Source organism: Pseudomonas sp. CG7 (genome assembly GCF_023701885.1).
In the GTDB taxonomy this organism is placed as follows: domain Bacteria; phylum Pseudomonadota; class Gammaproteobacteria; order Pseudomonadales; family Pseudomonadaceae; genus Aquipseudomonas; species Aquipseudomonas zanjanensis.
Map to the genome: position 1 here is coordinate 113,445 of NZ_JABAEE010000004.1, position 57,671 is coordinate 171,115.

Here is a 57,671-nt window from a genome sequence, read left to right on the forward strand (position 1 = left end):
GGCCCGCAAGAAACCGCCGATCCTCACCCTCACGCCCGAGCAGGAGAGTGAAGCGAACCGCAAGATCCAGCGGTTCATGGAGGAACGTTTCGAGCTGGACCTGGGCTCGTTCGAGGCGGCGGAAATTCTTGACCTGTTTACCCGCGAAATTGCTCCGCACTATTACAACAGGGCGATTTTCGATGTGCAGGCGCACCTTAAAGAAAGGTTCGAAAGCATTGAAAGCGACTTGTGGGCGCTCGAGAAAAACTGATTCCCGAGCCAAGCTGAATACTCGTATTTAAGGGTTTGCCAGATGCTGATTATCCCCGCTATCGATCTCAAGGACGGCGCTTGCGTGCGTCTGCGCCAGGGCCGCATGGAAGACTCCACGGTGTTTTCCGATGACCCGGTGAGCATGGCCGCCAAGTGGGTGGAAGGCGGCTGCCGTCGCCTGCATCTGGTCGACCTCAACGGCGCCTTCGAAGGGCAACCGGTCAATGGCGAAGTGGTCACGGCCATCGCCAAGCGCTATCCGAACCTGCCGATCCAGATCGGCGGCGGCATTCGCTCGCTGGAAACCATCGAGCACTACGTCAAGGCTGGCGTGAGCTACGTGATCATCGGCACCAAGGCTGTGAAAGACCCGGCTTTCGTCGCCGAAGCCTGTCGCGCGTTCCCTGGCAAAATCATCGTTGGCCTGGATGCCAAGGACGGTTTCGTCGCCACCGATGGCTGGGCTGAAATCAGCACCGTGCAGGTCATCGATCTGGCCAAGCAGTTTGAAGCCGACGGCGTGTCCTCGATCGTTTATACCGATATCGCCAAAGACGGCATGATGCAGGGCTGCAACGTGCCGTTCACCGCTGCACTGGCCGCTGCCACCAAGATTCCGGTGATCGCTTCCGGTGGTATCCATAACCTGGGTGACATCAAGTCGCTGCTCGACGCCAAGGCGCCGGGCATCATCGGCGCAATCACCGGCCGTGCGATCTATGAAGGCACCCTCGACGTCGCTGAAGCGCAAGCTTTCTGCGATTCGTACAAAGGCTGAGGACTGACCATGGCGCTGGCCAAACGCATCATCCCTTGCCTGGACGTGGACAACGGCCGGGTGGTCAAGGGCGTCAAGTTCGAGAACATCCGTGATGCCGGCGACCCGGTGGAAATCGCCCGTCGCTACGACGAGCAGGGTGCTGACGAGATTACCTTCCTCGACATCACGGCCAGCGTCGATGGCCGCGACACCACGTTGCACACCGTCGAGCGCATGGCCAGCCAGGTGTTCATCCCGCTGACCGTGGGCGGCGGCGTGCGCACCGTGCAGGACATCCGCAACCTGCTCAATGCCGGGGCGGACAAGGTGTCCATCAACACTGCCGCGGTGTTCAATCCGGAATTTGTCGGCGAAGCGGCCCAGCACTTCGGCTCGCAGTGTATCGTCGTCGCCATCGACGCGAAGAAGGTCTCCGGCCCGGGCGAAACCCCGCGCTGGGAAATCTTCACCCATGGCGGGCGCAAACCCACGGGCCTGGACGCCGTCGAGTGGGCGAAGAAGATGGAAGGCCTCGGGGCGGGTGAAATCCTGCTGACCAGCATGGACCAGGACGGTATGAAAAACGGCTTCGACCTCGGTGTCACCCGTGCCATCAGCGATGCGCTGGGCATTCCAGTCATCGCTTCCGGCGGTGTTGGCAACCTGCAGCACCTGGCCGACGGCATTCTTGAAGGTCACGCCAGTGCGGTATTGGCGGCGAGTATTTTCCACTTCGGTGAATACACCGTGCCGGAAGCCAAGGCCTACATGGCTCATCGCGGTATCTGCATTCGCTGATCGCTGGACACCATGGCGGGCCCAAGGCACTCTTGGGCACACCATGGATTGCGGTAGCCCGACATGCTCAAACGCCTCGTTCTTGCCTTTGCCGGTGCCACGTTGCTGCTCGCAGGCACCGTCCGTGCGGCTGATACATCGCTGGTGTTGCTGACGGAAAACTTCCCCCCGTACAACATGGCCAAGAACGGCAAGAACTTCGCTCAGGACGAAAATATCCAGGGCATCGCCGTGGACATCGTCCGCGAAATATTCAAGCGCGCCGATATCTCCTATAGCCTGACGCTGCGTTTCCCTTGGGAGCGCATCTACAAACTCGCCCTGGAAAATCCGGGCTACGGAGTGTTTGTCATGGCGCGGTTGCCGGAGCGTGAAAAGCTGTTCAAATGGGTCGGCCCCATCGGTCCGGACGACTGGATCTTGCTCGCCAAGGCCGACAGCAAGATCACCCTCGACTCGCTGGAGCAGGCGCGCCAATACAAGATCGGTGCCTACAAGGGCGACGCGATCGCCGAGACGTTGGCCAAGCAAGGGCTGAAGCCGATGGTCGTGCTGCGCGATCAGGACAATGCCCGAAAGCTGGTCAATGGCCAGATCGACCTATGGGCCACCGGTGACCCGGCCGGGCGGTACCTGGCGCGACAGGAAGGGGTGGACGACCTCAAGACCGTGCTGCGTTTCAACAGTGCCGAGTTGTACTTGGCGTTGAACAAGGAAGTGCCTGACGACGTGGTGGCCCGGCTGCAAAAGGCCTTGGATGAGCTGCGCAAGGAAGGTGAAGTGGACGCGATCATGGCGCGGTATCTCTAAGGGTTTTACTCGCCGTGCGACCGCCTTCGTCGGATCGCCGCCCGGAGCAAGCTCGCTCCCACAATGGTTTTGCACTGGACACAATATTTGTGTTCGCAGCAGATCCCCTGTGGGAGCGAGCTTGCTCGCGAAAGCGGTGGATCAGCTTGTAGAGATGTTGGATGTGCTGGCCCCATCGCGAGCAAGCTCGCTCCCACAAGGTCAACCGGTTGTTCACAGATGCGGTGCCTGCCACAGACCCCCTGTGGGAGCGAGCTTGCTCGCGATGGGCTGCTACCGATAAACCCCATCTTTCCCATGCCCAACCATCGCCCGGTTGCTGCGCAGGCTGATCATCGACTTGATGTCGATCCATTCGATGCCCTGGGCCTTGAGCTTGGGCAGTTCGCGTTCGAGCACGGCCAGGGTCTCCGGGTAGGGATGGCCGATCATCACGGCCGAGCCTTGCCGGCGGGCCAGGTCAATGGCGATCTGGAGCTGGCCGGCTATGGCTGCTTCGGTGCGCTCGTCATCCAGGAACACATCCCGCGACACACTGGCGAGGCCGATCTTCTGCGCCTCGGCGGCGGCGACGGTCTGGGCGCTGGTGCGGCTGTCGACGAAAAACTTGTGGCGTTGCTGCAAATTCGCCATCAGCCAGGCCATGGCCTGGGGTTGGGCGGTCATGCGGCTGCCCATGTGGTTGTTGATTCCGCTGGTATAGGGCACGGCGGCGAACGCGGCGTCCAGGCGTTTGCCCAGTTCTTCGATGGGCAGTTCCGGATGCCAGGCGAATGGCCCGGTGGCCGGATCCATGGGCATGTGGAGCATGACCAGCTTGCCGGCGCGATGGGCTTCGCGGGCGAATTCGGCGGCATGGGGCGTGTCGGGCATGATCGCGGCGGTGACCGGGCCGGGGAGGGCCAATACCCGGCGATCCCGAGGCAGGTTCTGCCCCAGGTCGTCGATGATCAGGCTCAGGTACGCCTTGTGCGGCGAAGAAGGTGTGGCGGGCGCCGCGTTAACGGCTCCCGCCAGCAGGCACAGCAGGACGAAGGTGAAGCGCAAGCGCATCTCAGCGGCCGGACGTGATGTTCAACCCCTTGAGCAAGCTCAAGGCCTGGGCCAATTGATAGTCGTCGTCCTGCGGCATTGGCTTGGCCTTGGCGCCGGAGCCGGTCGGTTTGTCGGCGCCGCCGTTGCCATTGCCCAAGTGACCTTGCAGGTCGGCTTCCTTGAAGTATTCGCTATCCGCCTCGCTAGTGATCTTGGCCTTGCGCACTTCGATGTCCGGGACGATGCCCTGGGCCTGGATGGAGCGGCCGTTAGGCGTGAAGTACAGCGCGGTGGTGATCTTCAGGGCGCGCTCGTTGTTCAGTGGCAACACGGTCTGCACCGAGCCCTTGCCGAAGCTGGTGGTGCCCATGACCACGCCGCGTTTCTGGTCCTGCAGGGCGCCGGCGACGATTTCCGAGGCCGAGGCACTGCCGCCGTTGATCAGCACCACCAATGGCACGGCTTCGCTCAGGTCGTTGCCGGTGGCCGAGAAACGCAGTTCGGAATTGGCGATGCGCCCCTTGGTGTAGACGATCAGGCCCTTGGTGATGAAGTGGTCCACCACTTCCACGGCCGATTGCAGCACGCCGCCGGGGTTGTTGCGCAGGTCCAGGACCAGGCCGTTGAGTTTCTTGCCGTTGTCCTTGCGCAGCTTGGCCAGGGACTTGGCGACTTCTTCGCCGGTCTTGACCTGGAACTGAGTGATACGGATGTAGCCGTAGCCCGATTCCAGCAGTTGGCTCTTCACGCTCTTGACCTGGATGACCGCCCGGGTGAGTGTCACATCGAACGGCGTGCCGCCGTCGCGTACCAGGGTCAGGGTGATCTTCTGGCCGATCTTGCCGCGCATCTTGTCCACGGCTTCGGTCATGCTCTGGCCGCGGGTCGGTTGGCCGTTGATCTTGACGATGAAGTCACCAGCCTGGATGCCAGCCTTCGAGGCTGGCGTGTCGTCGATCGGCGAGACGACCTTGACGAAACCGTCTTCGCTGCCGACTTCGATGCCCAGGCCGCCGAACTCGCCGCTGGTGCTTTCCTGCAACTCGGCAAAATCCTCCGGCCCCAGGTAGGCCGAGTGCGGGTCAAGATTGCTGAGCAGGCCTTTGATGGCGTTCTCCAGCAGCATCTTGTCATCCACGGGCTCGACATAGGCGGCCTTGATCCGGTCCATGACCTCGGCAAAGGTGCGCAGTTCGTCCAGCGGCAGCGGCGCCTTGGTGGTCGCGGCGGTGGCGGCGGGTGCCGATGGGGCCGGTTCGGCGGCAAAAGCCAGGGGCGCACCGATCACGAGGGCGATCGTCAGGGCCAGCGAGGTGAGGCGGGACAAATGCAGCATGTCGAACGAACTCCTTAATAGGATGGGCGCGCTATCCTTGCGCACGACACCATTGGGCCGGGTCGCTGGGGCGACCCTGCTGACGAATAGCGAAATACAGCGCTGGCGTATCCTGCCCGCCACTGTTGCCGACCGTGGAGATGGACTCACCGGCCTTGACCACATCGCCCGCCGCCTTGAGCAGCGTCTGGTTGTGGCCGTACAGGCTCAAGTAACCGTTGCCGTGATCGAGGATCACCAATAGGCCGGCGCCACGCAACCAGTCGGCGAATACCACGCGCCCGCCATGCACGGCATGCACCTGGCTGCCGGCGGAAGCGCTGATCATGACCCCGTCCCACTTGGTACGGGTGTCGTCGCCGCGGGTTTCGCCGAAGCGCGCAAGCAATCGACCATTGACCGGCCATGGAAGTTTGCCTCGGGCTGAAGCAAAAGCACCGCCGAAGGTTTCGCCATCACTGGAAACCAGCGCGCCGGGGCTGGTTTTTGCCGGTTTGCGCGGGGCGTCGCCGGCGTCCGCGTCGGCCTGTGCTTCACGTAAGCGCTTTTTTTCGGCTTCCTGCTGGGCGATCAGCGCTTTCTGACGCGCTTCTTCTGCCTCTCGAGCCTGGCGGGCCAGGGTTTCCTCGATGGTTTTCAACACGTTGGCCAGTTCGGCCTGGTCCTGCTCGCGAGCCTTGAGCTTGCTGTCGCGGGCCTTCACGTCGTCATTGAGCTTGGCCAGGGCCACCTGGCGCTCCTTGCGAACCTTCTCGAGTTCTTCACGCTGGGTGTCGAGGCTGCTTTTCTGCACCAGCAACTGGGCTTGCTGCAGCTCGATGTCTTTTTCGACATTGGCCAGCTGGCGCAGGGTTTCGTTGAAATTCTTGAGTTGCTCCAGGCGGGCCTGGCTCAGGTAGTCGTAATAAGTGAGGGTGCGGGCGAATTTCTCGGGGTTCTGTTGGTTGAGCAGCAGCTTGAGGTATTCCTGGCGACCGTTCTGGTAGGCGGCCCGGGCCTGGATGGCGATCAGCTTTTGCTGCTCAGTGCGCGCGCCCTGGAGTTTTTTTTTCTCTCCATCGAGCCGCTGCAGCTCGGATTCGCTTTTCTTCAGCTCTTTTTGCAGGGCGTCGACCTGCTTCTCCAGCTTGCCCATCTCGGTTTCGGTGCCGCGCAGGTCTTTCTGCACGCTGGATTTTTCTTCCTGCAACTTGCCCAGCAGCTTTTTCAGCTCGGCAATGTCCTGGCGCGTGGCTTCCAACTGCTGTTGGGTTTGCGCGCGCTCGTCGGCAAAGGCCGGTTGAAGCAGGCAGGTCAGAGCGAGGGCTATCAGGACGCGAAGCATAGAGGCGGGCGACACCAGGGAACGGGACGGCCTAGTATGCCCGCCCCACGCTGCAAAAAAAACGCCCATTTGGGGCTGTGTGATAACTGGCCGAAAAAACACCTTGAACCCTGTGGGAGCGAGCTTGCTCGCGATGAGGCCATGACATCCAACATAGATGTTGACTGTAATACCGCTATCGCGAGCAAGGTCGCTCCCACATTGGTATGTGTTGGGTCAGACCAGGATCGAAGTCCCGGTCATCTCCGCCGGCTTCTCCATGCCCAGCAACATCAGCATGGTCGGCGCTACGTCAGCCAGCACGCCGCCGTCGCGAACCTTGAAGTCACGCTTGCCGACATAGATGAACGGCACCGGCTCGGTGGTGTGGGCGGTGTGGGCCTGGCCGGTGGATTCGTCGGACATCTGCTCGACGTTGCCGTGGTCGGCCGTGATCAACGCTTCCCCGCCGACTTTTTCCAAAGCCTCGACGATGCGACCCACGCAGGTGTCCAGGCATTCCACGGCCTTGACTGCCGCCTCGAACACGCCGCTATGGCCCACCATGTCGCCGTTGGCATAGTTGACAACGATGACGTCGTAGCGCTGGTTCTCGATGGCATCGACGATGCGGTCGGTCACTTCCGGCGCGCTCATTTCCGGTTGCAGGTCGTAGGTGGCGACTTTTGGCGACGGGATCAGGATGCGTTCCTCACCCGGGAAAGGTTCTTCACGGCCACCGGAGAAAAAGAACGTCACGTGGGCGTACTTTTCGGTCTCGGCGATGCGCAGCTGGGTCTTGCCGTTTTTCGCCAGGTAGTCGCCGAGCACATTTTCCAGGCTGCCGGCGGCGAAGGCCGATGGCGCGGGAATGCTGGCGGCGTATTGAGTCAGCATCACGAAACCGGCCAGTTTCGGCAGGCGGGCGCGTTCGAATTCCTTGAAATCGTCTTCGACAAATACGCGGGTCAGTTCGCGGGCGCGGTCGGCGCGGAAGTTCATGAACACCACGGCATCGCCGTCTTCGACTTTAACCGGCGCGCCGAGGGTGGTGGCCTTGACGAATTCGTCGCTTTCGCCGCGCTCGTAGGCGGCTTGCAGGCCTTCTTGCGCGGTGGCGGCGTGAAACTCGGCATTGCCATCGACGATCAGGTTGTAAGCCTGGGCGACTCGGTCCCAGCGGTTATCCCGGTCCATGGCGAAGTAGCGACCGATCAGGCTGGCGATCCGGCCTTTGCCCAGCGCCTTGAACGCGTCGTCCAATACTTTGATCGACGACTCGGCGCTCTTCGGTGGCGTATCGCGGCCATCGAGAAAGGCGTGCAGATAAATATTTTCAGCACCGCGCTTGGCAGCGAGTTCGGCCATGGCGACCAGGTGGTCCTGGTGGCTGTGCACGCCGCCGTCGGACAACAGGCCCATGAAGTGTACGGCCTTGCCGGCGGCCACGGCTTTATCCACGGCGGCGCAGATGGTCGGGTTTTCGAAAAATTCGCCGTCGCGGATCGATTTGGTCACGCGGGTGAAGTCCTGGTACACCACACGGCCTGCGCCGAGGTTCATGTGGCCGACTTCGGAGTTGCCCATCTGCCCGTCCGGCAGGCCGACATCCATGCCGCTGCCGGAGATCAGGCCGTTGGGTACGGTGGCCCACAAACGGTCCAGCACCGGCTTGTTGGCCGAATACACGGCGTTGGATTCGTGGCTGTCACTGTGACCGAAGCCGTCGAGAATCATCAGGACCAAAGGTTTAGGCGTGGTAGTCATGGAATCCACTCGTGGCGGGTTAAAAGAAGACGATGGAAAAGGGACGGGCAGTTTAAAGGTAAGTTCCGACGGCGTCACCGCCGGGCGGGGTTTGGCCGGCCTTGCGTGCTGTGTATACTGGCCGACATTTTAACGCCCTGGAACCTCCTTCGATGGTTGCTCACCTGATTGAATTTGCCACTAACCACTACATTCTCGTCGGTATCTTCGTCGTACTGCTGGCGTTGCTGGTTGCCCACACGATGCAGGGCGGCGGACGCAGCCTGAGCACCGGCGAGCTGACCGCGCTGGTCAACAAGGACGCCGGCGTCGTGGTCGATATCCGCCCGAGCAAGGACTACGCCGCCGGTCACATTGTCGGCGCGCTGAACATTCCTCAGGACAAACTGATCGCTCGTGCGGCCGAACTGGAAAAACACAAGGCCAAGACACTGATTCTGGTGGACGCCCAGGGCCAGCAGGCCGGTACCCTTGCCCGCGAACTGATGAAGTCCGGCTTCACCGCCGCCAAACTGTCCGGTGGCGTTGCGAGCTGGAAAGCCGACAATCTGCCCCTGGTGAAGTGACATGCCCCACGTAGTTGTCTATTCCAGCGATTACTGCCCTTATTGCTCCCGAGCCAAGCACCTGCTCCAGAACAAAGGCGTGGCTTTCGAAGAGATCAAGGTCGACGGCAAGCCGCAACTGCGCGCCGAAATGACCCAGAAGGCCCGGCGCACCTCCGTGCCGCAGATCTGGATCGGCGACACCCACGTGGGCGGTTGCGATGACCTGTTCGCCCTGGAGCGCGCCGGCAAGCTCGACGCGCTGCTCAAGGCCTGAATTCCCAATTAATAGAACCTGAGAGTAAGAAGGATCTGCGATGACTGACCAACAGAACACAGCTGCCACTGAAGAAGAAGCCGCACCGCAATTCTCCTTGCAGCGCATTTACGTTCGCGACCTGTCTTTTGAAGCCCCGAAAAGCCCGGCGATCTTTCGCCAGCAGTGGGAGCCGAGCGTAGGCCTGGACCTGAACACCCGTCAGAAAGCCCTGGAAGATGACTTCCACGAAGTGGTGCTGACCCTGTCGGTGACCGTGAAGAACGGTGACGAAGTGGCGTTCATCGCCGAAGTGCAACAGGCCGGTATCTTCCTGATCAAGAACCTGGACGCCGCTTCGATGAGCCACACCCTGGGCGCGTTCTGCCCGAACATCCTGTTCCCATACGCCCGCGAAACCCTGGACAGCCTGGTGACCCGCGGTTCGTTCCCGGCCCTGATGCTGGCTCCGGTGAACTTCGATGCCCTGTACGCGCAAGAACTGCAGCGCATGCAACAGGAAGGCGGCGCGACCGTTCAGTAAACGGCGCTCCAACGCCTGAATACAAAACCTGTGGGAGCGAGCTTGCTCGCGATGGCGGTGTATCAGTCGACATCAAAGCTGACTGACCCAATGCTATCGCGAGCAAGCTCGCTCCCACAGGTGTTTCTGGCTGGCAGCCAGGGCTCAGGCGAAGCCGTTCTGCCGCCACGCCTCATAAACCGCCACCGCCACGGTGTTGGACAGGTTCAGGCTGCGGCAGCCTTCGCGCATTGGCAGGCGCAGGCGCTGCTCGGCGGGCAGGGCGTCCAGCACGTCAGCCGGCAGGCCACGGCTTTCCGGGCCGAACAGGAACGCATCACCAGCGACGAAGCTGGCGTCATGGAACGGCCGCGAACCCTTGGTGGTAAAGGCGAACAGGCGCGGATGCCCGAGGCTCTCCAGGCAACTGGCGAGGTCGGCGTGACGCTGCAAGGTGGCATACTCGTGATAGTCGAGGCCGGCCCGGCGCAAGCGCTTGTCGTCCATGTCGAAGCCCAGCGGTTCGATCAAATGCAGGTGGCAGCCGCTGTTGGCGCACAGCCTGATGACGTTGCCGGTATTGGGCGGTATTTCCGGTTGAAAAAGGATGACGTGAAACATGCACGGCTCCGCAGATAAAGATGAGCGGCATTCTACGCCGCAAACCGACCGACGTTCGAAGCTATTGCCTCGGGTGATGGGGTCGTTGGCGATCGTCGGCATGATGGTGGGGCTGATGATCGGGCGCCTGACCACGCCCGACCCGAGCGCGTTGCAACAGGTCGAAGTGACAGACGGGGCGCTGGTGGCCTGGTTCAACAATGAACCCAAGCTCCATGGGGAAATCGTCGACGGCTCGGTGGCGCTGCTGCTCCAGGCAGAAGGCCGGCCGCAGAAGGGCCAGTTGAAAGTCAACGGCAAGGACGTGAACTGGCGGGTGCGCTTGAGTGACAAGGGGTTGTTGCTGACGCTGGTGGCGGCGCGTCCGTTGCGAGGGGAGTGGACCGGCAGCGAAGTCGATGACCGCTGGCGGTTGGAGATCCGTCTCCAGGAGCAATAAAAGAGGGAATCCCCGGCCTGCCTGTACCAAGGTCCCCAAAACGGGAGGGCTCGCGCTGAGCGCGTGGCCCTGGGTGTAAAGAAGGGAAACCTTGACCTGCCTGAATCAAGGCCCCCAAAACAGTGGGCTCGCTGAGCCCGTATAAAATGGGGAATCCCCGGCCTGCCTGTACCAAGGTCCCCTAAACTGGGTAGTGATCTAGCTATTGCAGGGGGCGTGCCAGTTTTAAATGGTTTGTCACAAAAAGACCGCTGGTGATGTGAAAAGCCCCGTATTCCGGGGCTTTTGCTTTTGTTTGTGCGTTTTTTTTCGAGCTGTGCCGATGGGGTTTGGCTTGTGGTGCATGTGCAATTGCGGTTCGCAGTGCATTGATGCGGTGCATGAAGCCTTTAAAAGCATCGTCGGATCGCCGCCCGGAGCAAGCTCGCTCCCACGGTAGCTCTGTGTCGTTCACAAAACCTGTGGGAGCGAGCTTGCTCGCGATGGGGCCTCCAAATTCAGCGAAGGGTCAAAGGCTGATCAGCCCTCATCCCCGTCATCATCATCCCCACCATCGACCTTCATCCCCAATTCCTTGATCTTGCGGGTCAAGGTATTGCGGCCCCAGCCCAGTAGCACGGCCGCATCGCGGCGGCGACCGGCGGTGTGCTTGAGGGCGGTTTCGATCATGATCCGCTCGAAGCTGGGCACGGCACTGTCCAACAGGCTCGACTGGCCACGGGCCAGGGCCTGGTCGGCCCACTGGCGCAGGGCTTGTTCCCAGTTGGTCACCGGGGCCGAATCCTGCGGCAGGCTCAACAGCTCCGGCGGCAGGTCGCTGATGTGCACCTCGCGACCCGAAGCCATCACCGTGATCCAGCGGCAGGTGTTCTCCAACTGGCGCACGTTGCCCGGCCATGGCAGGTTCTTGAGGTATTCCTCGGTTTCGCTCTTGAGCAGCTTGGGCTCGACCGCCAGTTCCTGGGCCGCGCGGCTGAGGAAGTGCCGGGCCAGGGTCGGGATGTCTTCACGACGGTCCGCCAGGCGCGGGATATGGATGCGGATCACGTTCAGGCGATGGAACAAGTCCTCACGGAATTTGCCGGCGTGCACCAGGGTTTCCAGGTTCTGGTGGGTCGCGGCGATGATGCGCACATCGACCTTGACCGGCGTATGGCCGCCGACCCGATAGAACTCGCCATCGGCCAATACGCGCAACAGGCGGGTCTGGGTGTCAGCCGGCATGTCTCCGATTTCATCGAGGAACAGCGTGCCGCCGTCGGCTTGCTCGAAACGCCCACGGCGCAGGTTGGCCGCGCCGGTGAACGCGCCTTTCTCGTGGCCGAACAGTTCGGACTCCATCAAGTCCTTGGGAATCGCCGCCATGTTCAGCGCGATGAACGGCGACGCCGCCCGTGGACTGTGGCGATGCAGGGCGTGGGCCACCAGTTCCTTGCCGGTGCCCGACTCGCCGTTGATCAGCACGGTGATGTTGGAGTGGCTCAAGCGCCCGATGGCGCGAAACACTTCCTGCATCGCCGGAGCTTCGCCGATGATTTCCGGGGTGCGGGCCAGGGCCGGCACTTCTTCCAGGCCCTGTTGCTCCTGGGCGTGCTGGTTGGCGCGCTTGACCAGCGACACCGCTTCGTCGACGTCGAATGGCTTGGGCAGGTATTCAAAAGCGCCGCCCTGGTAAGACGCCACGGCGCTGTCCAGGTCGGAATGGGCGGTCATGATGATCACCGGCAGCCGCGGATGCTGTTCGCGAATTCGCGCCAACAGATCCAGGCCGCTGGCGCCCGGCATGCGGATGTCGGAGATGATGACGTCCGGTTGCTGACGCGCCAGGCGACTCATCACCCCGTCGGCGCTGTCGAAGCTCTGGGTGGTCATGCCTTCCTGTTGCAAGGCTTTTTCCAGGACCCAACGGATAGAACGGTCGTCATCGACGATCCACACGGTTTCACTACGGCTCATGTCGATGTGGCTCCTTGTTCCAGTGGCAGGAAGATCGAGAAGGTGGTGTGGCCGGGGTGGCTCTCACATTCGATCAAGCCCTGATGCTGACTGATGATGTTCTGGGTAATGGCCAGGCCCAGCCCGGTACCGTCCGGACGGCCGCTGACCATGGGGAAAAAGATGGTTTCCTGCAGCTCGGCTGGGATGCCCGGGCCGTTGTCGATGATTTCGATCTTGGTCACCAGGCGATGGCGCACATGGCCGATGGTGAATTGGCGCATGGCGCGGGTCCGCAGGCTGATGCGGCCCAGGCGCAGTTCGTTCTGGCTGCTGATGGCCTGCATGGCGTTGCGCACGATGTTCAGTACGGCCTGGATCATTTGTTCGCGGTCGATCAAGACATCGGGAATGCTCGGGTCATAGTCGCGCACCAAGGTGATGCAGCCCTGGCTTTCGGCTTCCACCAGGCTGCCGACACGTTCCAGCACTTCATGGACGTTGCACATCGCCAGGGATGGCAGCTTGTTCGAGCCAAGCATGCGGTCCACCAGGTTCCGCAGGCGGTCGGCTTCTTCGATGATGACGTTGGTGTAGTCCTTGAGGCTTTCTTCCGGCAGTTCGCGGGCGAGCTACTGCGCCGCGCCACGTATCCCGCCGAGGGGATTCTTGATCTCATGGGCGAGGCCGCGCACCAGCATCTTGCTGGTTTCCTGCTTGGACAATTGCGCCTCTTCCTTGGTGATGCGCAGCAGCCGATCACGGGGATGGACTTCCAGCAGCAGCAAAGTGGCACCGTTGTTCAGGATCGGCGTGACTGCGTAATCCACGGTCAGGGTCTGGCCGGTCAGGGCGGTGAGCATCGCCTCACGCTTGGTGAACGGGTGGGCCTGCTCCACCGCTTGGCGCAGGGAGTTGAGCGCTTCGGCGGATTCGGTGAACAGCTCGCTGATGAACTGCCCGTGACTGCGCTGGCCGCTGACGGCCAGGAGCATCTCCGCCGCCGGGTTCATATACTCGAGGCGCAATTCTGCGTCGAGCAGGATGGTCGCGGTGGTGAGGTTGTCGAGCAGCAAGCGGTGTAGTGCGTCGCTAATGGTCATCAGGACCTCTTTTGGAGCGTAGCAACTGGGGACCGATCCCAAATTGCGCGCGCGATTAATGCGCTGTTGCGAGGAAAATGCAAAAACCAAACCAAGGCTCCGAAAAGAAGCGTTTAGAGCCTCAAAAGGGTGTTTTTCGGTCGGTTGCGTGGCGTTCTGCCAGCTTTTTCGGGTACTTTCGAACCAAAATGGGTTTTGGATCTGGGTATCGTGCAAGCTATTGCACCAATATAGTGCGTCGGTCTGGGTGGTGTTAGAAGAACGGCAAGATGCTGCTTTTTTCTTCTTCAGGTTTTTCGGCGAGAGGGCACTCGGGCCGTTGACCGTAGTCGGCCGTGGCGCAGGGCTTGATGCGGCGCTTTTGCGCCAGGGACATGCGCTGCATGTGGAAGGGCTGGTTGGCGGTGCGCTCGACGATGCGGTCCTGCTCGTCAAGGATTTCCACCGCCAGATGATGGCTGCCCCGGTCGATGTTACTCAAGGCGAATACCGGGCTCGGCCCCGGCGCGCCCGTCGGCTGGCCGTCGAGCAACAGCCGGTAGCGGTGGCCTTTTTTAAGGCCGGGCTCGCTGGTGACGCTGACGATCAGTTCGCCTGCGGTGCTGCGTATTGTCGCGTCCGGCTCGGGTATCAACAGCCGGAGCATTTCGTAATGGAACAGCGGCTCGGGCCGGGCTTCGGCCGCAGGCGCCGAGGGTGTGCTCGCCGGCGGCGTCGGCATCCGGTTGCCGGGTGACACTTGGACTTTCTTTGCGTTGCCAGGGCGCGGCTGATCGGTGAACACACGATTACCCTGGGCATCGATGTAGGTGTAGACCTGCGCCACCCCGGGCAGCGCCGCCAATGCCAGGCCAAGGGCGAGCCACCAGCGGATCATGGTCGGTGCACCCGTTGCACGGTGAACGTGACGGTTTCGCTTTGCTGCACAAGGTTCTCTCCGTCGATGACCTGAACCGCCAGGCTGTGTTCGCCCCGATCGATATTCATCAATTGCAGGCGCGGCACGTTGCTCGGCTGGCCGTAGGGCTGTCCGTCCAGCAGCAAACGGAACAGATGGGGGCTGCGCAGGCGCGGTTGGGCACGCACGCCCACGGTGAAGGTGCCGTTGTTGGCACGCAGGGCCTCCTCGGTGGGGATGTCGATCAGTTCCAGGATCTCATAGGCATTGCGCGGTTCGTCGCTGTTCGCGGGGGCTGGTGGGGTGTCCGGGCTGGTTGGGGATTGACGTTCGATGCTGTTGAGCGGTGGCAACTCCACTGTCTGCGCCGGTACGCCTTGGGGCGGCTGGTTGCTGTAGGCGGTGTTGCCCTCGGCGTCGGTGTACTTGTAGATATGCGCGGCGGCAGGCAGCGCCAGCAGCAACAACAGGATGATTAAAAAACCGCGACCCATGGGAAATCAACCGAAAACCAGAGTGATGGATGCAGCATAGGCCAGGGCGGATGGTTGGCCCAGTTGTTGTGTTGCTCCCACAGGGGATTTGCTGTGAGCACACATCTTGAGCCCGATGCAAAACCATTGTGGGAGCGAGCTTGCTCGCGATAGCGGCGTGTCAGTCATTGGGGTGTTGGATGTGCCGGCCTCATCGCGAGCAAGCTCGCTCCCACAGGGGATCGGTTGTGAGCACACATCTTGGGCTCGATGCAAAACCACTGTGGGAGGGGGGGCTCAGGATTTCGGGGAGATACACAGTCCGCCGGTTGCCCGGATCAAGGCGAGCCTGTGTATCGGGTGCTGTTTGTTGTGGTGGGTGGCTCGGGCCAGCCATTGCGGGCAGTGCGGGTCGGTGCGGTAGGGGGCGAAATCGGCCAGTTGCTGCAATAGGCGTTTTTGCAGTCGATCAAGTTGTGGGCGGATCTCGCCTACCAAGTCCGGGCGTGGCAGGTCCGGGGCCTTGCCGTCCAGGGCCCAGTCGGACAAGTTGATGTATTGCACCATTTTGTTGGCTTCTATCTGGGCGGCGAAAAACGCTTCCACGGTTTCACCACTCAACTTGTAGGCCGGCGCCTGGGCAACGGCGGCGGCAATGACTTCACGCTCGCGCTGACGGTCCTCCACAGGTTTGCCACTGTCCCATTTGCTCAACGCTACCTGGTCGGCGATGGCCAGGCGTTCGCCAATGGCGTTGAGCAGCGGGGTGAGGTCGTCAGGGGCGCGGGTCGAGGCGGCTTCGGCGGTGGTAGCCAGCAGCGCGGCAGACAGGGCAAGGCAGAGCTTGAAGCGCAACGTCATGGTCAGTCTCGTCTTCTGTGGGGGAGCGACGAGGCATCATGCACTTAACCTGCCCCCATAAAAAAGGCCTCCCGAAGGAGGCCTCTCTTTAGTTCACGCCGTGCGTGGCGGCGCTTACTGGATCAGCAGCTGTAGTACAGCTCATATTCCAGTGGGTGTACGAAGGTGCGAACCTTGATTTCTTCTTCGCTTTTCAGTGCGATGTAAGCGTCGATGAAGTCATCGCTGAATACGCCGCCCTTGGTCAGGAACGCACGGCCCTTGTCCAGCTCTTCCAGGGCTTCTTTCAGGCTGCCACAGACCTGTGGGATTTCCTTGGCCTCTTCAGGCGGCAGGTCATACAGGTTTTTGTCAGCGGCATCGCCAGGGTGGATCTTGTTCTGGATACCATCCAGGCCGGCCATCATCAGTGCAGCGAAGGCCAGGTACGGGTTGGCAGCCGGATCCGGGAAGCGTGCTTCGATACGGCGGGCTTTAGGGCTGTTCACGTAAGGAATACGGATCGAGGCGGAACGGTTGCGAGCCGAGTAGGCCAGCATGACCGGAGCCTCGAAGCCTGGGACCAGACGCTTGTAGGAGTTGGTCGACGGGTTGGTGAAGCCGTTCAGGGCCTTACCGTGCTTGATGATACCGCCGATGAAGTACAGGGCGGTGTCCGACAGGCCGGCATAGCCTTCGCCTGCGAAGGTGTTCTTGCCGTCCTTGGAGATCGACATGTGGACGTGCATGCCCGAACCGTTGTCGCCGTACAGAGGCTTCGGCATGAAGGTCGCGGTGCGGCCGAAGGCGTCAGCCACGTTGTGTACGCAGTACTTGAGGGTCTGTACTTCGTCAGCCTTCTTGACCAGCGTGTTGAATTTCACGCCGATTTCGTTCTGGCCGGCAGTCGCCACTTCGTGGTGGTGAACTTCGACGGTCTGGCCCATTTCTTCCAGTGCGTTGCACATGGAGGTACGGATTTCGTGGTCGAAGTCGAACGGTGGAACCGGGAAGTAACCGCCCTTGATACCTGGACGGTGGCCTTTGTTGCCGCCTTCCACGTCCTGGTCGGACATCCACGAACCTTGTTCGGAGAAGATCTTGAACATGGAGCCGGAGATGTCGGACTTGAACTTGACCGAGTCGAAGATGAAGAACTCAGGCTCAGGGCCGAAGAAAGCGGTGTCGCCGATACCGGTGGACTTCAGGTATTCCTCGGCACGGTGGGCGATGGCGCGTGGGTCGCGGTCATAGCCTTGCATGGTCGAAGGTTCGATGATGTCGCAGACCAGGATCAGGGTCGGCTCTTCGGTGAACGGGTCCAGGACGGCGGTTTCGTCGTCCGGCATCAGGATCATGTCGGAGGCTTCGATGCCTTTCCAGCCGGAGATGGAGGAACCGTCGAACATCTTGCCGATTTCGAAGAATTCGTCGTCCAGCGCATCACGGGCCGGCATGGTCACGTGATGTTGAGTGCCTTTGGTGTCAGTGAAGCGCAGATCAATCCACTTGACGTCATGATCTTTGATGAGTTGAACCGACTTCGACATATGTCCTCCGGGTGGCTTCGGGCGGGTAGTGGAGTGCCCTTAGATATGGGTGATGCCGGCGCGAATACTCTGCCAAGGCAACCTGCCTCACAAGGGAGCAAATTGCATGCCAGTGCCCCAGCATGGGTTTTTTGCACCAAATCCACGCTTTTAAAGGCGTAAATCACAGATTGTCAGACAATAACGCACTGCAATGTGGCGCCGTCAATCGATAATGACCTGTTTTGGTGCATGTAAAACCATCTGCACAGAAACTGGTTAAACCTTGAGCAATTTCCGCTATAATCCGCGCCCCCCTTTTTCGGCTGGCCGTTCGCGCGCTGTTTTCATGAAACTAATCGTAAAAGTCTTCCCCGAGATCACCATCAAGAGCCGCCCGGTACGGATGCGTTTCATCCGCCAGTTGGCCAAGAACATCCGTGCTGTGCTCCGAGACCTGGACCCGGCTGTGGTGGTGAATGGCGTGTGGGACAACCTCGAGCTGGAAACCCGTGTCAGCGAACCCAAGGTCCTGAAGGAAATGACCGAGCGCCTGAGCTGCATGCCGGGCATCGCGCATTTTCTGCAAGTCGACGAATACCCGTTGGGTGATTTCGACGACATCCTTGCCAAGTGCATGCTTCATTATGGTGACGCACTGACCGGCAAGATCTTTTCGGTGCGTTGCAAGCGTGCGGGCAAGCACGCGTTCAGCTCGATGGATGTGGAGAAGTACGTCGGCAGCCAATTGCGCCGGCAATGCGGCGCGGCCGGTATTTCGTTGAAAGATCCGGAAGTCGAAGTCCGCATCGAAATTCGCGACCAGCGGCTATTCGTGATCCACAGCCAGCACAACAGCATCGGCGGTTATCCGCTGGGTTCGCTGGAGCAGACCCTGGTGCTGATGTCCGGTGGCTTCGACTCCACGGTAGCCGCCTACCAGATCATGCGTCGCGGGTTGATGAGCCATTTCTGCTTCTTCAACCTGGGCGGGCGCGCCCATGAATTGGGCGTGATGGAAGTGGCGCACTTCATCTGGAAGAAGTACGGCAGCTCCCAACGCGTGTTATTTGTGAGTGTGCCGTTCGAGGAAGTCCTGGGCGAGATTCTCGGCAAAGTCGATAACAGTCATATGGGCGTCATTTTGAAGCGTATGATGTTGCGCGCCGCTTCACGAATTGCCGACCGCCTGCAAATCGACGCGCTGGTGACCGGCGAGGCGATCTCCCAGGTGTCGAGCCAGACGTTGCCGAACCTGTCGGTGATCGACTGCGTGACCGAGAAGCTGGTCTTGCGTCCACTGATCGCCAGCCACAAGCAGGACATCATCGACCAGGCCAATGAAATCGGCACCGCCGAGTTTGCCCGGCACATGCCCGAGTACTGTGGCGTCATCTCGGTCAATCCGAAGACGGCGGCCAAGCGCGGGCGGGTAGAGCACGAAGAGAAAGAATTCGACATGGCGGTGCTCGAGCGAGCGCTCGAAAACGCCAGGCTGGTGCCGATCGATCGGGTGATCGATGAATTGGGCCAGGATGTTCAAATTGAAGAAGTCGGCGAAGCGTTGGCCGGTCAGATCATCATCGACATCCGCCATCCGGATGACGCTGAAGACGACCCGCTGAGTGTCGCCGGCATCGAGGTAAAAACGATGCCGTTCTATGCAGTGAACGCGCGTTTCAAGGAACTGGACCCTACTCGCCAGTACCTGCTGTATTGCGACAAAGGCGTGATGAGTCGCCTGCATGCCCACCATTTGCTCAGTGAGGGGCATGCCAATGTGCGCGTTTATCGACCGAGCTAAGTGCCCGGGGCTGATTGCCTGTGGCCTGCGTCACCGGCCCCCCGACGCCGCCGACACGCTGTAACTGTCGGACTCAACGTAAATCGCTGCCACGACCTGTCAGCACACCGAATCCTCTGATCGAGATACACAAGTGATCGAAAATCTACGCAACATCGCCATCATTGCTCACGTTGACCATGGTAAGACCACCCTGGTAGACAAACTCTTGCGTCAATCCGGCACCCTGGAGCGCAACGAGCTCAACGACGAGCGCGTGATGGACTCCAACGACCAGGAAAAAGAGCGCGGTATTACCATCCTGGCGAAAAACACCGCCATCAACTGGAACGGCTACCACATCAACATCGTGGACACCCCGGGCCACGCCGACTTCGGTGGTGAAGTAGAGCGCGTGATGTCGATGGTCGACTCCGTACTGCTGCTGGTTGACGCTCAAGACGGCCCTATGCCGCAAACCCGTTTCGTGACCAAGAAGGCGTTCGAAGCCGGCCTGCGTCCGATCGTGGTCATCAACAAGGTTGACCGTCCAGGCGCGCGTCCGGACTGGGTTCTGGACCAGATCTTCGACCTGTTCGACAACCTGGGTGCCACCGAAGAACAGCTGGACTTCAAAGTCGTCTACGCCTCGGCCCTGAACGGCATTGCCGGCCTGGACCACACCGCCATGGCGGAAGACATGACCCCGCTGTACCAGTCGATCGTCGACGACGTACCGGCACCGAAAGTCGACCGTGACGGTCCGTTCCAGATGCAGATCTCGGCACTGGACTACAACAGCTTCCTGGGTGTGATCGGTGTTGGCCGTATCGCCCGTGGTCGCATCAAGCCGAACACCCCGGTGGTCGCCATCGACGCTGAAGGCAAGAAGCGCAACGGTCGTATCCTCAAGCTGATGGGTCACCACGGCCTGCACCGCATCGACGTCGAAGAAGCAGCGGCCGGCGACATCGTCTGCATCAGCGGCTTCGACCAGCTGTTCATCTCCGACACCCTGTGCGACCCACTGAACGTCGAAGCGATGAAGCCGCTGACCGTTGACGAACCTACCGTTTCGATGACCTTCCAGGTCAACGACTCGCCGTTCTGCGGCCGCGAAGGCAAGTTCGTGACCAGCCGTAACATCAAGGAACGCCTGGACAAAGAGCTGCTCTACAACGTTGCCCTGCGCGTTGAAGAAGGCGACTCGGCCGACAAGTTCAAGGTCTCTGGCCGTGGTGAGCTGCACCTCTCGGTACTGATCGAAACCATGCGTCGCGAAGGCTTCGAAATGGGCGTGGGTCGTCCTGAAGTAATCATCCGCATGGTCGATGGCGTCAAGCACGAACCGTACGAAAACGTGACCATCGACCTGCCGGAAGAATCCCAGGGCGCGATCATGGAACAAATGGGCCTGCGTAAAGGCGACCTGACCAACATGGTTCCGGATGGCAAGGGCCGTGTGCGCCTTGAGTACAACATCCCGGCCCGTGGCCTGATCGGTTTCCGTAACGAGTTCCTGACCCTGACCTCCGGTGGCGGCATCCTGACCTCGATCTTCGATCGTTACGACGTGATGAAGTCCGGCGACATGTCCGGCCGTCAGAACGGCGTGCTGGTATCGGTTGCCACCGGCAAGGCCCTGACCTACTCGCTGGAAACCCTGCAAGCGCGCGGCAAGCTGTTCGTCGAGCACGGCCAGGATATCTACGAAGGTCAAATCGTCGGCCTGAACAGCCGCGACAACGACCTGGGCGTGAACCCGACCAAAGGCAAGAAGCTCGACAACATGCGTGCTTCGGGCAAGGACGAAACCATCGCCCTGGTTCCGCCGGTCAAGTTCACCCTGGAACAAGCGCTGGAGTTCGTGCAGGAAGACGAGCTGTGTGAAGTGACGCCTAAGTCGATTCGCCTGCGTAAGAAAATCCTTGGCGAAAGCGAGCGTACCCGCGCTGCCAAGAAAAGCGGCAACTGAGTTTCGACTTAGTTAGCAGCTAAAAAAACGCCCCCGGTCGTGAGATCGGGGGCGTTTTTTTATGCCTGGAAGTTATGTGGCGGCTGTCAGGGCCCTATCGCGAGCAAGCTCGCTCCCACAGTAGATCTTCAGCGGATACAGATTTTGTGTCCGACATGAATCCCCTGTGGGAGCGAGCTTGCTCGCGATGGCGATGGTTCAGGCGCTAGATAACCAACGGCTGATCAGAATCGATCCAACGTCCGTGGATTGCGCTCGCGCTCCACTTCCTTGGGCTTGTAGGCGCAATAGCCCGGCCGTGGCCCGACCCGAGGATGGTTGCGGCAGGTGTCCGGGCGCTTCTCGTAAATGGTGCACAGCCGGCTCTTGCGATCCAGATAAAGGCAATCGTTGTTGCTCATGCGCTGGAGCGTGAAGATTTCCGACTTCTGGTTGTAGCGCTCGACGATCCCTTCCTTTTGCAGGCGCTTGGCGATGTTCTTTGGCGGGTCGCCCAGATCGAACTCATCGACGATGCCGATGCGGATCAGGTCCTTGATCTTGACCTCCACCGGCAGCGTGCAGCAGCTCGACACGCAGGAACCGCACATCGGGGCGGAGTACTTGGCCCAGGTATCGAGTCGGTCGATCTCCGCGGCGGCGATCAGGTTGGGCTTCATCATCACGGTTTACCAGCATGCATCAGGGCGCGCGATCATACCGGGACTGGTGAAAGTTTGAACGACCATCTGCCGGTTTTTTTTGCATCCCGGTAAAACCTGTCCGGACCGGCACGGCCCCTGCATTCATTCGGCCATCCGGCAATTTCATGGCGGCGATTCTCCGGCACTCGGGGAAATCCACCGAACCAAGAGCCTGTACCGTCTGTCAGACCGTCTAGGCTCAGACAATTCCATGCTCGTTCGAGGTCCTATCAATGACTCAAGAACCACTTGTTCGCGAAGCTGAAGTTGCAGCATTTCGCGACGCCGTGTTGACCAAACTCACTTATGCCGTCGGCAAGGACCCCGATCATGCGTTTGATCACGATTGGTTCGAAGCCATTGCCCTCGCTGCCCGCGACCACATGGTCGAACACTGGATGGACCATACGCGGCAGATCTACCGCAAGGGTCAGAAGCGGGTCTATTACCTTTCCCTGGAATTTCTCATTGGTCGCTTGCTCTACGACAGCCTGAGCAACCTCGGCCTGCTGGACACCGCCCGTGAGGCCTTGACTGAGTTGGGCGTGGACCTGGAGCGCATCCGCCTGCTCGAACCCGACGCGGCGCTGGGCAACGGTGGCCTTGGCCGCCTGGCGGCGTGCTTCATGGAGAGCATGTCCACACTGGGTAGCGCCGGCCATGGCTACGGTATTCGTTACGAACACGGCCTGTTCCGCCAGGCGATCGTCGATGGCTGGCAACAGGAGCAGACCGAGCACTGGCTGGATTTCGGCAACCCGTGGGAGTTCGAGCGTCCGGAAGTGGTCTACCCGATCGGCTTTGGCGGCAGCGTCGAAACCGTGACCGACGACACCGGCAAGACCCGCCAGGTCTGGTCCCCGGCCGAAACCGTGCGGGCCATTGCCTATGACACGCCAGTGGTGGGCTGGCGCGGCGCCAGTGTCAACACCCTGCGCCTGTGGCGCGCCCGGGCGGTAGAAGACCTGCACCTGGAACGCTTCAATGCCGGCGACCACTTGGGCGCGGTAGCGGAAGTGGCCCGGGCCGAGAGTATTTCCCGCGTGCTGTACCCAGCCGACAGCACCGAAGCCGGGCAGGAACTGCGCCTGCGCCAGGAATATTTCTTCGTCGCCGCCTCGTTGCAGGACTTGCTGCGCCGCCATCGCAACATGCACACCTCGGTGCTGACCTTGGGCGATCACGCGGCCATCCAGCTCAACGACACGCACCCGTCCATTGCCGTGGCCGAGTTGATGCGGCAGTTGGTGGACGTCTACGACGTGGCCTGGGACGCGGCCTGGCAGGTCACCCAGGACACGCTGTCCTATACCAATCACACGCTGTTGCCCGAAGCCCTGGAAACCTGGCCGGTGGGGCTGATGGAGCGCATGTTGCCCCGGCACATGCAGATCATCTACCTGATCAACGCCCAGCACATCGATTCGCTGCGGGCCAAGGGTGTGCACGATTTCGACGTGCTGCGCGCGGTGTCGCTGATCGAGGAGGACAACGGTCGCCGGGTGCGCATGGGCAACCTGGCGTTCCTCGGTTCCCACAGCGTCAATGGCGTGTCCGGGCTGCATACCCAGTTGATGCGCAGCACGGTGTTCTCCGAGCTGCACAAACTCTATCCGGAGCGGATCAACAACAAGACCAACGGCATCACCTTCCGCCGCTGGCTGTTCCAGGCCAACGCTGAATTGACTTCGATGATGGTCGACGCCCTCGGCCCGAGCGTGCTCGACAACCCCGAGGAGCGCTTGATCGAACTGGAACCGTTTGCCGACAAGCCGGCGTTTCGCAAGCAGTTCGCCGAGCAGCGCCTGCACAGCAAGAAGGCCCTGGCGTACCTGATTCACGAGCGACTGGGCATCGCCGTCAACCCGGCGGCGATGTTCGACGTGCAGGTCAAGCGGATCCACGAGTACAAGCGCCAGTTGCTCAACCTGATGCACACCGTGGCGCTGTACCAGGCGATTCGTGCCGAGCCGGAAGTGGACTGGGTGCCGCGGGTGAAGATCTTCGCCGGCAAGGCCGCCGCCAGTTATCACCAGGCCAAGCTGATCATCAAGCTGACCAACGACATCGCCCGGGTGGTGAACAACGACCCGACCGTGCGCGGCTTGCTCAAGGTGGTGTTCCTGCCCAACTACAACGTCAGCCTGGCCGAAAGCATCATCCCGGCGGCGGATTTGTCGGAGCAGATTTCTACCGCCGGTTTCGAAGCTTCGGGCACCAGCAACATGAAGTTCGGCCTCAACGGTGCGCTGACCATCGGCACCATGGACGGCGCCAACGTGGAAATGCATGACCGCGTCGGTGGCGAGCACATGTTCATCTTCGGCCTGACCGCCGAGCAGGTCGAGGCGCGCAAGCGCAACGGCGAATTCAGCGCCGCGCCGGACATCGCTGCGTCCCATCGGCTCAACGATGTGCTGCAGGCGATTCGTGGCGGGGTGTTCTCGCCGGACGATCCGATGCGCTACACCGGGCTGGTGGACTCGTTGGTGGATTACGACCGCTTCTTGGTTTGCGCCGATTTCGACGCCTACTGGAACGCCCAGGCCAAGGTCGAAGAGAAGTGGCACGATTCCAAGCAATGGTGGCGTTCTGCGGTGCTCAACACCGCGCGCATGGGCTGGTTCTCCTCGGACCGGACCATTCGGGAATACGCCACCGACATCTGGAAAGCCCTGGAGTAGCCTTTACTGCAAGAAATGTGAGCGAAGCCCAACGGCGGTTGGGCTTCGTCGATATACTAGGCGCCAGTTTCGCCGGGCTGTGCAGCCGGACTCGGTACTGGAAATGCCAACCATCCAATGTGGGAGCGAGCTTGCTCGCGATAGCAGCCTGTCAGGCAACATTAATGTCACCTGACACACCGCATCGCGAGCAAGCTCGCTCCCACAGGGCTTGGGGGTTTTCCACTAGACTGATCCAGGCACCGCATCACCCCGGTTACGCCCGCAACGGGCCGCTTAGGGATATCGACCATGCAATGGATCTTGACGTTGTTGGGCCTGGCACTCGGCTGGGTGGTGGACGAGTCGTTCGCCGATGCGCTGATAGGCGCACTGGTGGGGCTTGGCATCGCCCAGGCGTTTCGACTGGGGCGCCTGGGAGTCCAGGCCGCCAAGCAACAGATCTTGTTGCAGGAAGCCCAGCAGAGCGTGCTCACGCTGGAAGCCCGCCTGGCGGTTCTCGAACGCGGCAAGGTGGCCGAGCCACCTGATCCGACGCCAGCGCCCGAGGTTGCCGTGCCCCAGGCCGCGCAGCCCGCGACGCGTAGCGAGCCGCAGCTCGTCTGGGAGTTGCCGCCAGACCTCGAACCCGTTTCCGCGATGGCCAGCCAGGCCAGCCAGCCGTTGCCCGAGAACATTTGGAAACCCGCGCCAGAGACGTCCAGTCGACGTGCCAACCGCGACTTTGCCCCTTTGCCCCTGGAGCCGATCGCTGCGGAGCCGGCGGCCCCGCGCGGCCCGAATCTGTTCGACCGCGCCGTGCCGGGCGCGCGCAACTGGCTGGTTGGCGGCAATACCGGGCTGCGAGTCGGTGTGCTGCTGTTGTTCCTCGGCCTGGCGTTCCTGCTGCGCTACGCCACCGAAGGCATGGTGGTGCCGATCGAAGTGCGTTACGCCGGTGTCGCGGCCAGTGCGTTGGGCCTGCTGGGCCTGGGCTGGTGGTTGCGCCAACGCAACAGCAGTTATGCGCTGATGCTCCAGGGGACCGGGATCGCCGTGCTGTACCTGACGGTGTTCGCCGCCATGCGCCTGCATCCGTTGCTCGACTCCAAGGCGGCCCTGGGTTTGCTGGTGGCGGTCACGGTGTTCTCGGCGATCCTCGCGGTTACCCAGAACGCCATGGGCTTGGCTGCTGCGGCGGCGCTGGGCGGGTTTGCCGCCCCGATCCTGACCTCCACCGGCAGCGGCAACCACGTTGCCCTGTTCAGCTATTTCATCCTGCTCAATGCCGGCATCCTCGCGATCGCCTGGTTCAAGGCCTGGCGCCTGCTCAACCTGATCGGTTTTGTCGGCACCTTCGGCATCGGTTTCGCCTGGGGCCTGCGTTCCTACACACCGGAACTGCTGTGGAGCACCGAGCCGTTCCTGATCCTGTTCTTCCTCATCTACCTGGCGATTGGCTTGCTGTTCACGCGGCGCAAATTGTTGGAAATGAGCGACGCTCCCGAAGACGCTAGCCGCGAGGCGTTGCTGCGCTGGTCGGCGCGCAAGGGCGATTACGTGGACGGCAGCATGCTCTTCGGCCCGCCGCTGGTGGGCTTCGGCTTGCAGTTCGCGTTGGTGCAGCACCTGGAATTCGCCGCCGCCTTCAGCGCCCTGGCCCTGGGCATGATCTACATGGGCCTGGCTCGGCTATTGATGGGTGGGCGCGCCCTGCTGTTGGCGGAAACCTGCCTGGCCCGGGGGGTGATTTTTGCCAGCCGGGCGATCCCGTGGGGGCTCGATGCCCGTTGGACCGCGGCGGCGTGGGCCGTGGAAGGCGCGGGAATCTACTGGCTGGGCCGGCGCCAGCAACGTCCATTGGCCCGGGCTTTTGCCTTGTTGCTGCAAGTGGGCTCGGCACTGGCGTTCCGCAGCGAGTTGCGCACTGGCGACGGCAGCCTGCTCGATGGTTCACCGCTGGGAGCATTGATGCTCGGCGGCGCCTTGCTGTTCACCTTCTACCAGTTGCTCAAGGCTGAGCCCGGACACTGTTCGCATTGGGAACGCCAAGGCCGGCCGATGCTGGCGGTGCTGGGGCTGAGTTTCCTCTATCTGCTGGCACCGCTGTTCTTCCTCACCCACGGCACCGCCATTGCCTGGGCCCTCGCCGGTTTGGCGACGCTGTTTGTCGGCCTGCGCCTGCAATCGCGTAGCTTCCTGTTCACGGCGTTTGCGGTGCAATTGCTCGGCGGCGCGCTGTTCCTGTTGCGCTTGCAAGGTGCCGAGGGCGATGCCTCAGCGGTGTTCAGCGCGGGTTGGAGCGGTTTGCTCAGTGCCTCGCTGATCGGCCTGGCGTTGATCGGCGGCATGGTGCTGGCGGCGCGCGACGACATGGTGCGCAACGATGTCCGGCTGCTGCGCGGCTTGGCGGTGGTATTGCTGGCGGGGCTGGTGCTGATCAATCTCGCGGTGCTGTTCGTCCTGCCGTGGCAAACGGCGAGCGGCGTATGGGCGGCCAGCGGCCTGTTGATCATCTGGCTGAGCCTGTACCTGAAACAACGGGTGAGCTTTGTCTTCGGCCTGCTGCTGCAACTGCTGGGCGGTGCGGCGTTCCTGACGGCGGGGCCGGCGCTGTTGGGGCCGCTCAATGCCGAGGACCTGCGGCCCCTGGCCCATAGCGGCTTCTGGACGCCGTTGGTGCTGGGGCTGGCAGCGCTGGTGGGGGCATGGCGCCTGCAACGGGCGCATGCCGCGCAGGAACTCGATGCCTTGAGCTTGCAGCGCCTGTCCGAGCTGTTGCTGATCTGGGGCGCCGGTTGGTGGGCGCTGGCGTGGGTCAGCGAAGTGCTGCGCTTCGCCCCGGCGAACCTGCAAGGCAGCTTGCTGTTGACGGTCGCGGCGCTCAGCGTGGCGGTGTGGAGCGTGTTGTCGCTGCGCTTGAAATGGCCGGCGCTGGGGCTGCTGTGCACCTTGTTGATCCCGGCGGCGGGTTGTGTGCTGGTGGCAACGGGGCACAGCCATTACCACCCGGCGGCGAACGGTGGCTGGCTGGCCTGGCTGGCGGTATTCGCCGTGCATTTCCTCTCGCTCAAGCGCCTGGCCGAGACGCTGCCGGCGCAGGCGCGCAGTACGGCCCACGTCCTCGGTTGCTGGTTGCTGATGGCGGTGTTGATGCTGGAGTTGCGTTACGGCCTGCTGTTGCTGTCCGAGCAGTACAATGCCTGGCGCTGGCTGGCCTGGGCGATCCTGCCGGGCTTGTACCTGGTGCTGATGGCCACGCCGCGTACCTTGCCATGGCCGGTCTCGGCCCAGCCGCGCGAATACCGGGTCTACGCGGCGGCGCCCATGGCGCTGTTGATGCTCGGTTGGTTCTGGCTGACCAACACCTTCAGCGATGGCAACTCAGAGCCACTGCCTTATGTGCCGTTGCTCAATCCCCTGGAACTGGGCCTGCTGTTCGCCTTGTTCGGTATCTATGTGTGGGCCCGCAACGCCGTGGCGCAATCGACGAACCGCTGGAGTCGCGTCGGGTACATCGCCCAGTTGATCGCCGGTGTGTCGCTGTTCGCGGTCTTCACTGCCCTGGTGATGCGTACGGCTCACCAGTGGATGGGGGTCCCGTACGAGCTGGATGCGCTGCTCGAGTCAATGTTCGTGCAGGCCGGCTTGTCCATTGTCTGGACCCTGATCGCCCTGGGCCTGATGATCGGTGGTCACCTGCGCCATCGTCGAGAAGTGTGGCTGGTGGGCGCGGCGTTGATCGCCGTGGTCGTGGCGAAGCTGTTCTTTGTCGAATTGAGTAACCGTGGCGGTCTGGCGCGGATCGTGTCGTTTATCGGCGTGGGCGGGTTGTTGCTGGTGGTGGGCTACTTCGCGCCGCTGCCGCCAAAACGCCCGGAAACGGCCTCACCGGTCGAGCCGCCGATGCCTGTCAGGGAGGGAGTGTCATCTTGAGTCGCACGTTGAATCGGATCGGGCTGGGTGTGGTCGGGTTGTGGGTGGCCTTGTCGGCTACGGCCCAGGAGCAACCGGCGGATTTCGCCCATCAGGTGCCGTTGGCCTTGAGCGGCGAAGGACCGTGGTATCGCCTCCCTTTGCCATTGGACGTTCAATTGCAAGCGCGGCAGACCGACCTGAGCGACTTGCGAGTCTTCAACGCCGCCGGCCAGGCCCAGGCCTACGCCTTGGTGCGCGAGTCGGCTCAGAGTCGGGAAAACCGCACCTTCACCGACGTGAAGTGGTTCCCGCTGTACAACGCCGCCGATGACAACGAGCGCGCGCCCAGCGTGCGGGTGCAATCGAACGCCAACGGCACCCTGGTTGAAGTCCAACCCGCCAGCCGGCTCGAAGCCGGGGAAGAGGCGTTGCGTGGCTGGTTGTTGGATGCCAGTGCGATCAAGGCACCGCTGCAGCAGTTGATCCTCGACTGGACCAGTGAGCGCGACGGTTTCCAGCGATTCACCATCGAAGCCAGCGACGATTTGCAGCACTGGCAGTCATGGGGCGAAGGCCAGGTGGCGCGCCTGACCTTTGCCGACGAGCAGGTCGAACAGCATGAAGTGAATCTGCCGGGGCAGCCGGCGCGCTATCTGCGGCCGCTGTGGGATGCGCCGTCCTCGGCGCCGGTGCTGACCTCGGCCCAGTTGCAAAGCGCCAGCCGCGAAAACCTGCCGTTGCCACTGGCCTGGTCGCAGCCGTTGGCCGGCAGCACGACGAAGACCGGTGAATACACCTGGCAGCTGCCCATGGGGCTGAACATCGAACAGGTGGAGGTCGAACTGAGCCAAGCCAACAGCCTGGCGCCGGTGACCCTGGCTGGCCGCCGCGAAAGCAGCCATCCGTGGCAGCCGCTGGGCGCTGGTTTGCTTTATCGCCTGACCCAGAACGGCCAGGACGTGCTGCAAAACCGTCTGCAACTGTCCGGCCAGACCGTGCAGCAACTGAAATTGACCGTGGACGAGCGCGGCGGTGGCCTGGGAACCGAAGCCCCGGCGTTGCGCTTTGCCGTGCGTCCGACCCAAGTGGTGTTCCTGGCGCGGGGCGAAGGCCCCTACCGCCTGGCGCTGGGCAGCGCGACAGCCAAGGCGGCCAGCTTGCCATTGACCACGTTGGTGCCCGATTACAAACCGTCGCGCCTGGCGGCGTTGGGGACGGCGACGGTGAACGGCTCGGCCACTTCGCCGCCGGTTACGGCCGCTGCCGCTGTGCCGGCGACGGTCGATACCAACTGGAAGAAAATCGGCTGGTGGGCGGGGCTGCTGCTGAGCGTGCTGTTCCTCGCGGCGATGGCTTTCAGCCTGCTGCGCAAGCCGCCGGTCAAGAGCTGAGGTGTGTTCATCGCGAGCAAGCTCGCTCCCACACTGGACCGTGTTCCTCGGAAGAACTCGGTCAACTGTGGGAGCGAGCTTGCTCGCGATGGCGCCCTGTCATTCAACAGAAATACCCAGGCGAACCGCTGCGCCGTGAACTCAATCCTCCATATCCCGTCTCATAGGAGGAATTAAGTCCCGACTCGCGCTAAACTGCGCGGGTTTTCCGCCCCCTATTATTCGGAGCCGTCCATGTCCCGCGTTACCTTGAGTCGCTATTTGATTGAGCAGCCCCGCAGCAACACTACCCCTGCCGATCTGCGCTTTTTGATCGAAGTGGTGGCGCGTGCGTGCAAGGAGATCAGCCACGCCGTCTCCAAAGGCGCCTTGGGTGGTGTCCTGGGCAGCATGGGCACCGAAAACGTGCAGGGCGAAGTGCAGAAGAAGCTGGACGTGCTGTCCAACGAAATCCTGCTCGAAGCCAACGAATGGGGCGGTCACCTGGCGGGCATGGCGTCCGAGGAAATGGACAATGCCTACCAGATTCCCGGCAAATACCCCAAGGGTGCCTACCTGCTGGTGTTCGACCCACTGGACGGTTCGTCGAACATCGACATCAACGCGCCGGTCGGCACCATCTTCTCGGTACTGCGTTGCCCGAACGAGTACCTGAGCCAGAACGAAGCCCTGAATGAAAAGGCCTTCTTGCAGCCAGGCACCGAGCAGGTTGCCGCCGGTTATGCCATCTATGGTCCGCAGACCATGCTGGTGCTGACCTTGGGCGACGGCGTCAAGGGCTTCACCCTGGACCGCGAGATGGGCAGCTTCGTCCTGACCCACGAAGACATCACCATTCCTGAAACCACCCAGGAATTCGCCATCAACATGTCCAACCAGCGTCACTGGGAAGCTCCGGTACAACGCTACGTCAGTGAGTTGCTGGCCGGTGAAGAAGGCCCGCTGAAGAAGAACTACAACATGCGCTGGGTCGCCGCGATGGTTGCCGATGTGCACCGGATCCTGACCCGTGGTGGCCTGTTCATGTACCCGCGCGACAGCCGCGAGCCCTCCAAGCCAGGCAAGCTGCGCCTGATGTACGAAGCCAACCCGATGTCGTTCCTGGTGGAGCAGGCCGGTGGCGCTTCCACCGATGGCCACCAGCGCATCCTTGATATCAAGCCTGAAGGCCTGCACCAGCGTGTGGCCGTGTTCCTCGGCTCGAAGGAAGAAGTGGCCCGCGCCACGGCTTACCACAAGGAGTAAATCATGGCCGAGCCCTGGCAGCCGTTGCTCGATTGGTGGTTTGGCACAGCCGAAAAACCAGATGAGATCGCGGCTGACAAGGGCAAGCTATGGTTTGGCAAAGGCCATGATCGCCAGGCGCAAGAGCGCTTCGGTGATCAGGTCGAGCAGGCACTGGCCGGCGGATTGACCGATTGGGCGCAACGCCCGGAAGGTTGGCTGGCCTTGGTGCTGCTACTGGATCAACTTCCCCGGATGATCTATCGCAACACCCCCGAAGGTTTTTCCGGCGACCTGCGTGCCCAAGCGCTGGTGGCTCAAGGACTGGCGGCGGGCTTCGATCAGCAACTCAAACCCATCCAGCGCGTATTCATCTACCTCGTACTCGAACACTGCGAAAACCTCGCGGTGCAGAACGAAGCCGTGTCGCGGTTCATCGAGTTGGTTCGAGAACAGCCCGAGGCGCAGCGTGCGGTGTTTGAGGACAACCTGGATTATGCCGAGCGGCATCAGAAGATCATTGCGCGGTTTGGCCGCTTTCCCCATCGCAATGCGGTGTTGGGGCGTGAGTCCACGGCTGAGGAAGTGGAGTTCTTGAGCAGGCCTGGGTCCAGGTTCTAAATTGTGTTGTGGCCGCTATCGCCATCGCGAGCAAGCTCGCTCCCACAGTAGAGTGCGGTCAACTGTGGGAGCGAGCTTGCTCGCGATGGGGCCTTCGATAGCACTAGATCCGGAAACTGCCCACCAACTGCTTCAACCGCGCCGCCTGCTGCTCGAGGTCGGCACAGGCCCGCAAGGTGGCTTGCAGGTTTTCCACGCCTTCCTGGTTAAGCGTATTGATCTCGGTGATGTCGACGTTGATCGATTCCACCACGGCGGTCTGTTCTTCGGTGGCGGTCGCCACGGATTGATTCATGCCGTCGATTTCACCGATGCGTTGGGTCACGCTGCCCAGCCGTTCGCCGGCCTGGTTGGCGATGCTGACGCTGCCTTCGCTCTGGCGCTGGCTGTCGGTCATGGTCAGTACCGCTTCCCGTGCGCCGACTTGCAGCTCTTCGATCATCTTCTGCACTTGCTGCGCCGAGTCCTGGGTGCGGTGGGCCAGGTTGCGCACTTCATCGGCCACCACCGCGAAGCCGCGCCCGGCCTCACCGGCCCGGGCCGCTTCGATGGCGGCGTTGAGGGCGAGCAGGTTGGTTTGCTGGGAGATGCTGGTGATCACCTCGAGGATCTGGCCGATGTTCACCGTGTTGCTGTTCAGGGTTTCGATGTTGCCGCACGAATCGCTGATCTTGGCTGACAACTGCTGCATGGCCGCGATGGTTTTATCCACTACTTGCTGGCCATCTTCGGCCAGGTTGCGGGCCTCGCTGGAATGTTGCGAGGCGAGGGCGGCATTCTGGGCGATTTCCTGGGCGGCGGCGCCGAGCTGGTTGATGGCCGCGGCCACGCTGCTGGTGCGCGACGCCTGCTGGTCGGAGTTGAACATCGACGAGTTGGAGGCACTGACCACGCGCAGGGCGACTTCGTTGACCTGGCCGGTGGCCGAGGCCACTTCGCGGAGCGAGGTGTGAATGCGCTCGACAAAACGGTTGAACGACGTGCCCAGGGCGCCGAATTCGTCCTGGCCGTGGATCACCAGGCGCCGAGTCAGGTCGCCTTCGCCTTCGGCGATGTCATGCATGGCGCGGCCCATGGTCAGCAGCGGTTGCATCAACACGCGGATCAACATGCCCAGCAAGGCGATGATGAACACCACGGCGATGACCATGGCGATCAGTGCCGAAGTGCGGAACTCACTGAGCATCGCCAGGGCGGTGTCCTTGTCGAGCACCAGCGCCACGTACCAATCGGTGCCCGGCACACCATTGACCCGGGTGAAGGAGATGAATTGGGACTTGCCGTCGAGGTCGACTTCCTTCACACCCGGGCTGATTTGCGGCGCGCCGTGGGGGTAGGCCTCGGCCAGGGTCTTGAGCACGCGCTTGCTGTCGGGGTGGATCAGGATCTTGCCGTCGGCGCTGACGATGAACGCGTGGCCGTGGCCGCCGAAGTTCAGCGAGTTGATGATGGCGCTGACGCTGGACAGGTCGATGTCCGCACCGGCCACGCCGATCATCTGGTTCTGGCGTTGTACCGGAGTGGCGACGGTGATCACCAGCTTGCCCGACGAGGCGGCGATGTAGGGTTCAGTGACGATGGTTTGCTGTGCGCTGTTGGCAGCCTTGTACCAGCCACGGGCGCGAGGGTCGTAGTCGGCGGCGCGATTGCCGGCCGGTACCGAGAACATCAGGCCGTCGGTGCCGCCGAAATAGCTGAGCTGGAAATTGCCGGTATAGGCCGGCAGGCCCACGGCGCGCTTGAGGCTGTCGGCACTGCTGCCGTCCACGGCGATCTGTTGGGCCAGCGATTGCAGCAATTGGATACGGCCGTCGACCCATGTCTGGATGTTACGGCTGGTCAGGCTGCCGAGTTCCTGCATGGAAGTCTCGGTGCTGGCGTGCAGGCTTTGGCGTTGACGATAGTCGTTGAACAGGATGAAACAGGCGAATGCAACGGCCACCACGAGGGCGGCAGCCAGCAGGATTTTATGGCTGAATTTCATGTTTCTGGTCATTAAGAACACTACCGCGGAGGGACGGGTCAGGACGGGCTGTCAATTTGCCATAACGCAGGATTTTGCGCTGTGACTTTTTATCGGCGTAGAAGCCCGGCTCATCAGGCGTCCCGGGTCCAATCCCGACGAAAGGTACGACGGCGTCACAATCCGGTTGATTCATTCCTGAAACACCTCTGTATGGCCAATAAATACTGGCGGCGCCAGGGAACCAGATAGGGGTTTTCTCTTCTAAGGATCAGGTTGGCACCCTGCCACCTCCCTTCCGCTCCAGGAGTTACACCATGTCGCTGCGATCTATCGCTCTGCTGTTTATGTGCGTCGTGCTGACCGCATGCAGCAAGGTCAACCAGGAAAACTATTCGAAGCTGTCGGCTGGCATGCCCAAGGCCGAAGTCGAAACGTTGCTGGGAAAACCGACCGATTGCTCAGGCGCCCTCGGCATGTCCAGCTGCACCTGGGGCGACCAGAAAAGCTTTATCAGCGTGCAGTACGCCGGTGACAAAGTGTTGATGTTTTCCGGCCAAGGCCTGAAGTAAACCGAGGCCAGTGGCCTGCGGGAGAAAAATAATGATGCGGTTAGTGTTTGTGCTTTTGGCTGGCCTGGTATTGGCTGGCTGTGCCACTTCTGGCGAAGATCCGTTGGCACCCAAGACGGTCAACAGCGTCAATCTCAAGCGTTACCAGGGGACCTGGTATGAGTTGGCCCGCCTGCCCATGTATTTCCAGCGCAATTGCGCGCAATCGGAAGCTCACTACACCCTCAAGCCAGACGGCAACGTGGGCGTGCTCAATCGCTGCCTGACCTCGGACTGGCAGTGGGAAGAAGCCAGGGGCACCGCGACGCCGCAGGTGCCGGGCAAGACCGACAAGCTCTGGGTCGAATTCGATAACTGGTTTTCCCGGATCGTGCCGGGCGTGGCGAAGGGGCAATACTGGGTGCTCTATGTCAGCGATGACTACAAGACCGCCATCGTCGGCGACCCGAGCCGTCGCTACATGTGGCTGCTGTCCCGCACACCGACCGTCAACAGCGTCGTGCGCGAGGAACTGCTGAGCAAGGCGCGCCAGCAGGGCTATGACACGACACGCCTGGTCTGGCGCGCGTCGGACCGGCAGATGGCCAAGACTTCGGACTGACAGTCACCCGAAAACCAATGTGGGAGCGAGCTTGCTCGCGATAGCGGACTTTCAATCAACATTCATGTTGAAAGTAAAGGCCTCATCGCGAGCAAGCTCGCTCCCACATTTGGTATCTGTCACATCGATTCTTGGGGTCAGCCCAGCAGTTCGCGCAGCACCTGGGTAAACGCCCGGGCGCTTTCCGCTTCGCCGGCATGACGTCCCTCACGCACCACCCACTGTCCGCCGACCATCACATCGCGCACCTGGCGATCGCCGCCAGCGAACAGCCAGCGATTGAGGATCCCGTCGCCCTGGGCCGTGGCCAGGTATGGGTCGTTGCCATCGAGCACCAGCCAGTCGGCGCGCTTGCCGATTTCGAGAGCGCCGATCGGCTGCCCCAGGGCCTGGGCGCCGCCTTCCAATGCCGCGTCAAACAAGGTGCGGCCAACCATCGGCTGATCCGCCCGATACAAGCGATTGCGCCGTTGATCCCGCAGGCGCTGGCCATATTCCAGCCAGCGCAATTCTTCGACCACGCTCAATGACACATGGCTGTCGGAGCCGATACCGAGGCGTCCGCCCTGGGCGAGGAAATCCACGGCCGGGAAAATCCCGTCCCCCAGGTTGGCTTCGGTGGTCAGGCACAGGCCGGCAATCGCCCGGCTCTTGGCCATGAGGCTGACTTCCTGGGCGTTGGCGTGGGTGGCGTGGACCAGGCACCAGCGCTGATCGACCTCGGTATTTTCATACAGCCATTGCAGCGGACGTGCGCCGCTCCAGCCCAGGCAGTCATCGACTTCCTTTTGCTGCTCGGCGATGTGGATGTGCACCGGGCAATCACGGTCGCTGGCGGCCAGTACATCCTGGATCTGCCCGGGTGTCACGGCGCGCAGCGAGTGGAAGCACAGGCCCAGCGCCTGGGACGCTTGCCCGGCCAGGATCGGCTGCAAGCGCGACTGAAGCTTCAGGTAATTTTCGGTGCTGTTGATGAAGCGGCGCTGCCCGTCGTTGGGTGCCTGGCCGCCAAAGCCGGAATGGCTGTAGAGCACCGGCAGCAGCGTCAGGCCAATGCCGGCGGCACTGGCAGCGTGGCTGATACGCAGGGCCAGCTCCGCCGGGTCGGCGTAGGGCGCGCCGTCGGTGTCATGGTGGACATAGTGGAATTCAGCGACCGAAGTATAGCCGGCCTTGAGCATTTCGATGTACAGCTGGCGGGCGATGATGCCGAGTTGGTCGGGGCTGATTTTTCCGACGAGGCGGTACATCAAGTCGCGCCAGGTCCAGAAACTGTCGTTGGGATTGCCCGCCACTTCCGCCAGCCCGGCCATCGCCCGTTGGAAGGCGTGGGAGTGCAGGTTCGGCATGCCCGGCAACAGCGGACCGCCCAGCCGTTCGGCGCCATCTGCGTGGGAGCCGGCCTGGATATGGGTCAGGACGCCTGCGGCATCCACCTCAAGACGTACATCATAGGCCCATCCACTAGGCAGCAGCGCGCGTTCGGCAAAGAAGGCGGACATGGTTCAACCTCATCGTGCGTAATTTGTATATACATATACAGACGTTTGCCTGGCCGGTAAACTCCGGCAAGCTAGCAACCTTATTCGCAGAACAGGGAACCGCCGTGCCGACTCCGCCTGCCAAACCGCCGCTGGCCGCAAACATGGGTGACAGTCCGGCGCCCTTGTACGCCCGCGTTAAACAAATGATTACCCAGCAGATCGACAGTGGAAACTGGCCGCCGCATTACCGTGTGCCATCGGAAAGCGAGCTGGTCAGCCAGCTGGGTTTCAGCCGCATGACCATCAACCGTGCCCTGCGGGAAATGACCGCCGACGGCCTGTTGGTGCGCATGCAGGGTGTCGGCACCTTCGTGGCCGAGCCCAAGAGCCAGTCCGCGATGTTCGAAGTGCATAACATCGCGGATGAAATCGCCTCCCGTGGTCATCGTCACAGCTGCAAGGTCATCACCCTGGAAGAAGAGGCGGCCGGTTCCGAGCGGGCCCTGGCCTTGGACATGCGTGAAGGCCAGAAGGTATTCCATTCACTGATCGTGCATTTCGAGAACGACATCCCCGTGCAAATCGAGGACCGTTTCGTCAACGCACTGGTGGCACCTGAATACCTCAAGCAGGACTTTACCGTGCAAACCCCCTACGCCTACCTGAACCAGGTTGCGCCGCTGACCGAAGGCGAGCACGTAGTGGAGGCGATCCTGGCCGAGCCGAGCGAATGCAAGCTGTTGCAGATCGAAAGGGGCGAGCCGTGCCTGTTGATCCGTCGCCGCACCTGGTCCGGGCGCCAACCGGTCACCGCCGCTCGCCTGATCCATCCGGGCTCACGTCACAGTCTGGAAGGGCGTTTTCATAAATGAGCCAATTGAAAGTGTTACGTGCCGCGGATTACCCGCGCATGCCTTGGAAGAACGGTGGCGGCAGTACCGAGGAAATCACTCGCGATGCCGGCACCGGCCTGGAAGGTTTCGGCTGGAGACTGTCGATTGCCGATATCGGTGAGTCGGGTGGTTTTTCCACCTTCGCCGGTTACGAGCGGATCATCAGTGTCTTGCAGGGAGATGGCATGACGTTGAATGTCGATGGTCAGGCTACGCGGGCGCTTTATCCGCTGGACGCTTTTGCGTTCAGCGGCGAGAGCCATGTGCATTGCACGCTGCTGGGCGGACCGATTCGTGACTTCAACCTGATCTACGCACCGCAGCGTTACCGCGTGCGATTGCAATGGTTGGGCGGCCAGCAGCGGTTTTTCAGCGAGGCGGCAACGGTGTTGGGGTTCAGTGCCGCGCCGACGCTGAGGGTCAAGATGGATGAGGCTGTCGAGGCGCTGGGGCTTTATGACTGCCTGCAACTGAGCGGCAACACCGGGCTGCTGGAAATCACCACCCACGGCCAATGCTGCGTGATCGAGCTGACGGCCCACTAAAGAAATCCTGCGACAGAGCTTTTGTGGCGAGGGAGCTTGCTCCCGCTGGGCCGGGCTGGCGCTCCAGCGCGCAGCGGCCCTGTTTTTTGGGGTCTGCTTCGCAGCCCAGCGGGAGCAAGCTCCCTCGCCACAAAAAGCGTGTTTATTGTTCCTTCCGCACGCACCAACTTGTTACTGAATGCCCCAGCGTGGCGCAATATCACGCTTTTGTGTCCCCCCGATTCCTCCCTTTGAACCCCCCCGTCAAAAACTTCATGCCGCTCAGCAGCCCTTGAATCACAAGGCTTTCAGCAATTCCCCAACCGTTTCTGAACACTACCTCTAACAAGTTGGCCGCTTGATTGCATATGCTTGTACATACAAGTAAAGACGTATGCGTATGAGTCACCGATATTCAACGCAACGTTCGTAGAAATCGCTGCCCACTGCCCGGGCTGGTCTGGATTGATCGCTGAGGAGTTTTTGCTGTGACCGACGCTACCCGCAAACCCGAAAAATACCGTGACGTTGAAATCCGCGCCCCTCGCGGTAACACGCTGACCGCTAAGAGCTGGCTGACCGAAGCGCCGCTGCGCATGCTGATGAACAACCTCGACCCGGAAGTGGCCGAGAACGCCAAGGAGCTGGTGGTCTACGGTGGCATCGGCCGCGCGGCACGCAACTGGGAGTGCTACGACAAGAGCGTCGAAAGCCTCACCCACCTGAATGACGACGAAACCCTGCTGGTGCAATCCGGCAAGCCGGTGGGCGTGTGCAAGACCCACAGCAACGCCCCCCGCGTACTGATCGCCAACTCCAACCTGGTGCCGCACTGGGCCAGTTGGGAACATTTCAACGAACTCGACGCCAAGGGCCTGGCCATGTACGGCCAGATGACCGCCGGCAGCTGGATCTACATCGGCAGCCAGGGCATCGTGCAAGGCACCTATGAAACCTTCGTCGAGGCCGGTCGCCAGCATTACGATTCCAACCTCAAGGGCCGCTGGGTGCTGACCGCCGGCCTGGGCGGCATGGGCGGCGCACAGCCGCTGGCCGCGACCTTGGCCGGTGCATGCTCGCTGAACATCGAGTGCCAGCAGGTGAGCATCGATTTCCGCCTGAAAACCCGCTACGTCGACGAGCAAGCCAAAGACCTCGACGACGCCCTGGCGCGCATCGAGAAATACACCGCCGAAGGCAAGGCGATTTCCATTGCACTGTGTGGGAACGCGGCGGAAATCCTGCCGGAAATGGTCCGTCGTGGTGTGCGTCCGGACATGGTCACCGACCAGACCAGCGCCCACGATCCCCTCAACGGCTATCTGCCGGCCGGCTGGACCTGGGACGAATACCGTGCCCGCGCCAAGACCGAGCCCGCCGCCGTGGTGCAGGCCGCCAAGCAATCGATGGCCGTGCACGTCAAAGCCATGTTGGCCTTCCAGAAAATGGGTGTGCCGACCTTCGATTACGGCAACAACATCCGCCAGATGGCCCAGGAAGAGGGCGTCGAAAATGCCTTCGACTTCCCGGGTTTCGTCCCGGCCTACATCCGTCCGCTGTTTTGCCGCGGCATCGGCCCGTTCCGCTGGGCGGCGCTGTCGGGTGACCCGCAGGACATCTACAAGACCGACGCCAAGGTCAAGGAACTGATCCCCGACGACGCCCACCTGCACAACTGGCTGGACATGGCCCGCGAGCGCATCAGTTTCCAGGGCTTGCCGGCACGGATCTGCTGGGTTGGCCTGGGCCAGCGCGCCAAGTTGGGCCTGGCGTTCAACGAAATGGTGCGCAGCGGTGAGCTGTCGGCGCCGATCGTCATCGGCCGTGACCACCTCGACTCCGGTTCCGTGGCCAGCCCGAACCGTGAAACAGAATCCATGCAGGACGGCTCCGACGCCGTTTCCGACTGGCCGCTGCTCAATGCCTTGCTCAACACCGCCAGTGGCGCGACTTGGGTATCGCTGCACCACGGTGGCGGCGTCGGCATGGGCTTCTCCCAGCACTCGGGCATGGTGATCGTCTGCGATGGTACCGATGAAGCGGCCGAGCGGATTGCCCGCGTGCTGCACAACGATCCGGCGACCGGCGTGATGCGCCATGCCGATGCCGGTTACCAGATCGCCATTGATTGCGCGAAGGAGCAGGGGCTGAACCTGCCGATGATTACCGGCAAATAACGCAACACCCATGTGGGAGCGAGCCTGCTCGCGAAGGCGGCTTGTCATCCGAGGCATGTGTTGAATGACACACCGCTTTCGCGAGCAGGCTCGCTCCCACAAATAAAAGCAGCGCCCGAACCCGAACAATCCACAGAGGTTGAACCATGGCTGTCACCAGCACACGCGTAAGCAGCAAGCCGTTGATCGAGAAACGTTCGATCGACTACATCCCGGAAGCGGAGCGACACGGTCGGCTGTTGAGCCAGTTCACCCTCTGGATGGGGGCCAACCTGCAAATCACTGCAATCGTCACCGGTGCATTGGCGGTGGTGCTGGGCGGTGATGTGTTCTGGTCGTTGATCGGTTTGCTGATCGGCCAAGTGCTCGGCGGTGGCGTCATGGCCTTGCATGCCGCCCAAGGGCCAAAGCTTGGCCTGCCGCAGATGATCTCCAGTCGTGTGCAGTTTGGTGTGTATGGCGCGGCCATCCCGATCGTGCTGGTGTGCCTGATGTACCTGGGTTTCACCGCGACGGGGACCGTGCTTTCCGGCCAGGCGCTGGGCCAGTTGTTTGGCGTCAGCGACAGTGTCGGCATCCTCATTTTCGCCAGTGTCATTGTGCTGGTCACGGTGCTCGGGTATCGGGTGATTCACTTCATTGGCCGTGTCGCCAGCGTGATTGGTGTGATTGCCTTTGTTTACCTGTTTGCTCGCCTGATCAGCCAGACCGACGTGGGCGCACTCCTGCAAATTCGCCATTTCAGCTGGAGCAGTTTCCTGCTGGCGGTGTCGCTCGCGGCCTCCTGGCAGATCGCTTTCGGCCCCTACGTGGCGGACTATTCGCGTTACCTGCCGAGCAAGACCTCTTCGGTGAAAACCTTTTTTGCCGCAGGTGCCGGTTCAGTCATCGGCGCGCAGGTGGCGATGATCCTTGGCGTGTTTGCCGCCGCCTCGGCCAACGGGCAGTTCGCCGGTCACGAAGTGGCCTACATCGTTGGCCTGGGCGGTACCGGTGCCACGGCTGCGTTGCTGTACTTCAGCATCGCGTTCGGCAAGGTCACCATCTCCACGCTGAACTCCTATGGCAGCTTCATGTGCATCGCGACCATCATCAGCGGGTTCCGGGGACACCTGAACGTAACGCGTGTGCAGCGTCTGGTGTTCGTGCTGTTCATTGTCGGCGCGGCGACCTTGATCGCGCTGCTCGGCCAGCACTCGTTCCTCGGTGCGTTCAAGTCCTTCATCTTGTTCTTGCTGGCGTTCTTCACACCGTGGAGCGCAATCAACCTGGTGGACTACTACTGCATCACGCGCGAGCGTTATGACGTGCCGGCATTGAACGATCCGAAGGGTCGCTACGGTCGCTGGAATGCCCTCGGCATCAGCGTCTACGTCTTTGGTGTACTGGTTCAGTTGCCGTTCATTGCCACCAAGTTCTATACCGGTCCGTTGGTGAAAGCCATGGGCGGTGTGGACATCTCCTGGATCATCGGCCTGGTGGTCCCGGCGGCGCTGTATTACGTCGTCGCCAGGAAGTGGCACAGCGCAGTACCCGATCAATTGATCCTGCCGGTCGAGCAGGACGCGGTTGACGCACAACCGAGCAGGGCGGGCCGCATCCAAGCGGTCTGATGGGACGTTGACAGGGCTGGATGCCTCTTGACTGCCGTAAGCCAATCCAACTGATTAGGAGCGTCACATAATGAAGTCGAACAAGACCCTGCTGACCACATTGCTTTCCATGGGCCTGCTGGCCAGCGCCGGCGCCACGCAAGCGGCCGGTTGGTGCGAGTCGGGTAAACCGGTGAAATTCGCCGGCCTGAACTGGGAAAGCGGCATGCTGCTGACCGACGTCCTGCAAGTGGTGCTGGAAAAAGGCTACGACTGCAAGACCGACTGCCTGCCCGGCAACTCCATCACCATGGAAAACGCCCTGAGCAGCAACGACATCCAGGTATTTGCCGAAGAGTGGGTCGGCCGCAGTGAAGTCTGGAACAAGGCCGAGAAGGCCGGCAAGGTGGTCGGCGTCGGGGCCCCGGTGGTGGGCGCCATCGAAGGCTGGTACGTGCCGCGCTACGTGATCGAAGGCGATGCCAAGCGCAAGCTCGAAGCCAAGGCCCCGGGCCTGAAGAACATCGCCGACCTGGGCCAGTACGCCGCCGTGTTCAAGGATCAGGAAGAGCCATCCAAGGGCCGCTTCTACAACTGCCCGGCCGGCTGGACCTGCGAGCTGGACAACAGCGAAATGCTGAAGAGCTACGGCCTGGAAAAAACCTACACCAACTTCCGTCCAGGCACCGGCCCGGCCCTGGATGCGGCGGTGCTGTCGAGCTACAAGCGTGGCGAGCCGATCCTGTTCTACTACTGGTCGCCAACGCCGCTGATGGGCCAGGTGGACTTGGTCAAACTCGAAGAAAAACCCGGCGTGGATAAAAGCGTGAGCATCAAGGTCGGCCTGTCCAAGACCTTCCACGACGAAGCCCCGGAACTGGTAGCGGTGCTGGAAAAGGTCAACCTTCCGATCGATATCCTGAACCAGAACCTCGGGCGCATGGCCAAAGAGCGGATCGAGTCGCCGAAACTGGCGAAGATCTTCCTGAAGGAACATCCTGAAGTCTGGCACGCCTGGGTCAGTGACGACGCTGCCAAGAAAATCGACGCGGCTCTGTAGGTCGAATATTTCCCGGCCAACCAGAGGGCTGGCCGGGACATTCACCGCATCCACCTGATCGAGAGTCTCTTATGTTTCCCGAAAGCTTTACCTTCTCCATCGCCGACTGGGTCAACGGTTGGGGCGATTCCTTGGTGACCAATTATGGCGATGTGTTCCGGCACATCTCCGACACCCTGCTGTGGGCCATCGTCAACCTCGAAGGCCTGCTGCGCATGGCGCCGTGGTGGTTGATGCTGGCCATCGTCGGCGGCGTTGCCTGGCACGCCACCCGCAAGGTCGTCGCTACGGCGGTGATCGTCGGCCTGTTGTTCCTGGTGGGTGCGGTGGGCCTGTGGGACAAATTGATGCAGACCCTTGCCCTGATGCTGGTGGCGACGCTGATCTCGGTGATGATCGGCATTCCTCTGGGCATTCTCTCGGCGCGCAGCAATCGCCTGCGTTCGGTGTTGATGCCGTTGCTGGACATCATGCAGACCATGCCGAGCTTCGTGTACCTGATTCCGGTGTTGATGCTGTTTGGCCTGGGCAAGGTCCCGGCGATCTTCGCCACGGTGATCTACGCCGCGCCGCCGTTGATTCGCCTGACCGACCTGGGCATCCGCCAGGTGGACGGCGAAGTGATGGAGGCGATCAACGCCTTCGGCGCCAACCGCTGGCAGCAGCTGTTCGGCGTGCAACTGCCCCTGGCCCTGCCGAGCATCATGGCCGGGATCAACCAGACCACCATGATGGCCCTGTCGATGGTCGTCATCGCCTCGATGATCGGCGCCCGTGGCTTGGGTGAAGACGTGTTGGTGGGCATCCAGACCCTCAACGTCGGGCGTGGCCTGGAAGCGGGCCTGGCCATTGTGATTCTCGCCGTGGTCATCGACCGCATTACCCAGGCCTATGGTCGTCCTCGGCATGAGGTGAGCAAATGAACAACGCAGCCATCAGCAAGATCGAAGTCAAGAACGTCTTCAAGATTTTCGGCAACCGCTCCAAGGAAGCCCTGGAGCTGATCCGCCAGAACAAGACCAAGGACCAGGTGCTGGCCGAAACCGGCTGCGTGGTCGGCGTGAACGACCTGTCGCTGAGCATCGGCACCGGTGAGATCTTCGTGATCATGGGCCTGTCCGGCTCCGGCAAATCCACGTTGGTGCGCCACTTCAACCGGCTGATCGACCCTACCAGTGGCGCGATCCTGGTGGACGGCGAAGACATCCTGCAACTGGACATGGACGCCTTGCGCGAGTTTCGCCGGCACAAGATCAGCATGGTGTTCCAGAGCTTCGGCCTGCTGCCCCACAAGAGCGTGCTGGACAACGTCGCCTACGGCTTGAAAGTGCGCGGCGAGAGCAAGCAGGTGTGCGCCGAGCGGGCGCTGCACTGGATCAACACCGTGGGCCTGAAAGGCTACGAGAACAAATACCCGCACCAGCTCTCCGGTGGCATGCGCCAGCGCGTCGGTTTGGCCCGGGCCTTGGCGGCGGACACGGACATCATCCTGATGGACGAAGCCTTCAGCGCCCTCGACCCGCTGATCCGCGCGGAAATGCAGGACCAGTTGCTGGAACTGCAAAAGACCCTGCACAAGACCATCGTCTTCATCACCCACGACCTCGACGAGGCCGTGCGCATCGGCAATCGCATTGCGATTCTCAAGGACGGCAAGCTGATCCAGGTCGGCACGCCGCGGGAGATCCTGCACTCGCCGGCGGATGAGTATGTCGATCGGTTTGTGCAGCGCAGGGCTGCGGTGGTTTGAGGTTGTGGTGGCTGGCGCGCTTTTGTGGCGAGGGAGCTTGCTCCCGCTCGGGCGCGTAGCGGCCGCTTCTTTTGGGCCTGCTGCGCAGTCCAGCGGGAGCAAGCTCCCTCGCCACAAAGGCTGTGCTTTTAGCCAGATGTGATGCTGAAATAATTTTTTCATGAGGTTGAAGATGTCCCAGGCTGAAAAAATCATCATCACCGGCGCTCCGTTGCGCTGGCAGGACGTGGTCGCCGTCGCTCGCTTCGGCGCGGTGCTAGAGCTGTCGACCCAGACCTGGGCACGGATCGACAATGCCCAGGCCATCGTCCAGCGCATCGTCGAAAGCGGCGAACGCGCCTATGGCGTCAACACCGGCCTGGGCGCCTTGTGCAATGTCTCGCTCAAGGACGAACAACTCAGCCAACTGTCGCGCAACACCCTGCTCAGCCATGCCTGTGGCGTCGGCCCGGCGCTCTCCGACGAGCAGACCCGGGCGATTCTCTGCGCGGCCCTCCACAACTACAGCCAGGGCAAGTCCGGCATCCATCGGCGCGTGGTCGAGGCGTTGCTGGCCCTGCTCAATCGCGGCATCACCCCGCAAGTGCCGTCCCAGGGTTCGGTGGGTTACCTGACCCACATGGCCCACATCGGCATTGCGTTGCTGGGCGTTGGCCAGGTCAGCTATCGCGGGCAAATCGTCCCGGCGCAACACGCCCTGGCCGCCGAGAATTTGCAACCGGTGCAACTGGGGGCCAAGGACGGTTTGTGCCTGGTCAACGGCACGCCATGCATGACCGGCCTCAGTTGCCTGGCCCTGGCCGATGCCACGCGACTGGTGCAATGGGCCGACGTGATCGGCGCCATGAGTTTCGAGGCCCAGCGCGGCCAGATCGCCGCGTTCGACGCCGACGTCATGGCGCTGAAGCCGCATCCGGGCATGCAGCAGGTCGGCGTCAATCTGCGGGCATTGCTCGACGGCAGCGAAGTCATCGCCGGTAGCCTGGGTATTCGCACCCAGGACGCCTTGAGTATCCGTTCGATTCCCCAGGTACACGGCGCGGCTCGCGACCAATTGGCCCATGCCCGACAACAGATCGAAACCGAACTCAACTCGGTGACCGATAACCCGCTGCTGCTGGGGACACCGGAGAACTTCCGGGTCATGTCCCAGGCCAATCCCCACGGCCAATCGGTGGCGTTGGCGGCAGACCTGCTGGCGATTGCCATGGCAGAGATCGGCTCCATCGCCGAGCGCCGCCTCGACCGGCTGATCAACCCGCACGTCAGCGGCCTGCCAGCCTTCCTGGTGGCCAACCCCGGCGTGAACTCGGGGATGATGATCGTGCAATACGTCGCCGCATCGCTGTGCGCGGAAAACAAGCAATTGGCGCAACCGGCGGTGCTGGACAATTTCGTCACCTCCGGGTTGCAGGAAGACCATTTGAGCATGGGCACCAACGCCGCCCTGAAGCTGCACCGGGCGTTGGAAAACTGCACGCAGATCCTCGCCATCGAATACCTGCTGGCGGCCCAGGCCTTTGAATTTCTCAAGACGCAGCGCTTCGGCGCCGGGACGGACATCGCCTGGAAGTTGCTGCGCGAGCGTGTTCCGGCCTACGACCAGGACCGCTGGCTGGCGCCGGAAATCGCCAGCGCCGCCGGGCTGCTAAAAGATCCGAACGTGCTGCACAACGTACTACCCAATTTGAACTGATCAAAATAGCGCCAGCGTGCCAAGGCACCTATAGCCCAAAAGGCATCGCCCAAAAAGCGAAGGTGACGGATAACGGAACATTCCGGAGCGACTGGCGGGTGAAAAACAAAACTCTCAAAAGGAGCAATACATGACTGCCTTAAACCTGATTCCCGGCCAATTGAGCCTGGCTCAATTGCGTGACATCTATCAGCACCCGGTCACCCTGAGCCTGGACGCCAGCGCGTCGGCGCAGATCGAGGCCAGTGTTGCGTGCGTGGAACAGATCCTCGCCGAGAACCGTACCGCCTACGGCATCAACACCGGCTTCGGCCTGTTGGCCTCGACCCGTATCGCCAGCGAAGACCTGGAGAACCTGCAGCGCTCCCTGGTGCTGTCCCATGCCGCTGGCGTGGGCGAGCCGATCAGCGATGCGCTGGTGCGGTTGGTCATGGTGCTCAAGGTCAACAGCCTGAGCCGGGGTTTTTCCGGCATCCGTCGGCAGGTGATCGATGCGCTGATTGCGCTGATCAATGCCGAGGTCTACCCGCACATCCCGCTCAAGGGGTCGGTCGGTGCGTCCGGTGACCTGGCGCCGCTGGCCCATATGTCCCTGGTGCTGCTGGGCGAAGGCAAGGCCCGCTACAAGGGCGAATGGCTGCCGGCCGTCGACGCCCTGAAAATGGCCGGCCTCGCGCCGCTGACCCTGGCCGCCAAGGAAGGCCTGGCGCTGCTCAACGGCACCCAGGTCTCCACCGCGTTTGCCCTGCGCGGCCTGTTCGAAGGCGAAGACCTGTTCGCCGGTGCCCTGGCCCTGGGCAGCCTCACGGTGGAAGCGGTGCTCGGTTCGCGTTCGCCATTCGATGCACGTATCCATGCGGCTCGCGGCCAGAAAGGCCAGATCGATGCCGCCGCGGCCTACCGCGACCTGCTGGGCGAGCGCAGCGAAGTCTCCGATTCGCACCAGAACTGCGACAAGGTCCAGGACCCGTACTCCCTGCGCTGCCAGCCGCAAGTGATGGGTGCCTGCCTGACCCAGTTCCGCCAGGCTGCCGAAGTGCTGGTGATCGAGGCCAACGCGGTGTCGGACAACCCGCTGGTGTTCGCTGCCGAGGGCGACGTGATTTCCGGTGGCAACTTCCACGCTGAACCGGTGGCGATGGCCGCTGACAACATGGCCCTGGCGATTGCCGAAATCGGCTCCCTGAGTGAGCGGCGCATTTCGCTGATGATGGACAAGCACATGTCGCAACTGCCGCCGTTCTTGGTGGCCAATGGCGGGGTGAACTCCGGCTTCATGATCGCCCAAGTGACTGCGGCCGCCCTGGCCAGTGAAAACAAGGCGCTGTCCCATCCCCATTCGGTGGACAGCCTGCCGACCTCGGCCAACCAGGAAGACCACGTCTCCATGGCCCCGGCCGCTGGCAAGCGCCTGTGGGAGATGGCCGAGAACACCCGTGGGATTTTGGCGGGGGAATGGCTTGCGGCATGCCAGGGCCTGGACCTGCGCGGCGGCTTGAAGACTTCCGCCAAACTGCAACAGGCCCGGGGCCTGTTGCGTGCAGAAGTGCCGTTCTATGAGAAGGACCGGTTCTTTGCGCCGGACATCAATGCAGCGAGTGAATTGCTGGCGAGTCGGTGCCTGAACGAATTGGTTACGGCGCAGCTGTTGCCGAGCCTGTAAGGGCCCCTTCGCGAGCAAGCTCGCTCCCACAGGGGATCGGTGTCGAGCCCTTCATTTGGGGTACACCCCTGATCCCTGTGGGAGCGAGCCTGCTCGCGATTCGATTTTGAATGAGACGAGGAAACCGGGATGAAAACCCTCTGGCAAAACTGCCACGCCGCCACCATGGCCCAAGGCGTCTACTCGATCATCGAAGACGCCGCCATCGTCACCCAGGACGAGCACATTCAATGGATCGGCCCGTGCGCCGAGTTGCCAGCAGGCGATTACCCGGCGGTCAACGACCTCAAGGGCGCCTGGGTCACGCCGGGGCTGATCGACTGCCACACCCACACGGTGTTTGGCGGCAACCGCAGCGGTGAGTTCGAACAGCGCCTGCAAGGTGTCAGCTACGCCGCAATCGCCGCAGCCGGCGGTGGCATCGCCAGTACCGTGCGCGCCACCCGCGCCGCCAGTGAAGACGAGCTGTTCGCCAGCGCGGCCAAACGCCTGAAAAGCCTGATGCATGACGGCGTGACCACGGTGGAAATCAAGTCCGGCTATGGCTTGGACCTGGCCAGCGAACGCAAGATCTTGCGGGTCATTCGCCGCCTCGCTGCCGAACTTCCGGTCAGCGTACGCAGCACCTGCCTGGCGGCCCACGCCTTGCCGCCGGAATACAAGGACCGCGCTGATGATTACATCGAGCACATCTGCACCGAGATGCTGCCGGCCCTGGCGGCAGAGGGGCTGGTGGATGCGGTGGACGCCTTTTGCGAATACCTGGCCTTTTCCCCGGCGCAGGTCGAGCGGGTGTTCATCACCGCGCAGCAATTGGGCCTGCCGGTGAAGCTGCACGCCGAACAGTTGTCATCGCTGCAGGGTTCCAGCCTTGCGGCACGCTACCAGGCGCTGTCGGCCGATCACCTGGAGTTCATGACCGAAGACGATGCCATGGCCATGGCCGCGTCCGGCACCGTGGCGGTGTTGCTGCCGGGGGCGTTTTATTTCCTGCGCGAAACCCAGCTGCCGCCCATGGATGCCCTGCGCAAGCACGGCGTGAAAATCGCCGTGGCCAGCGACCTCAACCCCGGCACTTCGCCGGCGTTGTCGTTGCGCTTGATGTTGAACATGGCCTGCACCTGTTTCCGCATGACCCCGGAAGAAGCCTTGGCGGGGGCGACGATTCATGCGGCCCAAGCCTTGGGCATGGCGCAGACCCACGGTTCGCTGGAAGCCGGCAAGGTCGCGGATTTTGTCGCCTGGCACATCGACCGCCCCGCTGACCTGGCGTACTGGCTCGGTGGCGATCTGGAAAAACGCGTCGTGCGTCACGGCGTGGAAATCGATTGAGGAGAACGGTTGTGGAGAAGGTCCTGAATTTCAAGCAAGGGCGCGTGCCGCTGTTGATCAGCATGCCCCACGCCGGCCTGCGCCTGACCCCGGCGGTACAGGCCGGGTTGATCCCCGAGGCCCAGAGCCTGCCGGACACCGACTGGCACATTCCCAAGCTCTATGAGTTCGCCAATGAGTTGGGCGCCAGCACCCTGGCCGCGGAATACTCGCGGTTCGTCGTCGACCTGAATCGCCCCGCCGATGACAAACCGATGTACGTCGGCGCCACCACCGGTCTTTACCCGGCGACGCTGTTCGATGGCGTGCCGTTGTTTCGCGAAGGACTGGAACCTTCGGCCGAGGAGCGGGCGACGTATCTGCAACAAGTCTGGATGCCGTACCACCAGGCGCTGGCGCAGGAGCTGGCGCGGCTCAAGGCCGAGTTCGGCTATGCCTTGCTGTTCGATGCCCACTCGATCCGTTCGGTGATCCCGCACCTGTTCGACGGCAAGTTGCCGGACTTCAACCTGGGCACGTTCAACGGCGCCAGCTGCGACCCGACCCTGGCCAGCCAGCTCGAAGCCATCTGCGCTCGCCATGGCCAGTTCACCCATGTGCTCAACGGGCGTTTCAAGGGCGGGCACATCACCCGGTATTACGGCAACCCGGCCGAGGACATCCACGCGGTGCAACTGGAGCTGTGCCAAAGCACCTACATGGAAGAGTTCGAACCGTTCAACTATCGCTCCGATCTGGCGGCGCCGACCCAGGTGGTGCTCAGGGAGTTGTTGGAAGGCTTCCTGGCGTGGGGGCAAAAGGCCTACAAACATTAATCTGTGACCAAGCAGTCTTTGTGAAGGACTTCTTGTGAACATGGGGTTCTGTGGCGAGGAAGCTTGCTCCCGCTGGGTGGCGAAGCCGCCCTCGCTTTTTTGGTTGCTACGCAACCGAGCGGGAGCAAGCTCCCTCGCCACAAAAGCATTTCAAGCCGCTCTCCCTGTCGCCACCGTGCAAAACCAAGTCGCCACAGTTCACCTTTACCTCCTCGACGCTGCGTAATGTTCCAGGCACGGTGCACCTAGACACCGACCTACAACAATCCACTGCCGCACGAGACCCCTCGCGATGAAAAGACTGTCCAAGCGCTGTCTGTCGTTCCTCTGCGGTACCGTTCTACTAAGCTCCGGCGCGATGGCCGCCGAGCCTGCATCCTGCCAGACCGTACGCATGGGCGTGGTCAACTGGACCGACGTGATCGCCACCAGCGGCATGGCCGACGTGTTGCTCACCGGGCTGGGCTACGAAAGCAAGCAGACCAGCGCCGTGCAGCAGATCATCTTCGCCGGCATCCGCGACAAGCGGCTCGACATCTTCCTGGGCTATTGGAAACCGGCGATGGACAAGAACATCGCCCCGTTCCTGGCGGCCAACCAGGTGAAGGTCCTGGATAAACCCAGCCTGGCCGATGCCCAGGCCACCTTGGCCGTCCCGGACTACGTGGCCGCGGCGGGGCTCAAGACCTTTGCCGACATCGCCCGGTTCAAGGATCAGCTCGGTGGCAAGATCTATGGGATTGAGCCAGGCAGTGGCGCCAACACCACCATCAAGACCATGATCGAAACCAATCACTTTGGCCTCAAGGATTTCAAGCTGATCGAATCCGGTGAGGCGGGGATGCTGGCGGCGGTGCAGCGGGCGGTGAATCGCAAGGAATTCGTGGTGTTCGTCGGCTGGACCCCGCCCCCGATGAACATCAACATGAACATCGCCTACCTGACGGGCAGCGAAGACGTCTATGGTCCGAACGAAGGCGCCGCGACCGTGTCCACGGTGACCGCGCCGGACTACGCCCAGCGTTGCCCCAACGTTCAGCGACTGCTGGAAAATCTCACGTTCACCGCCGCCCAGGAAAGCCAGCTGATGGTGCCGATCATGGAGCGCAAGACACCCCAGGACGTCGCCCGGCAATGGCTGCGCGAGCATCCCGAGGATCTGCAGCGCTGGCTCGCTGGCGTGACCAGCTTCGATGGCAAGGATGGCGTAGCGGCGGTGCAGGCCAGCCTCAAGCACTGACACAACCTTATGGACACTGATACCCCTGTGGCGAGGGAGCTTGCTCCCGCTGGGTTGCGAAGCAGCCCTAGAAAAAAAGCGGGCGCTGCGCACCCGAGCGGGAGCAAGCTCCCTCGCCACAGAAGCCACAGAAGCCACAGAAGCTAAAAACGGCTGAGCCACATCCTCTTTCGACGCATGACAATCCAAGATGGCCTACCCACTATCCCAGGCAATGTCCGCCTTCATCGACAAAACCCTGAGCTTCACCGCCCCGGACGACAGCCTCGACGGTTCGCGCCAGGCCTACAGCCAGATGTGCCGGGCGTTTACCCCGCCGCGTCCGCCAACGCTCGTGGTGGAGGATTTGCAGTTGGCCGGCGTGGCCATCCGGGCCTATCGCCCACGCATTGCGCCGCCGCTCGCCGGCTGGCCGTGCATTCTCTACCTGCCCGGTGGCGGTTGGGTGGTGGGGGACCTGGATTCTCATGACTTCATCTGCATGGAACTGGCGGCTGAGCTTGGCGCGTTGGTAGTGGCGGTGGATTACCGGCTGGCCCCCGAGCATCCGTTTCCGGCCGCGGTCGAAGATTGCCTCGCGGTGTGGCACCACTTGGCGGACACCCCGTTTGCCATCGACCCGCGTCGCCGGGCGGTGGCCGGTGACAGTGCCGGCGGCAACCTCGCCGCTGCGTTGTGCTTGGCCTTGCGCGATGCCGGGCAGCCGTTGCCCCGGGTCCAGGTGTTGATCTACCCGGCGCTTGGTGGCCCGGCGGATTTGCCCTCACGCCAAGCGTGCGAAGATGCCCCGCTCTTGAGTGGCCGCGACCTGGAGCGCTATGAGGCGCTGTACCTGTGTGGCGCCCAACCCACGCCTTATGCCATGCCGCTATTCGCCGACGACCTGAGCGGCGTGCCGCCGGCGCTGGTTGCGGTCGCGCAATGGGACCCGCTGCGCGACGATGGTGTCCGTTACAGCGAGCGGCTGAAAGCCGCAGGGGTGGACTCCGTGCTGTATATCGGCGAAGGGCTGGTCCACGGTTGCCTGCGTGGCCGGGGCCAGGTGCCAGAGGTCGATCAGTTGTATCGCACGCTGCTGGCGTTCCTGGCTGACATGCTTTGACTGCGCAGGGGCATGCTCATTCAGGTGATTCGGGTTTATGATGCCGGACGGCAGATTAAATAGACGTCCCCACAGGGATGACTCGACCCCTTACGGAGCGCGCAATGCTGACTTTGTACCCGCAGATCAAACCCCATGCCCGGCACGATCTGGCTGTCGATGACACCCACACGCTCTATGTCGATGAAAGCGGTTCCCCGGAAGGTCTGCCAGTGGTGTTCATTCACGGTGGCCCGGGTGCTGGCTGCGACGCGCAGAGTCGTCGCTACTTCGATCCGAACCTTTACCGTATCGTCACCTTCGACCAGCGCGGTTGCGGTCGCTCCACCCCCCACGCCAGCCTGGAAAACAACACCACCTGGGATCTGGTCGAAGACCTGGAGCGCATCCGCAAGCACCTGGGCATCGAAAAATGGGTGCTGTTCGGCGGTTCCTGGGGCTCGACCCTGGCCCTGGCCTACGCCCAGACCCATCCAGAGCGGGTGCATGGCCTGATCCTGCGTGGGATCTTTCTCTGCCGTCCGCAGGAAATCGAGTGGTTCTACCAGGCTGGCGCCAGTCGCCTGTTTCCCGACTATTGGCAAGACTACATCGCGCCGATTCCCCTGGATGAGCGCGACGACTTGCTCAGCGCTTTCCACAAGCGCCTGACCGGTAACGACCAGATTGCCCAGATGCATGCGGCCAAGGCCTGGTCCACCTGGGAAGGTCGTACCGCGACCCTGCGTCCGAACCCGCTGGTGGTCGATCGCTTCTCCGAGCCGCAGCGGGCGCTTTCGATTGCCCGGATCGAATGCCACTACTTCACCAACAATGCGTTCCTCGAACCCAACCAGCTGATTCGCGACATGGGCAAGATCGCCCATTTGCCGGGCGTCATTGTGCACGGCCGCTACGACGTCATCTGCCCCTTGGACAACGCCTGGGAGCTGCATCAGAACTGGCCCAACAGCGAACTGCAGGTGATCCGCGACGCCGGTCACGCCGCTTCGGAGCCGGGAATTACCGATGCGCTGGTACGCGCCGCTGCGCAAATGGCCCGGCGCCTGCTCGACCTGCCGCCCGAGGAAGCATGAAGGGGCTGTTGCAACGTGTGCGCTGCGCACGGGTCGAAGTAGCCGGTGAGATCATCGGGGCTGTAGACCAAGGCTTGCTGGTGCTGGTGGCCGTCGAGCCCGGGGATACCCGGGCCAGCGCCGACAAACTCCTGCACAAGCTGCTTAACTATCGCGTGTTCAGCGACGCCGAGGGCAAGATGAACCTGTCCGTGGTGGATGTCGGTGGTGGGCTGCTGCTGGTGTCGCAGTTCACCTTGGCGGCGGACACCAAAAGCGGCCTGCGTCCAAGTTTTTCCACGGCCGCGCCTCCGGCCTTGGGCGAAGAGTTGTTCAACTATTTGCTGGCCCAGGCGAAACAGGTGCATGGCACAGTGGCATCAGGTAGATTCGGCGCCGACATGCAGGTGCATCTGGTCAATGATGGCCCGGTAACCTTCCTGTTACAGTCCTGAAAGCGTTTGAAACATCTTTTCCGTTCTGTTTCGAGGCTAAACAGGGAGTTTTCTCGATAAATACTTTGCTACCCCTGATGCGTTGTCACGCGGGCTACTAGATAATCGCGCGCTACGGGGGATCAGCGTTCGCTGGTCCATTTGACTTAGGTAGAGACTTGTCCTGAACCGTTTGGGGAATCATTTTGCCCCGTCGGAGTCGGAACAATGCTCGCCAACTTGGCAAGAGTGGTCCGCAGGAACGGTTTTTCAGCGCCGTTACCGTGTAGATACTTTATCTGGCCGTTGGTTTTTTGATCAGTTTTCGGCGAGGGTTGCTCGTGATTGTTAGTCCCTGTAATGCACCAAAAATGACTGCCAAACGGTTTAGAAGCGCCTTGGTAGCGGGCTCGGCCCTGCTGTGCCTGTTCGGCGCGGGCCAACTGTGGGCATTCAGCCTGGATGATGTATCGGCGAAGGCACAAGAACTGGCCGGGCAGAAATTCGAAGCCCCGCGCAGCAATTTGCCGAACGAATTCCGCGAAATGAAGTTCGCCGATTATCAGAAAATCCGTTTCCGCACCGAAAAAGCGGAGTGGGCCGACCAGAAGACCCCGTTCCGGCTGTCCTTCTATCACCAGGGCATGCATTTCGACACCCCGGTGAAGATCAACGAAATCACCGCGACCACCGTCGACGAGATCAAGTACGACCCGACACGGTTCGATTTCGGCGACGTGAAGTTCGATCCCAAGGCCACCGAACAGCTGGGCTACGCCGGTTTCCGCGTGTTGTACCCGATCAACAAGGCCGACAAGCAAGACGAAATCATGACCATGCTGGGCGCGAGTTATTTCCGCGTCATCGGCAAGGGCCAGGTCTACGGCTTGTCCGCGCGTGGCATGGCCATCGACACCGCGTTGCCATCCGGTGAAGAGTTCCCACGCTTTCGCGAGTTCTGGATCCAGCGTCCGAAACCCACCGACAAGCACCTGGTGATCTTCGCCCTGCTGGATTCGCCGCGGGCCACTGGCGCTTATCGCCTGACCGTGCGTCCGGGCACCGACACCGTTGTCGACGTGAAATCCCGCGTGTTCCTGCGCGATCGCGTCAACAAACTGGGTATCGCCCCGTTGACCAGCATGTTCCTGTTCGGCGCCAACCAGCCGTCCAAGGTGCTCAACTACCGTCGTGAACTCCACGATTCCAGCGGCCTGTCCATCCATGCCGGCAACGGCGAGTGGATCTGGCGTCCGCTGAACAACCCGAAACACTTGGCCGTGAGCAACTTCTCGGTAGAAAACCCGCGTGGTTTCGGCCTGCTGCAACGTGGTCGTGACTTCAGCCACTATGAAGACCTGGATGACCGTTACGAAAAACGCCCAAGCGCCTGGATCGAACCGAAAGGCGATTGGGGCAAGGGTACCGTCGATCTGGTCGAGATCCCGACCGCCGACGAAACCAACGACAACATCGTTGCGTTCTGGAGCCCGGAGAAACTGCCTGAACCAGGCCAGCCGCTGGACTTCGCCTACCGTCTGCACTGGACCCTCGACGAAGCCAACCTGCACTCGCCAGACAGTGCCTGGGTCAAGCAGACCCTGCGTTCCACTGGTGATGTGAAGCAGTCCAACCTGATCCGTCAACCGGACGGCAGCGTGGCCTACCTGGTGGATTTCGAAGGGCCGTCCCTGCAAGCATTGCCTGAAGACGCCGAAGTGCGTAGCCAGGTGAGCGTTGGCGACAACGGCGAGATCGTCGAGAACAGCGTGCGCTACAACCCTGAAACCAAGGGCTGGCGCCTGACGCTGCGACTGAAGATCAAGGACCCGAAACAGGCCACCGAGATGCGTGCGGCACTGGTTCGTCCGCTGACGCCTGTCGAAGCCCCGGCCGCCTCGCATTCCGCGACCACGACCCTGGCCAAGGCTGACAAGATCGCCCGCCAGCAGACTGAAAAAGAGCTCGCGAAAGAAAACGCGCAAGACGAAGCCAAGGCTGTCCAGGCGGACACCGCCGCGGTCGAACCGACCCCAACCCAGCAGGAACCGGAACCGACTGAGCAAGTCCTGACCGAGACCTGGAGCTATCAGTTGCCAGCCGATGAGTAATACTCCAGTACAGCCAGAGACGCTCAGTGAGTACCTGGCCCATTTGCCCATGACCGACGAGCAGCGCGCCGAACTGGCGGGCTGCAAGTCCTTCAGCGAATTGCACGAACGCCTGTCGTCGCCGACGTTCGACGCGCCCACCGAGGCTGTGCAAGCCTCGGTGGGTCGCCGGCTGACCCTGAGCACCGCCGAAGAGCTTGAAGAAGCGGAAATGCTGGGGCTCGACGCCAGTGGCCGGGTGTGCCTGAAAGCGACGCCGCCGATCCGTCGGACCAAGGTCGTGCCGGAGCCGTGGCGCACCAATATCCAGGTGCGCGCCTGGCGGCGCCTGACCGGTCGCACCAACCCGCCGAAGCCGCCCAAGGATGAGCGCGTGCTGCCCCATGCACGCTGGCGTACCGTGGGTTCGATCCGCCGCTACATCCTGCTGATCCTGATGCTCGGCCAGACCATCGTCGCCGGTTGGTACATGAAGGGCATCATGCCCTACCAGGGCTGGTCGTTCGTCGACCTGGAAGAAGTCCTGCACCAACCGCTGTTGCAGACGGCCACGCAAGTGCTGCCGTATGCGTTGCAAACCAGCATCCTGATTCTGTTCGGGATCCTGTTCTGCTGGGTGTCGGCAGGTTTCTGGACAGCGCTGATGGGCTTTCTCGAATTGCTCACCGGCCACGACAAATACCGCATCTCTGGCGCCAGCGCCGGCAATGAGCCGATTCCCAAGGATGCCCGCACCGCGCTGGTGATGCCGATCTGCAACGAAGACGTGCCGCGGGTATTCGCCGGTTTGCGCGCCACCTTCGAGTCGGTGGCTGCCACCGGTGACCTGGATCGCTTCGACTTCTTCGTGCTCAGCGACAGTAACGAGACTGATATCTGCGTGGCCGAACAGCAAGCCTGGCTGGACGTCTGCCGTGAAGCCGGGGGCTTCGGCAAGATCTTCTACCGTCGTCGTCGCCGTCGCGTGAAACGCAAGAGCGGCAACCTCGACGACTTCTGCCGTCGTTGGGGCAGCGACTACAAGTACATGGTCGTGCTCGACGCGGACTCGGTGATGAGCGGCGAATGCCTGACCAGCCTGGTGCGCCTGATGGAAGCCACGCCGGACGCCGGCATCATCCAGACCGCGCCACGGGCTTCGGGCATGGACACGTTGTATGCGCGCATGCAGCAGTTCGCCACGCGAGTGTACGGTCCGCTGTTCACCGCCGGTCTGCACTTCTGGCAGTTGGGTGAATCCCATTACTGGGGTCACAACGCGATCATCCGCATGAAACCGTTCATCGATCACTGCGCCTTGGCGCCGTTGCCGGGTAAAGGTGCGTTCTCGGGCGCGATCCTGTCCCACGACTTCGTCGAAGCCGCGCTGATGCGCCGTGCCGGCTGGGGCGTGTGGATTGCCTATGACCTGCCGGGCAGCTACGAAGAGCTGCCGCCAAACCTGCTGGACGAACTCAAGCGTGACCGTCGCTGGTGCCACGGCAACCTGATGAACTTCCGGCTGTTCCTGGTCAAGGGCATGCACCCGGTGCACCGTGCGGTGTTCCTGACCGGCGTGATGTCTTATCTGTCGGCGCCGCTGTGGTTCTTCTTCCTGGTGCTGTCCACCGCGCTGCTGGCGGTGAACACGCTGATGGAGCCGCAGTACTTCCTTGAACCACGCCCGCTTTATCCGCTGTGGCCGCAATGGCATCCGGAAAAAGCCATCGCCCTGTTCTCGACCACCATCGTGCTGCTGTTCCTGCCCAAACTGCTGAGCATCGTGCTGATCTGGGCCAAGGGTGCCAAGGAGTTCGGTGGCAAGTTCAAGGTGACCATGTCGATGCTGCTGGAGATGCTCTTCTCCATGCTGCTGGCGCCGGTGCGGATGATCTTCCACACCCGTTTCGTGCTCGCCGCGTTCCTCGGCGGGGCCGCGACCTGGAACTCGCCGAAACGTGACGACGACTCCACGCCATGGAGCGAAGCGGTCAAGCGTCACGGTCCACAAACCTTGCTGGGCTTCTTCTGGGCCTTGCTGGTGATCTGGCTGAACCCAAGCTTCCTCTGGTGGCTGGTGCCGATCGTTGGGTCGCTGATCCTGTCGATCCCGGTGTCGGTGATCTCCAGTCGCGTGGGCCTGG

At 61.9% G+C, this 57,671-nt stretch carries 47 protein-coding genes and 1 pseudogene (2 of these 48 cut by a window edge); 34 read left to right on the forward strand and 14 right to left on the reverse strand.

Annotation, left to right across the window (positions count from 1 at the left end; genetic code table 11):
• The 4 genes from HGO40_RS03450 to HGO40_RS03465 form a co-directional block, all read left to right on the forward strand.
• Positions 1-253: the 3' portion of a DUF2164 domain-containing protein gene (locus HGO40_RS03450; protein WP_030141479.1), read on the forward strand. Its footprint begins 2 nt before the window's first position; 253 of the gene's 255 nt are visible here — the last part of the coding sequence; its start codon straddles the left edge of the window (only 1 of its three bases is visible, at position 1); it ends in the stop codon at positions 251-253.
• A 42-nt stretch (positions 254-295) separates the two neighbouring features.
• On the forward strand, positions 296-1,033 hold the full coding sequence (hisA, locus tag HGO40_RS03455) for a 1-(5-phosphoribosyl)-5-[(5-phosphoribosylamino)methylideneamino]imidazole-4-carboxamide isomerase (protein ID WP_014336098.1): 738 nt from the start codon (positions 296-298) through the stop codon (positions 1,031-1,033).
• A gap of 9 nt (positions 1,034-1,042) precedes the next feature.
• Positions 1,043-1,813 (forward strand): imidazole glycerol phosphate synthase subunit HisF, encoded by a 771-nt coding sequence (gene hisF / locus HGO40_RS03460; RefSeq protein WP_003196830.1) that lies wholly within the window; start codon positions 1,043-1,045, stop codon positions 1,811-1,813.
• 63 nt (positions 1,814-1,876) lie between these two features.
• Positions 1,877-2,623: a substrate-binding periplasmic protein gene (locus tag HGO40_RS03465; RefSeq protein WP_250961888.1), complete on the forward strand. Its 747-nt coding sequence runs from the start codon at positions 1,877-1,879 to the stop codon at positions 2,621-2,623.
• A 273-nt stretch (positions 2,624-2,896) separates the two neighbouring features.
• On the opposite strand, the gene HGO40_RS03470 is transcribed toward HGO40_RS03465, so the two are convergent.
• The 4 genes from HGO40_RS03470 to gpmI all read right to left on the reverse strand — a co-directional run bounded on the left by HGO40_RS03470 (position 2,897) and on the right by gpmI (position 8,064).
• Positions 2,897-3,676: a divergent polysaccharide deacetylase family protein gene (locus HGO40_RS03470; protein WP_250961889.1), complete on the reverse strand. Its 780-nt coding sequence runs from the start codon at positions 3,674-3,676 to the stop codon at positions 2,897-2,899.
• Between the two features lies 1 nt (position 3,677).
• Entirely contained in the window at positions 3,678-4,994 is a 1,317-nt protein-coding gene (locus HGO40_RS03475; RefSeq protein WP_250961890.1) for a S41 family peptidase, read from the reverse strand.
• A 31-nt stretch (positions 4,995-5,025) separates the two neighbouring features.
• The gene (locus tag HGO40_RS03480; protein ID WP_186710853.1) at positions 5,026-6,318 is read right to left on the reverse strand and encodes a murein hydrolase activator EnvC family protein; all 1,293 of its coding nucleotides are present in this window, start codon (positions 6,316-6,318) and stop codon (positions 5,026-5,028) included.
• A 216-nt stretch (positions 6,319-6,534) separates the two neighbouring features.
• A complete protein-coding gene (gene gpmI, locus HGO40_RS03485; RefSeq protein WP_250961891.1) occupies positions 6,535-8,064 on the reverse strand; it encodes a 2,3-bisphosphoglycerate-independent phosphoglycerate mutase in 1,530 nt (509 codons plus the stop codon).
• 152 nt (positions 8,065-8,216) lie between these two features.
• Here gpmI and HGO40_RS03490 point away from each other — a divergent pair, with 152 nt between their 5' ends.
• From HGO40_RS03490 to secB, 3 genes are read left to right on the forward strand one after another with little or no spacing between them, the layout of a single operon-like run.
• A complete protein-coding gene (locus tag HGO40_RS03490) occupies positions 8,217-8,630 on the forward strand; it encodes a rhodanese-like domain-containing protein (protein WP_186710851.1) in 414 nt (137 codons plus the stop codon).
• 1 nt (position 8,631) lies between these two features.
• Entirely contained in the window at positions 8,632-8,886 is a 255-nt protein-coding gene (grxC, locus tag HGO40_RS03495; RefSeq protein WP_186710850.1) for a glutaredoxin 3, read from the forward strand.
• A gap of 40 nt (positions 8,887-8,926) precedes the next feature.
• Positions 8,927-9,409: a protein-export chaperone SecB gene (gene secB / locus HGO40_RS03500; RefSeq protein ID WP_058546235.1), complete on the forward strand. Its 483-nt coding sequence runs from the start codon at positions 8,927-8,929 to the stop codon at positions 9,407-9,409.
• 144 nt (positions 9,410-9,553) lie between these two features.
• Here the strand turns inward: secB and trmL are convergent, their stop codons facing one another.
• Positions 9,554-10,009 carry a tRNA (uridine(34)/cytosine(34)/5-carboxymethylaminomethyluridine(34)-2'-O)-methyltransferase TrmL gene (gene trmL, locus HGO40_RS03505; RefSeq protein WP_053117534.1) on the reverse strand — a complete coding sequence of 152 codons (456 nt, stop codon included), beginning with the start codon at positions 10,007-10,009 and terminating at the stop codon, positions 9,554-9,556.
• Here trmL and HGO40_RS03510 point away from each other — a divergent pair.
• On the forward strand, positions 10,008-10,448 hold the full coding sequence (locus HGO40_RS03510) for a hypothetical protein (protein WP_250961892.1): 441 nt from the start codon (positions 10,008-10,010) through the stop codon (positions 10,446-10,448). The two genes, trmL and HGO40_RS03510, sit on opposite strands and share 2 nt — an antisense overlap.
• 519 nt (positions 10,449-10,967) lie before the next feature.
• Here HGO40_RS03510 and ntrC read toward each other — a convergent pair.
• The 6 genes and pseudogenes from ntrC to glnA form a co-directional block, all read right to left on the reverse strand.
• A complete protein-coding gene (gene ntrC / locus HGO40_RS03515) occupies positions 10,968-12,404 on the reverse strand; it encodes a nitrogen regulation protein NR(I) (protein ID WP_186706133.1) in 1,437 nt (478 codons plus the stop codon).
• Positions 12,401-13,486 (reverse strand): annotated as a pseudogene (glnL, locus tag HGO40_RS03520) (nitrogen regulation protein NR(II)). Before glnL ends, ntrC begins: the two are co-directional and overlap by 4 nt.
• A gap of 253 nt (positions 13,487-13,739) precedes the next feature.
• The gene (locus tag HGO40_RS03525) at positions 13,740-14,363 is read right to left on the reverse strand and encodes a DUF4124 domain-containing protein (protein ID WP_250961893.1); all 624 of its coding nucleotides are present in this window, start codon (positions 14,361-14,363) and stop codon (positions 13,740-13,742) included.
• Complete coding sequence (locus tag HGO40_RS03530) at positions 14,360-14,878, reverse strand: DUF4124 domain-containing protein (protein WP_250961894.1); 519 nt, start codon at positions 14,876-14,878, stop codon at positions 14,360-14,362. Before HGO40_RS03530 ends, HGO40_RS03525 begins: the two co-directional genes overlap by 4 nt.
• Before the next feature lie 276 nt (positions 14,879-15,154).
• Positions 15,155-15,718: a chorismate mutase gene (locus HGO40_RS03535; RefSeq protein ID WP_250961895.1), complete on the reverse strand. Its 564-nt coding sequence runs from the start codon at positions 15,716-15,718 to the stop codon at positions 15,155-15,157.
• A gap of 122 nt (positions 15,719-15,840) precedes the next feature.
• Positions 15,841-17,247, reverse strand: a complete 1,407-nt coding sequence (gene glnA, locus HGO40_RS03540; RefSeq protein ID WP_057449143.1) for a type I glutamate--ammonia ligase — start codon at positions 17,245-17,247, stop codon at positions 15,841-15,843.
• A 328-nt stretch (positions 17,248-17,575) separates the two neighbouring features.
• Here glnA and thiI point away from each other — a divergent pair, with 328 nt between their 5' ends.
• Both thiI and typA read left to right on the forward strand, forming a co-directional pair.
• Positions 17,576-19,030: a tRNA uracil 4-sulfurtransferase ThiI gene (thiI, locus tag HGO40_RS03545; RefSeq protein ID WP_250961896.1), complete on the forward strand. Its 1,455-nt coding sequence runs from the start codon at positions 17,576-17,578 to the stop codon at positions 19,028-19,030.
• A 133-nt stretch (positions 19,031-19,163) separates the two neighbouring features.
• The gene (gene typA / locus HGO40_RS03550; protein ID WP_250961897.1) at positions 19,164-20,984 is read left to right on the forward strand and encodes a translational GTPase TypA; all 1,821 of its coding nucleotides are present in this window, start codon (positions 19,164-19,166) and stop codon (positions 20,982-20,984) included.
• 224 nt (positions 20,985-21,208) lie between these two features.
• Here the strand turns inward: typA and HGO40_RS03555 are convergent, their stop codons facing one another.
• Positions 21,209-21,646 (reverse strand): YkgJ family cysteine cluster protein, encoded by a 438-nt coding sequence (locus HGO40_RS03555; protein ID WP_250961898.1) that lies wholly within the window; start codon positions 21,644-21,646, stop codon positions 21,209-21,211.
• Between the two features lie 254 nt (positions 21,647-21,900).
• On the opposite strand from HGO40_RS03555, the gene HGO40_RS03560 reads away from it, so the two are divergent.
• The 5 genes from HGO40_RS03560 (at position 21,901) to HGO40_RS03580 (ending at position 31,484) form a co-directional block, all read left to right on the forward strand.
• Positions 21,901-24,351, forward strand: coding sequence for a glycogen/starch/alpha-glucan phosphorylase (locus tag HGO40_RS03560; RefSeq protein ID WP_250961899.1), 2,451 nt, complete (start codon positions 21,901-21,903; stop codon positions 24,349-24,351).
• Between the two features lie 291 nt (positions 24,352-24,642).
• Entirely contained in the window at positions 24,643-28,266 is a 3,624-nt protein-coding gene (locus HGO40_RS03565) for a DUF2339 domain-containing protein (protein WP_250961900.1), read from the forward strand.
• Complete coding sequence (locus tag HGO40_RS03570; protein ID WP_250961901.1) at positions 28,263-29,639, forward strand: DUF3999 domain-containing protein; 1,377 nt, start codon at positions 28,263-28,265, stop codon at positions 29,637-29,639. The genes HGO40_RS03565 and HGO40_RS03570 overlap by 4 nt, the downstream gene beginning before the upstream one ends.
• Before the next feature lie 234 nt (positions 29,640-29,873).
• Entirely contained in the window at positions 29,874-30,884 is a 1,011-nt protein-coding gene (locus HGO40_RS03575; protein WP_250961902.1) for a class 1 fructose-bisphosphatase, read from the forward strand.
• A gap of 3 nt (positions 30,885-30,887) precedes the next feature.
• Positions 30,888-31,484 carry a DUF924 family protein gene (locus tag HGO40_RS03580; protein ID WP_250961903.1) on the forward strand — a complete coding sequence of 199 codons (597 nt, stop codon included), beginning with the start codon at positions 30,888-30,890 and terminating at the stop codon, positions 31,482-31,484.
• Between the two features lie 103 nt (positions 31,485-31,587).
• On the opposite strand, the gene HGO40_RS03585 is transcribed toward HGO40_RS03580, so the two are convergent.
• Entirely contained in the window at positions 31,588-33,480 is a 1,893-nt protein-coding gene (locus tag HGO40_RS03585) for a methyl-accepting chemotaxis protein (protein ID WP_250961904.1), read from the reverse strand.
• Positions 33,481-33,764: 284 nt separating this feature from the next.
• On the opposite strand from HGO40_RS03585, the gene HGO40_RS03590 reads away from it, so the two are divergent.
• Both HGO40_RS03590 and HGO40_RS03595 read left to right on the forward strand, forming a co-directional pair.
• Positions 33,765-34,019 carry a hypothetical protein gene (locus HGO40_RS03590; RefSeq protein ID WP_003186715.1) on the forward strand — a complete coding sequence of 85 codons (255 nt, stop codon included), beginning with the start codon at positions 33,765-33,767 and terminating at the stop codon, positions 34,017-34,019.
• 31 nt (positions 34,020-34,050) lie between these two features.
• Positions 34,051-34,620: a lipocalin family protein gene (locus HGO40_RS03595; RefSeq protein ID WP_250961905.1), complete on the forward strand. Its 570-nt coding sequence runs from the start codon at positions 34,051-34,053 to the stop codon at positions 34,618-34,620.
• Positions 34,621-34,757: 137 nt separating this feature from the next.
• Here the strand turns inward: HGO40_RS03595 and HGO40_RS03600 are convergent, their stop codons facing one another.
• Positions 34,758-36,122, reverse strand: coding sequence for a formimidoylglutamate deiminase (locus HGO40_RS03600; protein WP_250961906.1), 1,365 nt, complete (start codon positions 36,120-36,122; stop codon positions 34,758-34,760).
• Between the two features lie 143 nt (positions 36,123-36,265).
• On the opposite strand from HGO40_RS03600, the gene hutC reads away from it, so the two are divergent.
• The 17 genes from hutC to mdoH form a co-directional block, all read left to right on the forward strand.
• A complete protein-coding gene (hutC, locus tag HGO40_RS03605; RefSeq protein ID WP_250961931.1) occupies positions 36,266-36,976 on the forward strand; it encodes a histidine utilization transcriptional repressor HutC in 711 nt (236 codons plus the stop codon).
• Positions 36,973-37,542, forward strand: a complete 570-nt coding sequence (locus HGO40_RS03610) for a HutD/Ves family protein (protein WP_250961907.1) — start codon at positions 36,973-36,975, stop codon at positions 37,540-37,542. The genes hutC and HGO40_RS03610 overlap by 4 nt, the downstream gene beginning before the upstream one ends.
• A gap of 467 nt (positions 37,543-38,009) precedes the next feature.
• Complete coding sequence (gene hutU, locus HGO40_RS03615; RefSeq protein ID WP_250961908.1) at positions 38,010-39,698, forward strand: urocanate hydratase; 1,689 nt, start codon at positions 38,010-38,012, stop codon at positions 39,696-39,698.
• 146 nt (positions 39,699-39,844) lie between these two features.
• The gene (locus tag HGO40_RS03620) at positions 39,845-41,311 is read left to right on the forward strand and encodes a purine-cytosine permease family protein (protein WP_250961909.1); all 1,467 of its coding nucleotides are present in this window, start codon (positions 39,845-39,847) and stop codon (positions 41,309-41,311) included.
• A gap of 70 nt (positions 41,312-41,381) precedes the next feature.
• Entirely contained in the window at positions 41,382-42,350 is a 969-nt protein-coding gene (locus HGO40_RS03625; protein WP_250961910.1) for an ABC transporter substrate-binding protein, read from the forward strand.
• 71 nt (positions 42,351-42,421) lie between these two features.
• Positions 42,422-43,273: an ABC transporter permease gene (locus HGO40_RS03630; protein ID WP_250961911.1), complete on the forward strand. Its 852-nt coding sequence runs from the start codon at positions 42,422-42,424 to the stop codon at positions 43,271-43,273.
• Positions 43,270-44,100 carry a quaternary amine ABC transporter ATP-binding protein gene (locus tag HGO40_RS03635; RefSeq protein WP_063323338.1) on the forward strand — a complete coding sequence of 277 codons (831 nt, stop codon included), beginning with the start codon at positions 43,270-43,272 and terminating at the stop codon, positions 44,098-44,100. The genes HGO40_RS03630 and HGO40_RS03635 overlap by 4 nt, the downstream gene beginning before the upstream one ends.
• Before the next feature lie 172 nt (positions 44,101-44,272).
• On the forward strand, positions 44,273-45,796 hold the full coding sequence (gene hutH, locus HGO40_RS03640; protein ID WP_250961912.1) for a histidine ammonia-lyase: 1,524 nt from the start codon (positions 44,273-44,275) through the stop codon (positions 45,794-45,796).
• Positions 45,797-45,926: 130 nt separating this feature from the next.
• Positions 45,927-47,459, forward strand: a complete 1,533-nt coding sequence (gene hutH, locus HGO40_RS03645; RefSeq protein WP_250961913.1) for a histidine ammonia-lyase — start codon at positions 45,927-45,929, stop codon at positions 47,457-47,459.
• Positions 47,460-47,588: 129 nt separating this feature from the next.
• Positions 47,589-48,791, forward strand: a complete 1,203-nt coding sequence (gene hutI, locus HGO40_RS03650; protein ID WP_250961914.1) for an imidazolonepropionase — start codon at positions 47,589-47,591, stop codon at positions 48,789-48,791.
• Between the two features lie 11 nt (positions 48,792-48,802).
• Complete coding sequence (gene hutG, locus HGO40_RS03655) at positions 48,803-49,606, forward strand: N-formylglutamate deformylase (protein WP_250961915.1); 804 nt, start codon at positions 48,803-48,805, stop codon at positions 49,604-49,606.
• 292 nt (positions 49,607-49,898) lie between these two features.
• Positions 49,899-50,846, forward strand: a complete 948-nt coding sequence (locus HGO40_RS03660) for a choline ABC transporter substrate-binding protein (protein WP_250961916.1) — start codon at positions 49,899-49,901, stop codon at positions 50,844-50,846.
• 190 nt (positions 50,847-51,036) lie between these two features.
• The gene (locus HGO40_RS03665) at positions 51,037-51,948 is read left to right on the forward strand and encodes an alpha/beta hydrolase (RefSeq protein WP_250961917.1); all 912 of its coding nucleotides are present in this window, start codon (positions 51,037-51,039) and stop codon (positions 51,946-51,948) included.
• 104 nt (positions 51,949-52,052) lie between these two features.
• The gene (gene pip, locus HGO40_RS03670; RefSeq protein ID WP_250961918.1) at positions 52,053-53,024 is read left to right on the forward strand and encodes a prolyl aminopeptidase; all 972 of its coding nucleotides are present in this window, start codon (positions 52,053-52,055) and stop codon (positions 53,022-53,024) included.
• Complete coding sequence (gene dtd / locus HGO40_RS03675) at positions 53,021-53,458, forward strand: D-aminoacyl-tRNA deacylase (RefSeq protein WP_250961919.1); 438 nt, start codon at positions 53,021-53,023, stop codon at positions 53,456-53,458. Before pip ends, dtd begins: the two co-directional genes overlap by 4 nt.
• Positions 53,459-53,808: 350 nt before the next feature.
• Complete coding sequence (locus HGO40_RS03680; RefSeq protein ID WP_250961920.1) at positions 53,809-55,548, forward strand: glucan biosynthesis protein G; 1,740 nt, start codon at positions 53,809-53,811, stop codon at positions 55,546-55,548.
• Positions 55,541-57,671, forward strand: the 5' portion of a protein-coding gene (gene mdoH, locus HGO40_RS03685; protein WP_250961921.1) for a glucans biosynthesis glucosyltransferase MdoH. Its footprint extends 440 nt past the window's final position; only the first 2,131 of its 2,571 coding nucleotides appear in the window; the start codon lies at positions 55,541-55,543; its stop codon lies beyond the right edge, outside the window. Before HGO40_RS03680 ends, mdoH begins: the two co-directional genes overlap by 8 nt.

Excerpts from the sequence above, each read along its gene's own strand:
- HGO40_RS03480 (WP_186710853.1), bottom strand. The coding sequence starts at position 6,318 with ATGCTTCGCGTCCTGATAGCCCTCGCTCTGACCTGCCTGCTTCAACCG.
- HGO40_RS03470 (WP_250961889.1), bottom strand. The coding sequence starts at position 3,676 with ATGCGCTTGCGCTTCACCTTCGTCCTGCTGTGCCTGCTGGCGGGAGCC.
- HGO40_RS03665 (WP_250961917.1), top strand. The coding sequence starts at position 51,037 with ATGGCCTACCCACTATCCCAGGCAATGTCCGCCTTCATCGACAAAACC.
- HGO40_RS03580 (WP_250961903.1), top strand. The coding sequence starts at position 30,888 with ATGGCCGAGCCCTGGCAGCCGTTGCTCGATTGGTGGTTTGGCACAGCC.
- HGO40_RS03635 (WP_063323338.1), top strand. The coding sequence starts at position 43,270 with ATGAACAACGCAGCCATCAGCAAGATCGAAGTCAAGAACGTCTTCAAG.
- trmL (WP_053117534.1), bottom strand. The coding sequence starts at position 10,009 with ATGTTTCACGTCATCCTTTTTCAACCGGAAATACCGCCCAATACCGGC.
- HGO40_RS03565 (WP_250961900.1), top strand. The coding sequence starts at position 24,643 with ATGCAATGGATCTTGACGTTGTTGGGCCTGGCACTCGGCTGGGTGGTG.
- dtd (WP_250961919.1), top strand. The coding sequence starts at position 53,021 with ATGAAGGGGCTGTTGCAACGTGTGCGCTGCGCACGGGTCGAAGTAGCC.
- HGO40_RS03555 (WP_250961898.1), bottom strand. The coding sequence starts at position 21,646 with ATGATGAAGCCCAACCTGATCGCCGCCGCGGAGATCGACCGACTCGAT.
- HGO40_RS03560 (WP_250961899.1), top strand. The coding sequence starts at position 21,901 with ATGACTCAAGAACCACTTGTTCGCGAAGCTGAAGTTGCAGCATTTCGC.
- ntrC (WP_186706133.1), bottom strand. The coding sequence starts at position 12,404 with ATGAGCCGTAGTGAAACCGTGTGGATCGTCGATGACGACCGTTCTATC.
- HGO40_RS03630 (WP_250961911.1), top strand. The coding sequence starts at position 42,422 with ATGTTTCCCGAAAGCTTTACCTTCTCCATCGCCGACTGGGTCAACGGT.
- hutI (WP_250961914.1), top strand. The coding sequence starts at position 47,589 with ATGAAAACCCTCTGGCAAAACTGCCACGCCGCCACCATGGCCCAAGGC.
- hutH (WP_250961913.1), top strand. The coding sequence starts at position 45,927 with ATGACTGCCTTAAACCTGATTCCCGGCCAATTGAGCCTGGCTCAATTG.
- HGO40_RS03575 (WP_250961902.1), top strand. The coding sequence starts at position 29,874 with ATGTCCCGCGTTACCTTGAGTCGCTATTTGATTGAGCAGCCCCGCAGC.
- hisA (WP_014336098.1), top strand. The coding sequence starts at position 296 with ATGCTGATTATCCCCGCTATCGATCTCAAGGACGGCGCTTGCGTGCGT.
- pip (WP_250961918.1), top strand. The coding sequence starts at position 52,053 with ATGCTGACTTTGTACCCGCAGATCAAACCCCATGCCCGGCACGATCTG.
- HGO40_RS03620 (WP_250961909.1), top strand. The coding sequence starts at position 39,845 with ATGGCTGTCACCAGCACACGCGTAAGCAGCAAGCCGTTGATCGAGAAA.
- gpmI (WP_250961891.1), bottom strand. The coding sequence starts at position 8,064 with ATGACTACCACGCCTAAACCTTTGGTCCTGATGATTCTCGACGGCTTC.
- HGO40_RS03680 (WP_250961920.1), top strand. The coding sequence starts at position 53,809 with ATGACTGCCAAACGGTTTAGAAGCGCCTTGGTAGCGGGCTCGGCCCTG.
- HGO40_RS03610 (WP_250961907.1), top strand. The coding sequence starts at position 36,973 with ATGAGCCAATTGAAAGTGTTACGTGCCGCGGATTACCCGCGCATGCCT.
- HGO40_RS03660 (WP_250961916.1), top strand. The coding sequence starts at position 49,899 with ATGAAAAGACTGTCCAAGCGCTGTCTGTCGTTCCTCTGCGGTACCGTT.
- HGO40_RS03535 (WP_250961895.1), bottom strand. The coding sequence starts at position 15,718 with ATGACGTTGCGCTTCAAGCTCTGCCTTGCCCTGTCTGCCGCGCTGCTG.
- secB (WP_058546235.1), top strand. The coding sequence starts at position 8,927 with ATGACTGACCAACAGAACACAGCTGCCACTGAAGAAGAAGCCGCACCG.
- hisF (WP_003196830.1), top strand. The coding sequence starts at position 1,043 with ATGGCGCTGGCCAAACGCATCATCCCTTGCCTGGACGTGGACAACGGC.
- HGO40_RS03465 (WP_250961888.1), top strand. The coding sequence starts at position 1,877 with ATGCTCAAACGCCTCGTTCTTGCCTTTGCCGGTGCCACGTTGCTGCTC.
- HGO40_RS03625 (WP_250961910.1), top strand. The coding sequence starts at position 41,382 with ATGAAGTCGAACAAGACCCTGCTGACCACATTGCTTTCCATGGGCCTG.
- HGO40_RS03490 (WP_186710851.1), top strand. The coding sequence starts at position 8,217 with ATGGTTGCTCACCTGATTGAATTTGCCACTAACCACTACATTCTCGTC.
- HGO40_RS03475 (WP_250961890.1), bottom strand. The coding sequence starts at position 4,994 with ATGCTGCATTTGTCCCGCCTCACCTCGCTGGCCCTGACGATCGCCCTC.
- HGO40_RS03585 (WP_250961904.1), bottom strand. The coding sequence starts at position 33,480 with ATGACCAGAAACATGAAATTCAGCCATAAAATCCTGCTGGCTGCCGCC.
- HGO40_RS03595 (WP_250961905.1), top strand. The coding sequence starts at position 34,051 with ATGATGCGGTTAGTGTTTGTGCTTTTGGCTGGCCTGGTATTGGCTGGC.
- HGO40_RS03525 (WP_250961893.1), bottom strand. The coding sequence starts at position 14,363 with ATGATCCGCTGGTGGCTCGCCCTTGGCCTGGCATTGGCGGCGCTGCCC.
- HGO40_RS03600 (WP_250961906.1), bottom strand. The coding sequence starts at position 36,122 with ATGTCCGCCTTCTTTGCCGAACGCGCGCTGCTGCCTAGTGGATGGGCC.
- grxC (WP_186710850.1), top strand. The coding sequence starts at position 8,632 with ATGCCCCACGTAGTTGTCTATTCCAGCGATTACTGCCCTTATTGCTCC.
- hutC (WP_250961931.1), top strand. The coding sequence starts at position 36,266 with ATGGGTGACAGTCCGGCGCCCTTGTACGCCCGCGTTAAACAAATGATT.
- HGO40_RS03530 (WP_250961894.1), bottom strand. The coding sequence starts at position 14,878 with ATGGGTCGCGGTTTTTTAATCATCCTGTTGTTGCTGCTGGCGCTGCCT.
- HGO40_RS03510 (WP_250961892.1), top strand. The coding sequence starts at position 10,008 with ATGCACGGCTCCGCAGATAAAGATGAGCGGCATTCTACGCCGCAAACC.
- hutH (WP_250961912.1), top strand. The coding sequence starts at position 44,273 with ATGTCCCAGGCTGAAAAAATCATCATCACCGGCGCTCCGTTGCGCTGG.
- HGO40_RS03590 (WP_003186715.1), top strand. The coding sequence starts at position 33,765 with ATGTCGCTGCGATCTATCGCTCTGCTGTTTATGTGCGTCGTGCTGACC.
- glnA (WP_057449143.1), bottom strand. The coding sequence starts at position 17,247 with ATGTCGAAGTCGGTTCAACTCATCAAAGATCATGACGTCAAGTGGATT.
- thiI (WP_250961896.1), top strand. The coding sequence starts at position 17,576 with ATGAAACTAATCGTAAAAGTCTTCCCCGAGATCACCATCAAGAGCCGC.